We start from the raw sequence: 55,715 nt of genomic DNA, 5'->3' as shown, positions 1-55,715 counted from the left end.
TGCGCGGGCAACCCCATCTCAGCCTGCCGCTCGAGTTGCCGTACCTGCTTCTGCAGATCGCGCAACTGCAACTGCGCCGCGCGCTTCTCAACCTGCAGCGCCTGTGCCTGTTCGCGTGCCGAGCGTTGCCGCTGCGCGACCTCTGCCTGCTGGCTGCGCGCGATGCTCAGATCGGCCTGCAGTTGCTGCGCGCGATTCGCCTGCAGCGCGATCATGCGCTCGAGGAACGCCTTCTGCGCCTGCAGTTCGGTGCGGCGCAGTTCAACGTCCGCGAGCTGCGCCGTCTGCTGGACGAAGTTCTCGTACACCATCTGCGCGCGGCTCTTGTCCTGCGACTTGATCACGCGCCACAGCTGCTTGTCCTGAAACAGCGCGACGTAGTAGGTCATCTCGCGGATCGAACATCAGGCTCGCGCCATAGCTGCCGTTGTAGGTCGTGCGCATCTCGACCATTCGCCCGTCGTGCAGCAATTGCGTGAGTTCGGCGACGTTGCCTTGCGCGGTCGCATCGGCCGCCGTGGGCGACGTGGCCGACGCCGCGTCGCCACTCAGGCTCGTCACCGCCGGGCGCGTGCCGGCGACGGGCGCGCTCGCATCGTCGGACCACGCCGCACCGGCGTACGCGCAAGCGGCGATTGCAACGACCCACGTGGCGCAACGCGCAGGGGAAAAATCTCGAGAGGCCAACGTCAGACTCCGGCGAACGAATCGGGACTCGCGATTATCGTGCAAAACCGGACGGCCGCATCTCGAATTGATCGTCCCGCGGCCGGCTTGCTGCCGGCCATCCCGACGCGGGCTTACAGGCGGGTATCGCGTGCGGCGCGCAGGAACGCGTCGAGCAGCGGCGTGCAGTCGAGCAGCTCGGCGCCGCCCGCGCGATGAAACTCCGGATGCCACTGCACGCCGACGACGAACGGCGCGCGGCGATAGCGGATGCCCTCGATGATGCCGTCGCCGGCCGACACGGCCTCGATGCTCAGGTCGCGGCCGAGATCGCGGATCGCCTGATGGTGGATCGAATTGACGATCGCCTCGCTGCGTCCGGGAAACATGCTCGCGAGCGTCGACGAATCGGGAAAGCGGATCGCGTGCCGATGCTGGTCGTAATGCTCGCTCACGTGCGCGTTCGCGGTCGGCACGTCGCTGGCGATGTCCTGATACAGCGACCCGCCGAACGCGACGTTGATCAGCTGGCAGCCGCGGCATACGCCGAGCACCGGCTTGCCGGACTCGACGAACTCGTGGAACAGCTCGAGCTCGTACATGTCGCGCACGCGGTCGCCCGGCCATTCGGGGCGCGCATCGGACGCCGCGTAGGTTTGCGGCGACACGTCGGCGCCGCCTTGCAGCAGCAGGCCGTCGAGATGCTTCGCGTAGTCGCGCAGGCGGATGTTGCTCGGGTGCAGCATGCCCTGATGCCCGACGGTCGGAATCATGAACACCAGCACGTCGCGCGACATCACCCAATGCGCGATCGATTCCTCGAGATACTGCAGCGTCTTGCCGCGCAGCCCCTTGGCGCCCGGCTCGGGATGGAAGATCCGCGCAGACACGCCGATGCGCAGCGTGCGCTGCGTGATGCGCTGGCCGGCGCGGTCGAACAGCCGCCGCGCGCGCGCCGCGATGATCCGGCCGACCACCGACCACGGCGTGTCGCTTTGTTTCAGGTACGCGGGCGGCGCGTTCTGCGCGCTCGCGGGCGGCGGCCGCGGCGTGTCGAAATCCGGCTGCGCGCCGAAACCGGGCGGCGCCGCGCCGGGCTTCGGCGGCGCCGCTTCGCCAGCGGCACCCGGCTCGGACGCAGCCGTCACGGGCGAGGCGCCGTCGTCGGCAACGTCGTGGGCGGCAGCGGCCTGGGCAGCGGGAGCGGCGGGAACATCGGCTGCTCGCGGCGGCTCGGAACGGCGGGAATCGGGGGAAGCGGAAAAGGTGCCGGGCAGACCGGCCGGGGAAGGCGTGGTTTCGCTCATGACGATGGTCTGGTACGTCGCTCGCGCGTATTGGATTGACGAGGATTCATTATGCGTCAGCGTACGATCGCGCGGTAAACCAGCAACATCCTGTCGATACTGTTGCAAGTCGTCGCATTCCGCGCAGAACCCGCGAAGCGCCCGCCTTCGCCACCGTCCCGGCACGGTGGACAGCAGTGATATATCACAATACTATCCACCGATCGTCCTCGCCGTCGGCGGCCCACGCGATGACCGCGTCCGGCCGGCCGATCAACGCCGCTCTCGCATGAACACCGTACCCGATGCCGGCCGCGGCAGATCCGCGCCACCGGCCGCCAGCCTCGCCGAGCGCGCATATGCGCTGATCCAGCGGGACATCGTCACGATGCGCCTGCCGCCCGGTGCCGCGCTGAACGAAGCCGAACTCGTCGCCCGCACCGGCATCGGCCGCACGCCCGTCCATCAGGCCGTGCACCGGCTGGTGCTCGAGGGACTGCTGTCGGTGAGGCCGCGCAAGGGGCTGCTGGTGCAGCCGCTGTCGCTCGACGAAATCGTCGCGGTGGTCGACGTGCGGCGCATCAACGAAGCGCATTGCGTCGAACTCGCCGCCCGCCACGCGACGCCCGACGATCTTGCCGGTCTGGCCGCGCTGCTCGCCGACGGACAGGCCTGCGTCGACACGCACGACGTCGAGCGGATGATGGAGCTCGACCGCGCGTTCCATCAGACGATCGCCGCCGCCGCGCGCAACAACGTGCTCGCGGAAATCCTGCGCGCGCTGCACGAGCGCTCGCTGCGCTTCTGGTTCGTCACGCTGTCGCAGCCGCAGCATCTGTCGGCCGTCCAGCGCGAACACCGCGAACTGTTCGAGCGCCTGTCCGCGCGCGATGCCGCGGGCGCGCGTGCGGCCGTCGAGCACCACATCGATTCGTTTCGCGCCACGCTTGTCCAACATCTTCGTCCCTGAGCTGCCCATGACCACCTTCACGCCGTTTCCCCCGCTCGCCCAGCTTGCCGACGATCTCGCCGCCGGCAGGACCACCAGCCGCGCGCTCGTCGACATCGCGCTCGAGCGGATCGCCGACCCGTCGGGCCAGGGCGCCGTCGTGTTCACCGAAGTCGATGCCGACCACGCGCGCACGGCCGCCGACGCGCACGACCGGCTGCGCGCCGCGGGCATCGTGCTGTCGCCGCTCGCCGGCATCCCGGTGTCGGTGAAGGATCTGTTCGACGTCGCGGGCCAGGTGACCCGCGCCGGCTCGCGCGTGCTCGACGGCGCGCCGCCCGCGCAGGCCGATGCGGTCGCCGTCGCGCGGCTCAGGCGGGCCGGCGCGGTGCTGGTGGGCCGCACCAACATGAGCGAATTCGCGTTTTCCGGCCTCGGCCTGAACCCGCATTTCGGCACGCCGCGCTCGCCGTACCGCCGCGACGTCCCGGGCGACGCGCGGATCGCCGGCGGCTCGTCGTCCGGCGCGGCGGCCTCCGTGGCCGACGGGATGGCGGCCGTCGCGCTCGGCACCGACACCGGCGGGTCGATCCGCATCCCGGCCGCGCTGTGCGGGCTCACGGGCTTCAAGCCGACCGCGAGCCGGATCCCGACCGGCGGCGCCGTACCGCTGTCGACCACGCTCGACTCGTTCGGCCCGATCGGGCTCACGGTGGCCTGCTGCGCGCTCGTCGACCGGGTGCTGGCCGGCCTCGAGCCGCATGTGCCGGCCGCGCGTCCGCTCGAAGGCGTGCGGCTCGGCGTGCTGACGAACTATGTGACCGACGGCGTCGACGCCGACGTCGCCGCGGCGCTCGACGCGTCGCTCAAGCATCTCGAAGCGGCCGGCGCGATCGTCTCGGACGTGCGCTTTCCGGCGCTGGACACGCTGCCCGACGTCAACCGGTTCGGCTTCTCGCCGATCGAGGCATACGCCTGGCACCGCCCGCTGCTCGCGCAGCACCGCGACCGGTACGACCCGCGCGTGCTCGCGCGCATTCTGAAGGGCGAGCCGGCGAGCGCGGCCGACTATCTCGACCTGCTCGCCGCGCGCGCCGCGATGCTCGACGAAGCGGCGCGCACCGTGTGGTCGCGCTTCGACGCGCTCGTCGCGCCGACGGTGCCGATCGTGCCGCCGCGCATCGCCGACCTCGAGGCCGACGACGCCGCGTTCGCGCACACCAACGCACTGGTCCTGCGCAACCCCGCCGCGTTCAACTTCCTCGATGCATGCGCGCTGTCGCTGCCGTGCCAGCCGCGCGGCGCGGCGCCGGTCGGGCTGATGCTCGCGGCCGCGCCGCATCGCGACGATGCGCTGCTCGCGATCGGCCAGGCCGTCGAGGCCGTGCTGAACACGATCCGGTGAGCGCGCAACGGTCGTGACGGCGCACGCCGTGCCGGACCCAACGTCGGCGACGAGCCGCCGCGAACGATCTGTCAGTTTCGTGCCAGATCGTTCGCGCTAAAATCGCGCGATTGTTTATCGGACCGACCAACGACAGGAATCCCGCCGACATGAACGATTACACGCTCGCACTCCGCCGTGAACGCCGCCTGCTGATGCTGCTCGGCTGGGTGTGCATCGCGCTGCTGGCCGGCGCGCTCTATCTGCAGTACGTGAAGAACGAAGACCCGTGCCCGCTCTGCATCATCCAGCGCTACTTCTTCGCGGCGATCGGGATCTTCGCATTCCTTGCCGCAGGGATGCGCCACTGGCGCGGCATCTGGGTGCTCGAGCTGCTGATCGCGATCGCCGCGGCCGGCGGCGTCGGCACCGCGGCCCGGCATCTGTCGATCCAGCTGAATCCGGGCTTCAGCTGCGGCTTCGACACGCTGCAGCCGATCGTCGACAGCCTGCCGCCCGCGCAATGGTTCCCCGGCATGTTCAAGGTCGCGGGCCTGTGCGAGACGGTCTACCCGCCGATCTTCGGCATCCTGCTGCCGGGCTGGGCGCTGATCGCGTTCGCGGTGATGCTGATTGCCGCCGTGTCGAGCCTCTGGCGCCATCGCCGCAAACTCGCACGCTGAAGCGACGCGGCCGAGCCGCACCGGCCGCGTCCATCGGGCGCGAGACAGCCGGCGCGGCGCCGCTCCACCTGCGCGCTCGAACCCTCAACGCCTCCCGCGCCGATTCCCCGGCTCGCTCGCGCAACCCCTCTGCACGCGCGTTTCCGCCCGCGCCGCGCACCTCGGCGCCCTGCCCGTGCGCAGCCGGCCTATGATCGACATGATCGCCGTCTGATAGCCCGGATCACCGCGCCGCCATGTTGCCGGCGCGTCGCGGTGTTATCTTCCCGACTGGATGGCGATCTACGTGCGCGAGGCCAAGCGGTCACACCCCTGCGTAACGCGCGCCCGATCCGCAATGTCGACTGGATTCATCATGACAACGCACACCATCCGCATCCGTCACCCTCATCGCGCCCGCACCTCGTGCGGCGTCGTTTCCACGCGCATTCGATGCTGCGCCGTCGACCGGCACCGGCCGTGCGACAGGCGCGCCCCGCTCTCGTCCGCACCGCTTGCCGCGCCGGTCGACACGCGCCGCGTGTCACGCCGTGTCGTCCCGAACGGAGCGTGCTGATGGAAGCCTGGCTCGGCGATCTGCAGCAACTGCTCGCGCACGGCGAAGCAGTCGTGCTCGTGACGGTCGCGCACACCGACGGCTCCGCGCCGCGCGAAGCCGGCACCAAGATGCTCGTCACGCGCGACGGCGCGCGCCACACGATCGGCGGCGGACACCTCGAATGGAAAGCGATCGAACTCGCAAGGCAGTTGCTGAAGGACGGCGCGCACACCGCGCATGCGCGCCGGCTCGAGCGGCTCGCGCTCGGCCCGAGCCTCGGGCAGTGCTGCGGCGGTGCGGTCGTGCTCGCGTTCGAGCGGCTCGACGTCGGCGATCTCGGCTGGATCATGTCGCTCGCGAAGCGCGTCACGGCCGGCGCGGCGACCGTGCGTAGCGTATCATTCGGCCCCTCGCCAGGTGCGCCGCTGCTGAGCGAGCCCGAGGCGGCCGGCGCCCGCGCCGATTGCCTGCTGTGGGAAACCGGCGGCGTGTCGCTGATGACCGAAACGATCGCGCCGCATGCGTTCCCCGTCGTGCTGTTCGGCGCCGGCCCGATCGGCGCCGCGCTCGTCAAGGTGCTCGCGACGCTGCCGTGTCAGGTGCGCTGGATCGACGGGCCCGATGCGGCATTTCCGCCGGCCGCGACACTGGCCGGCATCGGCAATCTCGCGATCGACGCGCTGGCCAGCCCGGCCGACGCCGTCGACGCCGCGCCGCCGCACGCGTACTTCATCGTCACGACGCACGACCACGCGCTCGATTTCGTGCTGGCCGAGCGCATCCTGCGACGCGCCGACTATGCGTACTTCGGGATGACCGGCTCGCGCACCAAGCGCGCGCAGTTCGATCATCGACTCGCGGCGATCGGCATCGATCCGGCCCAGCTCGCCCGGATGCACTGCCCGATCGGCGTCGAAGGCATCGTCGACAAGGCGCCCGAAGTGATCGCGATCGCGGTGGCCGCGCAGTTGCTGCAGGCCGTCGACGCGAACGCGGCCGCGCACGCTTCCCCAACATTCTGACCGACCAAGAACGACGCCATGACCCCGACATTCAAGGACAAGATCGCACGCGCTCCGAAAGCGGAGCTGCACATCCATATCGAAGGCTCGCTCGAGCCCGAGCTGATCTTCGCGCTCGCGCAGCGCAACGGCGTGAAGCTCGCCTACGAGTCGATCGACGCGCTGCGGGCCGCGTACGCGTTCACCGACCTTCAGTCGTTCCTCGACATCTACTATGCGGGCGCGAGCGTGCTGCTCACCGAGCAGGACTTCTACGACATGACGGCCGCGTACTGCGAACGCGCGCGCGCCGACAACGTCGTGCACACCGAGCTGTTCTTCGATCCGCAGACGCATACCGAACGCGGCGTGCCGATCGAGACGGTGGTTGCAGGCATCGACCGCGCGCTCACCGATGCCGAGCAGCGCGGGCTGTCGAGCAAGCTGATCCTGTGCTTCCTGCGCCATCTGTCCGAGGACGATGCGCTCGCGACGTTCGAAGCGGCGCTGCCGCTGTTCGAGCGCTATCGGCACCGGCTGATCGGCGTCGGCCTCGACTCGTCCGAACTCGGCCATCCGCCGACGAAGTTCGCGCGCGTGTTCGACAAGGCGCGCGCGCTGGGCCTCAAGCTCGTCGCGCATGCGGGCGAGGAAGGCCCGCCCGCTTACATCTACGAAGCGCTCGACGTGCTCAAGGTCGACCGCATCGACCACGGCGTGCGCAGCATCGAAGATGCGGCGCTCGTCGAACGGCTCGCGCGCACGCGCGTCGCGCTGACCGTGTGCCCGCTGTCGAACCTGAAGCTGTGCGTGTTCGACGACATGGCCAAGCACACGCTGAAGGCGCTGCTCGATCGCGGCGTCGCGGTGACCATCAATTCCGACGATCCGGCCTACTTCGGCGGTTACGTCAACGACAACTACTTCGCGACGGTCGACGGCCTGCAATTGACGGACGCCGAAGTCTACGCGGTGATCCGCAACGGCTTCGAAGCGTCGTTCGTCGACGCCGCGCAGCGCGACGCGCTGATCGCGCGGCTCGACGCGTACTGGCACGCCGGATGACGGCCCGCATCGAGGTTCGCTAGACAGATGAAACGCCGCAACGACATCCGCTTCGCGATGCACGGCTCGGCGCTCAGTCGGGCGAACGCGTCGCACGGAGCGCAAGAAGCGCACGCGACGCGCCCGGCGAGCATGAGCCCGGACCTCGCCGCATGCGTCGGCCGGACGGAAACGGCCCTGCGCGCCGATGCGCACCGAAGGTCGCCGGCGCGGTGCGTCGGGCGGCCGGCTGCGGCAGCGCGAGCAACAGCGGGCACGCCGCCGGCTGCGGGCAGCCCGGCGCTATCGGCCGCGCCCTTCCCGCGCGTACGCGTCATCGCGGCCCGCGTGCATGCTCGTCGTCGCGACACGCATGCGCATGCAGGCGCGGCCGACCGATGCCGTCGGCCGCACCGACCGTTTTCTTCTGTTCGCCTTACCTTGATGCAGGACCATTCGTGATGACGCAAACCGCTTTCCGTTCCCAGCTGCTGACCTTCAACGGCGACCCGGCGCAGTCGAGCCAGGCCGCCCGTTACGAGACCGACGGCCTACTGATCGTCGACGACGGCAAGGTCGTCGCGCATGGCGCACATGCGCAACTCGCGCCGACGCTCGCGCGCGACGCGATCGTCCATGACCTGCGCGACAAGCTGATCGTGCCCGGCTTCATCGACACGCACATCCACTACCCGCAGACGGACATGATCGCGTCGCCGGCGCCCGGCCTGCTGCCGTGGCTCGACACGTACACGTTCCCGACCGAGCGCCGCTTCGCCGATCCGGACCATGCGCGCGAGGTCGCCGAGTTCTTCCTCGACGAGCTGCTCGCGTGCGGCACGACGAGCGCGCTCGTCTACTGCACGGTGCACAAGCAGTCGGCCGACGCGCTGTTCGCGGCGAGCGACGCGTGCGACTTGCGGATGATCGCCGGCAAGGTGCTGATGGATCGCAACTGCCCCGAGTTCCTGCGCGACACCGCGCAGTCGGGCTACGACGACAGCGCCGAGCTGATCGGCCGCTGGCACGGCAACGGGCGGCAAATGTATGCGCTCACGCCGCGCTTCGCGCCGACCTCGACCGAAGCGCAGCTCGAAGCCTGCGGCGAGCTCGCGCGCCGCCATCCGGACGTGTTCGTGCAAAGCCACGTCGCCGAGAACGTCGATGAAGTGAAATGGGCGGCCGAGCTGTTCCCCGGCCATCGCAGCTATCTGGACATCTACGACCATTACGGCTTGCTGCGCCCGCGCGCGGTGTACGGCCACTGCATCCACCTCGACGACGAGGACCGCCGGCGGATGGCCGACACGCGCACGGTGGTCGCGCACTGCCCCACGTCGAACTTCTTCCTCGGCAGCGGGCTGTTCGATTTCGACAAGGCCTGCGAATTCGACGTGCCCGTCACGCTCGCCACCGACGTCGGCGGCGGCACGTCGTTCTCGATGCTGCAGACGATGAACGAGGCGCACAAGGTCGCGCGTCTGTCCGGCCATCACTTGACCGCGACGCGCATGTTCTGGCTCGCGACGGCCGGCGCCGCGCAGGCGCTCGATCTCGCCGACACGGTCGGCACGCTCGCGCCGCGCAGCGAAGCCGATTTCATCATGCTCGACCCACAGGCCACGCCGCTGCTCGCGCGCCGCACGCAGCGCGCCGAGTCGCTCGAGGAGCTGCTGTTCGCGTTCGCGCTGCTCGGCGACGATCGCGCGGTGTACCGCACCTACGCGGCCGGCCGGCTCGTGCACGAGCGCGGCGCCGCACGCCGGGCCGCCGCCTGACACATAGGCTGCCGGCACCGACGCGGCCCACGCGGCAGCCGGCGCAGCCGCAGGCGCGCCGCACGCGCGCGTTGCCGTGCTAGAATTCGCCGCTCATTGGGGAGTAGCCGCTCCGCTCGATGTCCCGCGCCACCGGCGCGCATCGTGACGGAGGCGTCCGTCAACAGACTTGGCCGTTCGGCCATGGCGGACGCAGCCACCGTGGCCTGGCGAGACCGATGGTTCACTGCGCGCCGCATCAGGGCCCGGCGCGCGGCGAATCGTCGCTCGCACGCACAACCTCGGCCCGTGGAACCCCATACGTGTCTCAAGCCTTCCTGATCTCCACCGGCGCCGTCGCTCTCGCTGAAATCGGCGACAAGACCCAACTGCTGTCGCTCGTCCTGGCCGCGCGCTATCGCAAGCCCGTGCCGATCATTCTCGGCGTGCTGGCCGCGACGCTCGTGAACCACGGCCTCGCCGGCGCGCTCGGCGAATGGCTCGGCGCGCTCGTCACGCCGTCGATCATGCGCTGGGCGCTCGCGTTCTCGTTCATCGCGATGGGCTTGTGGATTCTCGTACCGGACAAGCTCGACGAGGACGAAGCGAGCGCGACGCGCTCGCGGCTCGGCGTGTTCGGCGCGACGCTCGTTGCATTCTTTCTCGCGGAGATGGGCGACAAGACGCAGATCGCGACCGTCGCACTCGCCGCGCGCTTCCACGATTACATCGGCGTGGTGGCCGGCACGACGTTCGGGATGATGCTCGCCAACGTGCCGGCGATCCTGCTGGGCGACCGCTTCGCGCACCGGCTGCCGACCAAGCTGGTACACGGCATCGCGGCCGTGCTGTTCGTCGTGCTCGGCGCGCTGGCGTTGCTGGGCGTCGGCTCCTGAAGCAAGCCGGCCGCGGCGCGGCGCCTCGGCCGCGCTCGTGTGGGCCGCGCGGCGCGCGCGTTACTTTTTTACTTCGCGACCGCCGCAGCCGAGGCCGGCACCGCCGGCACCGCGCGCTCGTTGGCAGCCGGAGCGGCCGGCCCGCCATGCTTGTCGACCGGTAGCCGCACCGTGCGGATCGCGCCGTTCGACAGCGGGAAATCGGCGAGCGCGCTGCGCGCGAGGAACGGCATCGCGTACAGCAGCGCACCGTTGTCGCCGGTGGTGCGCGCGGTCACGTTATAGACTTCCTTGCCGGTCGCACGCTCGGTGATGCGGATGCCGAGCGTGTAGTCGTAGACCTGATAGGTCTGCGCGACGTAGCCGGCCGGCATCGGTCCCCACGGGCCCCATGGCCCCCAGGGCCCGCCGCGCCAGTACGGCCCGGGACCGATGAACCACGGGTCGTAATAGACGGGTTGCGGCACCGTCACCAGATCGCTGCCGACGCCATAGCTGAGCCCCACCAGGTAGCGCGCCTGCGCGGCCGGCACCTGCCGGAACGCATAGGCGGACAGTTCGTTCGCGACGATCGGCTCGTACGTCGACTGCTCGATGCTCTGCTTCTGCGCGTCGGTGCGCGTGAACGCATAGGTGCGTGTCGCGTCGCTGCCGCTCCAGTCGGAGAAGGCCGTGACCTGCGTCGTCACGTAGCTGGTGCAGCCGGTCAGCAGCGCCACGGCCAGCGCAGCCGCCCAGCCCGCACCGCGTCGTATCCATTCGCGTTTCATGTCGATCCTCGTCGATCCGTCACCCGCACGTCGCACCGCGCGAAGCGCACGGGATGCCGATGATACGCGGACTCCCCGAGCCGGCAAAAAGTTCGCGCGGCACGCGGGCGCAAGCCTTTGTACAATGACCCGACTCGCCCGGCCCGCGCCGCGGGCCCGATCCCCATTCCACCCACCTCGACGACCATGTCCGACAACGCTTCCTCCACCGTGATCCGCCGCGCCGACTACACGCCGCCGGCCTTCCTCATCGACTCCGTCGCACTCGAATTCGATCTCGCACCGGCTCGCACGGTCGTCAGGAATACGATGCGCGTGCGCCGCAACCCGGACGCCGCGCCCGCACCGCATCTCGAGCTGATGGGCGAAGCGCTCGACTTCCTCGGCGCACGGCTCGACGGCGCGCCGTACGGCGCGGTGCGCGCGCACGAACACGGGCTGACGGTCGAAAACGTGCCCGACGCGTTCGAGCTCACGCTCGACAGCGCATGTGCGCCGGACCAGAACACCACGCTGTCGGGCCTGTACGTCTCGAGCGGCAACTTCTTCACGCAGTGCGAAGCCGAAGGCTTTCGCCGCATCACCTACTTCGTCGACCGGCCGGACGTGATGGCGTCGTACGTCGTCACGCTGCGCGCCGACAAGGCCGCGTACCCGGTGCTGCTGTCGAACGGCAACCTCGTCGACTCGGGCGAGCTGCCGGACGGCCGCCACTTCGCGAAATGGGAAGACCCGTTCCGCAAGCCGAGCTATCTGTTCGCGCTCGTCGCGGGCAAGCTCGTCGCGATCGAGGAGAAGATCACGACCGGCTCGGGCAAGGAAAAACTGCTGCAGGTGTGGGTCGAACCGGCCGATCTCGACAAGACGCGCCATGCGATGGATTCGCTGATCCATTCGATCCGCTGGGACGAGCGGCGCTTCGGCCTCGAGCTCGATCTGGACCGCTTCATGATCGTCGCGGTCGGCGACTTCAACATGGGCGCGATGGAGAACAAGGGGCTCAACATCTTCAACACGAAGTACGTGCTGGCGAACCCCGAGACCGCGACCGACACCGACTTCGCGAACATCGAATCGGTGGTCGGCCACGAGTACTTCCACAACTGGACCGGCAATCGCGTGACCTGCCGCGACTGGTTCCAGCTGAGCCTGAAGGAAGGCCTGACCGTGTTCCGCGACCAGGAGTTCTCGGCCGACATGGCCGCGGGCGACGACGTCGAATCGGCGGCCCGCGCGGTCAAGCGCATCGAGGACGTCCGCGTGCTGCGCCAGCTGCAGTTCGCCGAGGACGCCGGCCCGATGGCGCATCCGGTACGCCCGGAAAGCTATGTCGAGATCAACAACTTCTACACGATGACCGTCTACGAGAAAGGCTCGGAAGTCGTGCGGATGTACCAGACGCTGTTCGGCCGCGACGGCTTCCGCAAGGGGATGGACCTGTACTTCAAGCGCCACGACGGTCACGCGGTCACCTGCGACGACTTCCGGCATGCGATGGCCGACGCGAACGGGCGCGACCTCGCGCAATTCGAGCGCTGGTACAGCCAGGCCGGCACGCCGCGCGTGTCGGTCCGCACCGCCTACGACGCGGCCGCGCGACGCTATACGATCACGCTCGCGCAGGGCTACGGCGACGCGTCGCCGGCCGCGCGCGCGACCCAGCAAGGGCCGCTGCTAATTCCGTTCGCGCTCGGCCTGATCGGCCGCGACGGCCGCGATCTGCCGTTGCGCCTCGACGGCGAAGCCGCTGCGTCGGGCACGACGCGCGTGCTCGAATTCACGGCCGCCGAGCAGACCTTCACGTTCGTCGACGTGGCGGAAGAGCCGCTGCCGTCGCTGCTGCGCAACTTCTCGGCGCCGGTCATCGTCGAGTACGACTACAGCGACGACGATCTCGCGTTCCTGCTCGCGCACGACAGCGATCCGTTCAACCGCTGGGAAGCCGGCCAGCGTCTCGCGACGCGCGCGCTGCTCACGCTCGCCGCGCGCGCCGCGGCGAACGAGCCGCTCGCGCTCGGCGAGAACTTCATCGCCGCGTTCCGCCGCGTGCTGACCGACGACAGCCTGTCGCCCGCGTTCCGCGAGCTCGCGCTGACGCTGCCGTCGGAAACCTATCTGGCCGACCAGATGGCCGAAGCCGACCCGGCCGCCGTGCACCGCGCGCGCCAGTTCGTGCGCCGCCAGCTCGCGACCGCGCTGCGCGCCGAGTGGCTGGCCGCATACGAGCAGCATCAGACGCCCGGCGCGTACGAACCGACGCCCGACGCGGCCGGCCGCCGCGCGCTGAAGAACCTCGCGCTCGCGTATCTCGCCGAACTCGAGGATCCGGCCGAAGCCGTGCGCATCGCCACCGCGCAGTACGACGCGGCGAACAACATGACCGATCGCGCCGCCGCGCTCGGCGCGCTGCTGGCGGGCGCTGCGGCCGGTGCGACGGACGCGGCCGAGCGCGCGCTCGGCGACTTCTACCGCCGCTTCGAGAACGAGGCGCTCGTGATCGACAAGTGGTTCGCGATGCAGGCCGCGCAGCGCGGCACGCCGGCGCGGCCGACGCTCGCGCAGGTCCGCAACCTGATGGCGCATCCCGCGTTCAATCTGAAGAATCCGAACCGCGCACGCTCGCTGATCTTCAGCTTCTGCGCGGCGAACCCGGCGCAGTTCCACGCGGCGGACGGCTCGGGTTACGCGTTCTGGGCCGAGCAGGTGCTCGCGCTCGACGCGATCAATCCGCAGGTCGCCGCGCGCCTCGCCCGCTCGCTCGAACTGTGGCGCCGCTTCACGCCGACGCTGCGCGACCGGATGCGCGAAGCGTTGGAGCAGGTCGCGGCCGGCGCGAAATCGCGCGACGTGCGCGAGATCGTCGAGAAGGCGCTCGCATAACGCGCGCGACGCATCGCCTGCCGCTGCGACCAAGCCGGCGCCGCCTCGTTGCGGCGCCGGCTTTTTTTTGTCGGCTCCACACCGGCCAGGCTCGGGCGGGGCCGCCGCACGGGCGCGTCGCGTCCATGTAACCGGACGAAAAAAGGCGGCGGCGCGACGGGCGTGCCGGGTAAAATTGCGGCAATTCAAGGATTCTTTGGCCTTTCGGAGTCTGTCATGTCCATTGCCCGCCGCACCACGCTGTCCAAGTTCCTGATCGAGCAGCAGCGTGAGACCAACAACCTGCCCGCCGACCTGCGGCTGCTGATCGAAGTCGTCGCCCGCGCGTGCAAGGCGATCAGCTACAACGTGTCGAAGGGCGCGCTCGGCGACGCACTCGGCACCGCCGGCAGCGAGAACGTCCAGGGCGAAGTGCAGAAGAAGCTCGACATCCTGTCGAACGAGATCCTGCTCGACGCGAACGAATGGGGCGGCAACCTCGCCGCGATGGCGTCGGAGGAAATGGAAACGTTCTTCCCGATCCCCGCGAACTACCCGCGCGGCGAATACCTGCTCGTGTTCGATCCGCTCGACGGCTCGTCGAACATCGACGTGAACGTGTCGATCGGCACGATCTTCTCGGTGCTGCGCTGCCCGCACGGCAAGCAGGCCACCGAGGAATCGTTCCTGCAACCGGGCACCGAACAGGTCGCGGCCGGCTACGCGGTGTACGGCCCGCAGTCGGTGTTCGTGCTGACGACCGGCAACGGCGTGAACTGCTTCACGCTCGACCGCGAAGTCGGATCGTGGGTGCTCACGCAAAGCAACATGCAGATCCCGGCCGACACGCGCGAGTACGCGATCAACGCATCGAACGCGCGCCACTGGTACGAGCCGGTGCAGCGCTACGTCTCCGAACTGAACGCCGGCAAGGAAGGCCCGCGCGGCGACAACTTCAACATGCGCTGGATCGCGTCGATGGTGGCCGACGTGCACCGCATCCTGAACCGTGGCGGCATCTTCATGTATCCGGCCGACAAGCGCACGCCCGATCGTCCGGGCAAGCTGCGCCTGATGTACGAAGCGAACCCGATGTCGTTCATCGTCGAGCAGGCAGGCGGCGCGGCGACCACGGGCACGCAGCGCATCATGGAAGTGCAGCCGACCGGCCTGCACCAGCGCGTGCCGGTGTTCCTCGGCTCGAAGAACGAAGTCGAGCGCGTGACCGCCTATCACAACGAAGGCAAATAAATTTGCATCGAAGCACTGGACGAAGGCGCGCGACCTCAGTAGAATCGCGCCTTCGCGATGCGGCCCTCACAAGCCGCATCGTAGTGAAGTGAAAGCGGCAAGCCCGCCGGATCGACGGTTTCGCGAAGTAGAAGCAGCAGCAAGCTGAAAAAATTTCGCAAAACCTATTGCCAAGATCTCGGACTTGACCATATAATTTCATTTCTCTGCTGCCGGTGTAGCTCAGTTGGTAGAGCAGCGCATTCGTAATGCGAAGGTCGTAGGTTCGACTCCTATCTCCGGCACCAAGACATAAAGGCCTGACGAGTAATGCTCGTCAGGCCTTTTCTTTTTTCCGACCCACGTTCGTGCAACACCGCGTGCGCCCGTTCTCCCTCTCATTCAGCCTGCGCTACGCAGCCGCGTGATTGCCGCTGCGACACCTTGCCGTGCGCCACGTTGCGGCAGCCGCCGCTCAGCCAGCATCGCTCCCGACACCGCTCTCCTCTCCCACGCACCACGCCCGGTGAGCCGGCGAATCTGCTGGAAAAAGCGTTTAAGCGTGCATAACATTACTTAACGATTCCGACCCGTCTATCGCGTTACATTGCGAAGGCGGCGCGGCGGGTCGCACTGTCGCCTTCAAGCAGCATGCGGCAGAACAGCCGGCGTCCGGTCATTTCGACTCAAACACAAGGAGAGGATCACCATGACTCATGGCTTGATTATGTGGCTCATCATCGGCGCGATCGCCGGCTGGCTCGCCGGCCTGCTGGTCAAGGGCGGCGGGTTCGGGCTGATCGTCGACATCATCGTCGGCATCGTCGGCGCGGTGATCGGCGGCTGGCTTGCCGGGCTGCTCGGCATCAGCATCGGCAGCGGCTTCATCGGCTCGGTGATCGTCGCGGTGATCGGCGCCGTGATCCTGCTGTTCGTGATCCGGCTATTCAGGCGCGCGGCCTGACGATCTTCTCGCGCGCCTTCGGGCGCGTTTTCGTTTCTGGCCCACCGAGACGCGGCGCGCAGCCCTTCGCGCGCCGCCGTCCTCGTCAGCGGCCGTTGCCGTGCCGCAGCCAGCCGTCCAGCACGTCGGACGTCAGCAAGCCGCTGCGCGCGTCGCGCACACCGTCGCGGCCGATCCACACGGTACGCGGCATTTCTCCTCGCCATCCCGCATCGAGCGCCGCGCGCAGCCGCTCGGGCATCGGCTCCGCGTTCGCGTATTGCGCCACTTGCGGCGGCAAGTTCATTTGCGCGAGCGCGTGGGCGAGCGCGGCAGCGCTGTCATCGTAAGCGTCGAGCGCGACCATCGCGAGCCGCACGTCCGGATGCCGGCGCTGCCACGCCACCAGATGCGCGGCATTCTCGCGACAATAGCCGCAGTCCAGCGACCAGATCTCGACGGCGAGCGGCCGCTCATGCGCGCTCGCGTACAGCGTCGCGACCTCGGCCGCACGCAGCGGCTGCAGCTCGCCGGCCCATGCCGGCACGCTCGCGAGCAGCGCGCCGAGCGCCACGATCCACCCTCGCTTCATTGCGCGCCCTCCACCGGAATCAGCCGATAGCCGTCGTTACGCGTGCGCCACGACACGTAGATGCGGCCCGCATCGTCGAGCAGCTGCGGGTTGTCGCTCGCGCCGGACGTCGACGCGATGTCGCGCGGCGCCGACCAGTGCTCGCCGCGATCGTCCGAGCGGCGCAGCCTGATGTGCATCGTGTCGCCGTCGAACGCCTTCCACGCGAGCCACACGATGTCGCCGCGCGCGACGAGCGCCGCATGCGACGCCTGTTCGTCCGGCGCCGCCGGATTCGCGCCGAACGCCCACGGCGCGCCGCGCGGCCGCCCGTCTGCGTCGATGCGCGAATAGAACACGTCGGCGCGGCCGTCGACCACGCCGAACCACGCGATGTGGCGCGTGCCGTCCGGCGTGATCGCGAGCGCGGGCCCGTGCTCGGGGCACGCGTCGACCCGCCAGTTCGAGAAGGTCGCGCGCAACGGCACGACCGGCTCCGATGCCGCGATCGGCAGCACCGCGAGCACGTGATCGCGAATCTGCCCGGGAAACACGTTGCGCCATACGGCCTCGATGCGGCCGGCCGGATCGACGGCCATCGCGATCCGGCAGCATTCGCACGTGTGGTCGGTCACCTTGCGCTCCGCTTCGAACGACGCGCCGCCGTCCCGCGACACCGCGTAGTAGACGGCCGCGCCGTCGTACGACTGCCCCGCCGCCTTCGCCGCGACGAGATCGCGCTTGTCGATCCACGCGATCGCGATGTTGCCGGCCGGGTCGACGGCCATCATGTCGAAGCGGTGCGTGATCGCCTGACGGTCGCGATGCACGGTGATCGGCACGCTCCACGTCGCGCCGCCGTCGAGCGAACGCGAGAAGCGCACCATCCCCGTGTAGGGCGCATCGAGCGGCATCGACCACGACACGTACACCGCGCGGCCGTCCGGGCTCGTCGCGAGCTTCGGCCGATTTTCCGCGCTGGTGTAGATCGGCTCGGGCATCGCGTTGACGGTGACCGGCGCGGACAGCGTGCGGCCCGCGTCGTCCGAGTGCGCGACGACGACGTGCGCGCCTTCTACCCATGCGACCCACAGCCGGTGCCGCGCATCGAACGCCGCGCCGGTGGCGAGCGGCGGCTTCTGCTGCGCCGGCGCCGGCTGCATGCTCATGTGCGCGGCATGCGGATCGGCCGCCTGCGGTGCGGCGTGCGTATCCCGCAGATCGTGCGCGGCGGCGCACGACAGCGTTGCGAGCCACAACGCGCAAGCTGCCGCGAACGATTTCACAGCGACCATTTCAATTCTCCAAAGAAGGTACGGCCCGGGTACGGATGGAACACGTAGTAGCGGCGGTCGGTCACGTTGTCGATGCCGACCGAGGCGCTCCAGTGACGGTCGAAGCTGTAACGGGCCTTCAGATCGACGATCGTGAAGTTGCTGGTGCCGCCGTACACGTCGGGATTCACGTCGCTGTTGTCGAGCGTGTTGAACTGGCGGCCCGAGTAGCGCACGCCGACGCTTCCCAGCCAGTGTTCGTCGAAGCGGTACGACGCGAGCAGGTTCGCGCGCACGCGCGGGATGCGCGGAAAGCGCGACCCCACGTACGCCGGATTGACGGCATCGGCCAGGATCTGCGCGTTGCTGGCGGAGACGTTCGCGTCGATGTCGAGCCCGCGCAGCCCGACGTTGCGGCCGCTGAATGCGAGCTCGACGCCGCGCACGCGCACGCGGTCGACGTTCGAGATATTGGTGACCGTCGTTGCGCCCGACACCGTCGTCTGGCTGTAGATCGAATCGCGCAGGTCGCTCTGGAACACGCTCGCCCGCACCACGCCGACGCCGACGTCGCGCTCGGCCGTGAAATCCCAGTCGATCGCCTTTTCCGGCCGCAGGCCCGGGTTGTTGTTGACGATCGCGTTGTTCGAGATCGTCCCCTGGAACAGCTCGCCGACCGTCGGAAAACGCGTGCCCGTCGCGAACGACAGCCGGAAGCGCCACACGTCGGTCGCGTCCCATTGCAGCGCGACCTTCGGCGACAGCGCATTCGCGCCGCGGTCGGCGTAGCCGAGCGTGGCGCTCCCGTTGCCGAGCGCGCCGCCGTAGGCGTCCCAGCGCTCGTAGCGCAGGCCGAGCGTCGCGAGCCAGCCGGGCGCGAACCGCCACGCGTCCTGCGCGAACAGCGCCTGCGTGCGCGTATCGCCGCGGTAGACGCTCGCGACCGACGCGCTCGGCCCGGCCAGCCAGTCGGCCGTGTTGTACGTGACGTTGCGCAGGAAATAGTTGTCGTAGTGATAGCCGAACGTGAGCGTATGACCATGCACGTCCGGCGCCTCGGCCTTCAGGTCGAGCGTGCGCCAGCCCGTGCCGTTGCCGTCGAACAGCGTCCCCGCACCGCCCTGCGCGGTCGACGCGGCGCGCAGCACGTCGCGCGACACGTCGTAGGCCGACACCACGCCCGACAGCCTCCAGCCGGAATCGAGCCGGCCGTTCAGCCCGAGCGCGTACAGCCAGTTCTCCTGGTCGCCGCGCTGCGGCGCGAATGCGCTTGGCGCGACGGTCATGTTGCGGCCGCCGATCGACACGTTGCCGCCGTACACCGGATTGCCGGCCGCGTCGCGCAGGAAGGTGGCGCCGTGCTGCCGGTAGTGGTTTTCCCAGTGACCGAGCGTGAGGGTCGCATCGACGTGGTCGGTGAACGCATAGCCCATCCGCACCGTGCCGTTGAGCTGCTCGGTCCGCTCGATGTTCTGCGCGCCGACGATCGTGCGCGGCTTGCCGTTGGGCCCGATGTCGGTGGCCGCGCCGGTCACGGGCACCGCCGCGCCGAGTCGCGGGTTGTACGCGGCATTGGGACTCGCATACTGCATCGGCTGGCCATCGTTCTCCAGCCGGTCGAGCGACAGCGAAAACCAGAACCTGCCGATGCGGTTCGCGATTCTCGCCGTCTGATGGTTGCCGCCGAAGCTGTCCGCGAACCCGTAGCCGTCGCGATAGCGCTGCGTGAAGAACTGCGTCGACACCGACGCCTCGAGCCGGTCGGGCTTGCGCGTCGTCAGCAGCACGGTCGAGCCGATCGCGTTGCCCGGATAGAGCGCGGAAAACGGGCCGTACAGCACGTCGACGCGCGCGATGTCGTCGGGGGCGATCAGCGACCAGCGCGGCGGGTACGCATAGCTCGAGCCGAGCAGGTTCGACAGCAGCAGGCCGTCGGCATAGACGAGCCCGCGCGCACTCTGCAGCTCGTTGAAGTCGCGCCCGGCGAACACGCTGTTGCGGTCGCCGATGTAGCGCTTGCGCACCATCAGGTTGGGCGCGTACTTCAGCGCGTCCTCGGTGCTGGTGTTGGTGTGCGAGTCGATCTGCTCGCGCGTGATCGACTCGACGACGGCCGGCGTGTCGGGATCGACGCTTTGGCGCTGGGCGGTGATGCTGACGGCGCTGAGCGTGTCGCCGGTCGGCGTGGGTGCGGGCGTGGGCACGGCAGCGGACGGCGCGCCGTCGGCGGACACGCGCGTCGCGCCGGAGGTCGGATCGGCGGACGCGCCGTCGATCGGGGCCGCTTGCGCGAGCGGCCATACGAAAGCGGTCGCGCACGCGAGCGCGAGCCGTCCGCGCGGCGGGCGCGCGGCGAAGGTGAACGACATGGATCAATTCCTGAAAACGTGACCGAATGCCGCAGCACGCGAGCGCACGCAGCGCGCGCGTGAGGCGTGGCGCGCGGAACGCGCCCGCGGGCGGCACGCGCGCCGTCGAGGCGCGCGGACGATATCAATCAGATCGGGACGTTTTCAGGCGGGCCGCGCGGCTGCGCGAGTCGGATAGGCTGCCCGGGACGATCGGGCACGACAGGTGCGACGGCCCGGTAGGCGAACGCGCGCACGAAGCCGGGCAAGACAGGCACGCTGGTGGCGAGCGCGACGTTCGACGCGAAGCCCGGGCAGTACACGCAGTGCGGTACGGCGGCATGGTCGAACGACGCCGCGCCCTGCTCGTCGGCGGACGGTGCGAACACGACGCGGTGGGCGCCGGCCGCACTGCACAGCTCGAGCGGAAGCGCGCCGGAACCGCTCGCCGCGACGCGCGCATAGCCGATGACTGGCGACAGTACGTTCAGTACCAGCGCCAGCCAGACGAGGCCGATCCATCGCGTCTTTCGTGTCATCGCGGTCGAGGAAAAAGTGCGCGCGAAGTATAACAAGCGGACCGATCGTTGCCGATCCTGCGCGGCGCAATAGTCGGCATCGGACAGCGCGCGCCAACGCATGTGCCGTTAATACAACAGAGACAAAAACTAACGATTCGCCTCTGGCATAAATCCGAGCGCGAGGTTGATAATTATTGAACCCGCTGGAGAAACGATCATGGATGAAAGACCAACCCGCATGCCGCCGCCCGAGCAAGTGATGAGCCCGGATCCGGAGCCCGTCGGCGTCGAGTTCCTCGCCGAGTTGCCCGAGCACGTCCGGGCATTCTTCGACGAGCAGCACAAGCTCTACGCGCCGAAGTGATCGCGCGTTCCGTTCCGTAACCGTCGCGTGTCGATCGAGATCGTGCGGTTTCTCGCTGCGTTTCGTGCGCAGATCGCTTTGCACCCGGGCTGCAACGGCCTGACGGTGCCGGTTCGGCGCGTCCGCTGAATATCCGCTGTCGCGTCGCTCCGCCGCGCGGCCGTCTTCGTCTATCCTTCTGGTTTTCCCGCCACGGCCCCTGCGGCCACTTCCGAACGTCCCGATGAAACAAGCCATTCGTGCCAGCCTCGCTGTCGCCACGCTGGGTGTCGCATTCCTTTCGGCGCCGCCCGCAGCGCGCGCAGACGGCGACGACACCGCGCTCACCAATCTCGTCGCCCTTGCGTCGCAGCGGCTCGCGCTTGCCGAGCCGGTCGCGCGCTGGAAATGGGCCAACCACCAGGCGATCGAAGACAAGCCGCGCGAAGCCGCGCTGCTCGCGTCGGTGGAAAAGCGCGCGGTCCAAGCCGGCGTCGACGCGGCGGTCGCCCGCACCTTCTTCGAGGACCAGATCGCCGCCAGCAAGGACGTGCAAAACGCGCTGTTCGCCAACTGGCGCGCGACGCGGCCTCCGGAAGGAACGCCACCCGACCTCGCGACCAGCACGCGCCCGGCGCTCGACCAGCTCACGCAGAAGATGCTGGCCGCGCTCGCGCAAGCCGCGCCGGTACGCGACGCACCGGATTGCCAGGCGCGGCTCGCGCGCAGCATCGCGAACTGGAAGACGCTTACCCGCTACGATTCGACGCGTACGCAGGCGCTCGGCACCGCGCTGTCCCATGTTTGCTCGGCGGGCGGCGCCAGCGCGATCGGCTGACCGGCCGCCACGATCGCAGGCAGCCGCGCGCGATTCTCAGTCGGCTGCCGCGAACGCCGCCAGCGGGATCAATTGGAGGCCGCGCGCGAGATAGGTCTGCAACAGACGCTGCGTATGGGGCTCGAACGCGCCGTCCGTGCCGTCCGCCGCGAGCCGCGCGGCGGCGTCGAGCGACTCGGCCACGCCGAGGTAGCGCCACGCATCGATCACATGAAACAGGCTGCGCTCGCCGTGCGCCTCGAACGCGACCGCGCCGTCGAACGGCCAGGGCGCATCACCGGCACGTACGGCCGCAGCCGTGGGTCGCCGGTTGTATGCCGGGCGCAGGCGCGCGATCCACTGCGCTTCGGCAAGCATCGCGCCCAGCTCGTTGCCGGTCTCCCGCCACTCGACGCGCCGCACCTGCTGCGCGATCCGCATTTCCTTCGACGAGCGCCGCTCGCCGGTCAGCAGCGCACGCAAGCGCTGCCGGACACGCACGCTGCGGCCGACGTACAGCGCTTCGTCGCCCTCGCCGAACAGCGCATAGGCGCCGCATCCGGCCGGCGCGGTATCGAGCCATGCTTCGGTCAAGTCGCCGCCCAGACGGAAGTGGCGCGTCGTACGTGCGATCTGGTCGCGCAAGCGCTCGAGCGGCACGAGCGTGTGTAATTGCCGCCAGAACTGCCAAATCAGGTCCGCATCCGCGAGCGCGCGGTGGCGCGCGGCGGGGACCAGCCCATACCGCTCGATCAGCGCATCGAGGCCATGCCGCGACTCGCGCGGAAACAGCGCGCGCGACAGCTTCACCGTGCATAGCACGTCGGGGTTGAATGCGAGGCCGGCGCGCTCGAATTCTGCGCGCAGAAAACCACGGTCGAAGCTCGCGTTGTGCGCGACGAACAGCTTGCCGTCCAAACGCTCGAACAGCGCCGGCGCGAGCGACGCAAACGACGGCGCGTCGCGCACCATGTCGTCCGAAATACCGGTCAGCTGTTGGATGAACGGCGGGATCGGCTGCCCGGGATTGACCAGCGTCGTCCATGTGGACATGTGGCCCGGACCGATTTCGACTACCCCGATTTCGGTAATGCGATGTTCGGCGGGCGATCCACCAGTGGTTTCGAGGTCGACGAAGACGAGCGGCTGTTCGCTGGCAGGATCGGACGGATAAAGGTCGGACATGAAGAGACGGGAGAAACGATGCTTCCGCGAGTATGCACCGGCGCGGGTGTCGCGGGCCAGTGCAACCGAAATCGATCCGCCCGTCGACCGTTTTCGCGGCCGGAAAAGCAAAAAGCCCCCGCTATGCGGGGGCCGGACGTGATCGGTACTACGCGGCGCGTCAGGCTGCCTGGATATTCGCTGCCTGCTTGCCCTTCGGGCCGACCTTCACCTCGAACGAAACGCGCTGGTTTTCCTTCAACGTCTTGAAGCCTTCCATCCGGATTTCGGAGAAGTGCGCAAACAAATCTTCGCCGCCATTGTCGGATGTAATAAAGCCAAAACCTTTAGCATCGTTAAACCATTTTACGATACCGGTATCCATACCTTCGTTCCCCACTCGTTTAGATCAAAAAAGCTACCATTTATAGCCGCTTCCCGAACACCCGTAACAGCGTGCCGATTCCCAATGGGCGCTGCGTCCGGGGACGGAGTGCTCACTTTATAAATTGGACGATCGAGGCGCGTCAAGCAAATTTTTAACGCCCTCTTTATCAAAATCACATCAATGCCATTGGAATGGGCACACACTCGTCTTCTATTAACTAATTCGCGCCAAAACCCTGTCAATATTACCGGGCATGGAGCACCGTTAATCGAAATGATGAAAAACATACCGGGGTCGAATCATGCCGGTAAAATCCTCGGGGTTTTTTCCGGTTGCGCAAGCCGCGCCACGTTGCGATGCTGGAGTCACGCAATTGGAGGAGAAGGTCATGTGGCTGGACGGAATCAAGCGCTTCGCGAGCCGACTCGCACGCGCACGCCGCAAGTCCCGCGCGCTGGCCGAGTCCCGTGAAGCGCCATGTGACACCGAGTTCGATCCGACCTGGCACGGCGACCATTGGCAAAACCTGTTGGCGTCGCCGCTGGATGCCCGTCACTACGTGATGGAAGACTGGACCTATACGCCGCCGCAGGCGCAAACCAACGACGCGGAACCGGCTGCGAGACGCAAGCGACGCTCGTACTCGTAGCGGCGCGGGAGAAGCCGCGGGGAAGGACAGGAACGACGGGCAAAAAAAAGCGCGACTGGGAAGTCGCGCCGACAAAGGTTTGGAGATCTTTTCCGTCAACGAAAAAGTCTGCTTCGGAAAGCAGAGACTGCAGTATAACGAGATTACATCCTTTCATTATCCATGCTCCGCACAAACCTCTATTGCCGATGTGTCAATAATCGGATTGTTTGCGCGGTGGCGTTGGCAGTGTCGCGACGGCGCAACGTCAGTACGCACTGCTGACGACTGCAATCGTATGTTGCGCCGCCGCAATGCCCGGATAATCGGGGCACTCCGCCCGCGCGACGATTCTTGCGCCATCCTAAATACAGTATTGCGGCACGCGCTTCTCTACCGGAGCCACGGCGCTTCATACACTACAAAACGGATTGGTGACTGAGCGGCCGCTGCCCCGCATGTCGCGCGCGTACCGCTCGATGGCGATGCGCGCGACAGCCCACTGCCGCTTCGATCGACAACAATCGTTTGGAGACAGATCATGAAAAAGACGCTGATCGTTGCCGCATTGGCCGGCATTCCCGCGATCGCCGCCCATGCGCAAAGCAGTGTCACGCTATACGGGCTGATCGACGCCGGCATCACCTACACGAACAACCAGGGCGGCCACAGCGCGTGGCAGGAAACGAGCGGCTCGATCAACGGCAGCCGCTGGGGGCTGCGCGGTACCGAGGATCTCGGCGGCGGCCTGAAAGCAATCTTCACGCTGGAGAACGGCTTCGGCATCAACAATGGCACGCTGAAGCAGAACGGCCGCGAGTTCGGCCGGCAGGCATTCGTCGGGCTTGCGCACGACGGCTTCGGCTCGCTCACGCTCGGCCGCCAATACGACAGCGTCGTCGATTACCTGGGGCCGCTGTCGCTCACGGGCACGCAGTACGGCGGCACCGAGTTCGCGCACCCGTTCGACAACGACAACCTGAACAACTCGTTCCGGATCAACAACGCCATCAAATACCAGAGCGTGAACTACGGCGGCCTGAAATTCGGCGCACTGTACGGCTTCTCGAACGCCACGAACTTCGCGAACAATCGCGCATACAGCGTCGGCGCGTCATACAGCTACCTCGGCTTCAACGTCGCGGCCGCTTACATGCAGCTGAACAACAACGTCAACGCGCCGGCGCTCGCGGCCAGCGACCCGGGCGCCGTGGCCGGCGACTGGACCTTCGCGGCTGGCCGCCAGCGTACCTGGGGCGCCGGCCTGAACTACGGCTTCGGCCCGGCGACCGCCGGCTTCGTGTTCACGCAGACTCGCCTCACCGATTCGGCCGGCATCAGCGCCGGACAGTCGGGTGTGTCGCGCGGCATCGCGCTCGCGGGCGGCACGCGCTTCAACAACTACGAGGTGAACGGCCGCTATGCGCTGACGCCGGCATTCTCGCTGGCCGGCTCGTACACCTACACCGATGCCCGCCTCGACGGCCAGTCGCCCAGCTGGCACCAGTTCAACCTGCAAGCCGACTATGCGCTGTCGAAGCGCACCGACCTGTATCTGCAAGGAGAATACCAGCGCGTCAACGCGGACGGCTTGGCGATCGGCGCGAACATCAACGGGCTCGGCAGCGCGTCGTCGACGAACAAGCAAATCGCCGTCACCGCGGGTATGCGCCACCGCTTCTGAACCATCGCAGCCGTCACGGGCGCTGGCCGTGCGGGCGCCGCGGACGTCGATACGCATCACTGCGACGCCGCACGCCGCTACCCGCTCATGCGTCGTCCCGCGCCGGATAGCGCACGTCGAGCACGTCGATCGGTTGCGGGCCGGCCGGCGTCATCAACGTGACGGTATCGCCGATCTTCGCCTTGATCAGCGCCCGTGCAATCGGCGAGATCCAGCTGACGCAGCCGCGGTCGAGGTCCACCTCGTCGATCCCGACGATCGTCACGGTGTGGTCCTCGCCGTCCGGCGTCGCGTAATCGACGGTCGCGCCGAAGAACACCTGGTCGACGTTCTCCTGCCGGCTCGCGTCGACGACTTCGGCGAGATCGAGCCGCTTCGTCAGGAAGCGGATCCGGCGGTCGATTTCGCGCAGGCGCCGCTTGCCGTAGATGTAATCGCCGTTCTCGGACCGGTCGCCGTTCGACGCGGCCCACGACACGAGGCGCACGACCTCCGGACGCTCGACGTCGATCAGGTTCAGCAACTCGTCCCTGAGCCGCTTGTGGCCGGCCGGCGTGATGTAGTTCTTGGTGCCCGCCGGGATCGCCGGCTGACCGGGGTCGAGATCGTCGTCGTCGCCTTCCGATTCTTTGACAAACGCCTTGTTCATGATGCTGATTCGATACGTGAATGACTGATGCCCCAAGGGTACACGAACGCGGGCATGCAAGATCAGGCGACATTTTTTGCGGATAAGGCTTCCCTTTTTATACAACCCTGCTATACTTCCGCTTCTGCGTGCGGCTGTAGCTCAGTTGGATAGAGTACTTGGCTACGAACCAAGGGGTCGTGGGTTCGAATCCTGCCAGCCGCGCCACCTTTTCGAGGGCCTTCCAAACCGAAGGCCCTTTCAGTTCGAAGCAGTAGTGTTTGTTGTTGCGTGCGGCTGTAGCTCAGTTGGATAGAGTACTTGGCTACGAACCAAGGGGTCGTGGGTTCGAATCCTGCCAGCCGCGCCACTTTTTTGGGGGCCTTCCCATCGCAGAAGGTTCCGACAGTTGAAGCAGTACCGTCTTGCGTGCGGCTGTAGCTCAGTTGGATAGAGTACTTGGCTACGAACCAAGGGGTCGTGGGTTCGAATCCTGCCAGCCGCGCCACCTCAGAAGGGCCTTCCTCCGGGAAGGCCCTTTTTTCCTTTCCGCTCCCTTCTTCGACTTCCCTTCCGTCGCCCCAAAGAAAACGGCGGCCCGTGGCCGCCGTCTCGACTCGCCGCAACCGTGCAGCGTCAGTAATCCTGGCGCTCGCGCTCGATCCGCATGCCGCCGTCGTGACGCGCATGCGCGCCGTCCTCGGTCGAGCGTTCGCGCATGATCCGCATCACGTCGGGATTGGTGCGCACGCGGCGCATCACGTTCGCGAGATGCAGGCGGTCGCTGACCTGGATGACGAAGCGCAGCACCGTCGACTCGTGCGTCAGATCTTCGTCCATCGCGATATGCACGATGTTCGCGTCGGCCGACGTGATGTCCGCCGCAACGCGCGCGAAGATGCCCTTCGTGTTCTTGACCAGCGCCTTCACCGCGACGTCGAACAGCCTGCCCGGCTGCGGCGCCCATTCGACGTCGATCCAGCGCCCCGGATCGCGCCGGTGGATGCGCTGCGCGACACGGCAATCGGTCGTATGAATCGCCATCCCGAGGCCGATGCCGATATAGCCCATGATCGCATCGCCCGGAATCGGCCGGCAGCATGCCGACAGCTGCACCGACATGCCTTCGGTGCCGGTGATCACGACCGGCGGCGCATGGTGCGCGGGATGGCGCTCGGACTTCGGCAGATCGTCGTCCGCGTCGCGGCCGCTCATCAGCACTTCGATGCGCTTGGCCATCACGGCCGCCACCCGCCGGCCGAGGCCGATGTCCGCGAAGATTTCCTGGCGACTCTTGTTGCCGGTCCACTGGACGAGCTTGTCCCACACCTCCGGCGTCACGTCGGCGAGCGCGAACCCGTAACCCTTCAGGCTCTGGTCGACGAGCCGCTCGCCGAGCTGCACCGACTCGTTCAGGCGCATCGTCTTCAGATAGTGACGAATCGCCGAACGCGCCTTGCCGGTGCGCACGAAGCCGAGCCACGCCGGGTTCGGCTTCGAATACGGCGCCGTGATCACCTCGACGATATCGCCGCTCTTGAGCTCGGTGCGCAGCGGCAGCAATTCGTTGTTGATCTTCACGGCCACGCACTGGTTGCCGAGATCGCTGTGGATCGAATACGCGAAGTCGAGCGCCGTCGCGCCGCGCGGCAGCGCCATGATCTTCGACTTCGGCGTGAACACGTAGACGGCGTCCGGGAACAGGTCGATCTTCACGTGCTCGAGGAACTCACTCGAATCGCCCGCTTCGCTCTGGATGTCGAGCAGCGACTTCAGCCACTGGTGCGCGCGCTTCTGCACGTCGTTCAGATCGGCGCCGCCGTTCTTGTACAGCCAATGGGCGGCCACGCCGGCCTCGGCGATCTCGTGCATCTTGCGCGTGCGCACCTGGAACTCGATCGGCGCGCCGAACGGGCCGACGAGCGTCGTGTGCAGCGACTGATAGCCGTTGATCTTCGGGATCGCGATGTAGTCCTTGAACTTGCCGGGCACCGGCTTGTACAGCGCATGCAGTGCGCCGATGCACGTGTAGCAGTCGAGCGGGTTGTCGACGACGACGCGAAAGCCGTACACGTCGAGCACCTGCGAGAACGACAGCTGCTTGTCGCGCATCTTGCGGTAGATGCTGTAGATGGTCTTTTCGCGGCCGGTGATTTCCGCGTCGATCTTCGCGTCGGTCATCGCACGCTGCGCGGCCTCGAGGATCTTGCTGATCACCTCGCGACGATTGCCGCGCGCGGCCTTCACGGCCTTCTCGAGCGTCGCGTAGCGATGCGGGTTGAAGTTCGCGAAGCTCATGTCCTGCAGCTCGCGATACGTGTTGTTCAACCCGAGGCGGTGCGCGATCGGTGCGTAGATGTCGAGCGTCTCGCGCGCGACGCGGCGGCGCTTTTCCATCGGCACCGCGCCGAGCGTGCGCATGTTGTGCAGCCGATCGGCGAGCTTGACGAGGATGACGCGCACGTCGCGCGCCATCGCGAGCAGCATCTTGCGGAAGTTTTCCGCCTGCGCTTCCTCGCGGCTGCGGAATTCCATCTTGTCGAGCTTCGACAAGCCATCGACCAGTTCCGCGACCTTCGGGCCGAACCGTTCGGCCAGCTCGCTCTTGGTCACGCCCTGGTCTTCCATCACGTCGTGCAGCAGCGCGGCCATCACGGCTTGCGCGTCGAGCTTCCAGCCGGCGCAGATTTCCGCGACGGCGACCGGATGAGTGATGTAGGGTTCGCCGCTCTGGCGATATTGACCGAGGTGGGCTTCGTCGCTGAAGTGGAACGCCGCCTTGACCTCTTTGATTTCGTCCGGACCGAGATACTCGGCAAGCGCGGTCGTCAGATTCGCGATCGAAACGACGCCGTGCTTGCGAGGCTGCTCCGGTGTGGCGGTCGGCCCGAACAAATGCCGGAAGGATTGTTCGAGGACCGCGTCGATGTACTGGCGCGCAGGCGACTGGGCCGTGACTTCGGTGGTCGAATCCGCGGAGGCGGACGATGGGGTGGTGCTCATATTCGCCTCCAGGTCGAGTCGTTGCGCGCGTGCACTACATGGCTGGAACGGGCCGGATGCGCGTTACACCGGCACCTTCTTCAGCATCTCGACGCCGACCTGACCGGCAGCGATTTCGCGCAGCGCGACGACCGTCGGCTTGTCGCGGCTTTCGATCTTCGGCGTATGGCCTTGCGCGAGCTGCCGCGCGCGGTAGGTGGCGGCGAGCGCCAGTTCGAAGCGGTTGGGGATTTGCTTCAGGCAGTCTTCGACGGTAATGCGAGCCATGTTGGAAATTCCTTCTGAATATAGTCGTTATTCTACCTTATGTCCCTCTACCCTCGCGTCATTCCGCGTGGGGCAGATGGATGCCGAGTTCGATGAACAGCTCCGCATGTCGCGCGTACTGCGAACCAAAACGCAGGCGCGTCGCCGCGACGATGCACTCCAGTTCCGCGAGCGCACGATCGAAATTCTCGTTGATCACCACGTATTCCGCTTCGGACGCGTGCGCCATCTCGCTGCCGGCCGCGAGCAGGCGGCGCGTGATGACGTTCGGCTCGTCCTGGCCGCGCTTCTTCAGACGCTCCTCGAGCGCATCGAGCGACGGCGGCAGGATGAAGATGCCGACCGCGTTGTGAAACTGCCGCTTCACCTGCTGCGCGCCCTGCCAGTCGATCTCGAGCAGCACGTCGTGGCCGCTCGCCATCTGCTCCTCGATCCACACGCGCGACGTGCCGTAGTAGTTGCCGTGCACTTCCGCGCTTTCGAGGAATTCGTGCGCGGCGTGACGCGCGCGGAAATCCTCGACGGTGGTGAAGTGATAGTGCTGGCCGTCCTGCTCGCCCGGGCGCGGCTTGCGCGTCGTGTACGAAATCGACAGGCAGATGTCGCTGTCCTTCGACAGCAGCGCGTTCACGAGCGTCGACTTGCCGGCGCCCGACGGCGCGATGACCATGAACAGGTTGCCGGGATAGACGCCGCCGTGCAGCGCATGCGACGCGTGGCCGTCGCGATGGGAATCGGTCATGACAGCCTCCGCCGGGCCGCCCCCTCGGGGGGCAGCGAACGTAGTGAGCATGGGGATCGTTTCATCTCTGTTACTCCAGGTTTTGCACTTGCTCACGCATCTGCTCGATCAACAGCTTGAGCGCCATCGATGCGTCGGCGAGCTCCTTCGCCGCCGCCTTCGAGCCGAGCGTGTTCGCTTCGCGATTCAGTTCCTGCATCATGAAGTCGAGACGCTTGCCGACGCGGCCGCCCTTCTCGATCACATGACGCGTTTCGTTCAGGTGCGCGGTGAGGCGCGACAGCTCTTCCGCGATGTCGATGCGGATGCCGTACATCGTCACTTCCTGACGAATGCGCTCCGCCGCTTCCTCGCGCGTGACGATCGTCGCGCTGCCTTCCGGCGCCGCGAGGCCAAGCGCTTCCTGCAGCCGCTCGACGATCTTCTGCTGATGTTTCGCGATCAGCTCCGGCACGAGCGGCGTGATGCGCGCGACGATCGCCTCCATTTCGGTGACGTTCGACAGCAGCATCGTCGCGAGTTGCGCGCCTTCGCGCGAGCGCACCACGACCAGCTCGCCGATCGCTTCCTTGCCGCACGCGAGCACCGCGTCGCGGATCGCGTCCGCCGACACGCCGCTCTCGGCCAGCACGCCGGGCCAGCGCAGGACTTCACCGGCGCGCAGGCGGCCGACGCCCGGGAACGCATCGAGCACGGAGCGCTCGAGCTCGGCGAGCTGGCCGAGCGCCGTCTGGTTCAGCGCGCCCGCGCCGATGCTCTGCTCGCCGCGCTGCAGGTTGATACGGACGTCGACCTTGCCGCGCGACAGCTTGTTCATCAGCATTTCGCGCAGCGCCGGCTCGCATGCGCGCACGTCGTCGGGCATCCGGAAATTGAGGTCGAGGAAACGCGAGTTCACGGTGCGCAGTTCGACCGACACGCTCGCGCCGCCGTTGCCGGCAGCCGTCGCGAGTTCGCGCGTCGCGCTCGCATAGCCCGTCATGCTGTAGATCATGGTTCGTCTCGCCGTGGGTGTGCCCGGATCGGGCGGGAATAAGTCGAGGCGCCCGGCGCATTGCAAGGCGCGGGGCGGGAAGCGCGCATTATCCCATTTTTGCGCGCGACCCCGCCGGGCAAGGCCGCCGTTCGGCGCTAAAATCGGGGTTTCCTCTTCCGTGCCCGATTCCCGATGACGTCATCCCTGTCCCGCCCGAGCGGCCGTCGCGCCGACGAACTGCGCAAGGTCGCCCTCACGCGCCACTACACGAAACACGCCGAAGGCTCGGTGCTCGTCGAATTCGGCGATACCAAGGTGATCTGCACGGCGAGCGTCGTGGAACGCGTGCCCGAATTCCTGCGCGAGCGCGGCCAGGGCTGGCTGACCGCCGAATACGGGATGCTGCCGCGCGCGACGCACACACGCAGCGATCGCGAAGCAGCGCGCGGCAAGCAGACGGGCCGCACGCAGGAGATTCAGCGCCTGATCGGCCGCGCGCTGCGCGCGGTGTTCGATCTGGAAGCGCTCGGCCCGCGCACCATCAACATCGACTGCGACGTGATCCAGGCCGACGGCGGCACGCGCACGGCGAGCATCACCGGCGCGTTCGTCGCCGCGCACGACGCCGTGTCGAAGCTGATCGCGGCCGGCAAGCTCGCGCGCTCGCCGATCACCGATCACGTCGCGGCGATCTCGGTCGGCGTGTACGAAGGCGCGCCCGTGCTCGACCTCGACTACGCGGAAGACTCGCGCTGCGACACCGACATGAACGTCGTGATGACGGGCGCCGGCGGCTTCGTCGAAGTCCAGGGCACCGCCGAAGGCGTGCCGTTCTCGCGCGCCGAAATGAACGCGCTGCTCGACCTCGCGCAAGCCGGCATCGGCCGGCTCGTGCAGCTGCAGAAGGACGTTCTGGGCGCCGACCATGTCTGACGATCGCACTGCCGCGCCGCTGTCGCGCATCGTGCTCGCGTCGAACAACGCCGGCAAGCTGCGCGAATTCGCGGCGCTGTTCTCGACGGTCGGCATCGAGATCGTCCCGCAGGGCGAGCTGGCCGTGCCCGAGGCCGACGAGCCGTTCGGCACGTTCATCGAGAATGCGCTGACCAAGGCGCGTCATGCGGCGCGCCTCACCGGCCTGCCGGCGATCGCCGACGATTCCGGCCTGTGCGTGCGCGCGCTGCGCGGCGCGCCGGGCGTCTATTCGGCGCGCTATGCGCAGCGTGCCGGCGGCGCTCGCGGCGACGCGGCGAACAACGCGCATCTGGTCGAGCAGCTGCGCGGCGTCGACGACCGCCGCGCCTACTATTGCTGCGTGCTCGCGCTGGTGCGTCATCCGGACGATCCCGAGCCGCTGTTCGCCGAAGGGCGCTGGATCGGCGAGATCGTCGACACCCCGCGCGGCGAGCACGGCTTCGGCTACGACCCGTATTTCTACGTGCCGGCGCTCGGCGCGACGGCCGCCGAGCTCGAGCCGGCCGTGAAGAACACGCACAGCCATCGAGCGCTTGCGCTCGACGCGCTGCTCGCGCGGCTCGCAGAGGAAACCGCATGATCGTCTACGTAACGCCTTCGCAACCGGAGGCCGCATGAGCCAGGCGGCGCAAACCGGCGCACGCGTCGTCGCGACGTTCACGTCGCCCGGGCAGGTGCGGCTCACGTCGCTGCCGCCGCTCGCGCTGTACGTGCATTTTCCGTGGTGCGTGCGCAAGTGTCCGTACTGCGATTTCAATTCGCACGAATGGAAAGGCGAGCGCTTCCCGGAAACCGAGTATCTCGACGCGCTGCGCGCCGATCTCGAGCAGGCGCTGCCGCTCGTGTGGGGCCGCCAGGTGCATACGGTGTTCATCGGCGGCGGCACGCCGAGCCTGCTGTCGGCGGCCGGCCTCGACCGGCTGCTGTCCGACGTGCGCGCGCTGCTGCCGCTCGACGCGGATGCCGAGATCACGCTCGAGGCGAACCCCGGCACGTTCGAAGCGGCGAAGTTCGCGCAGTTTCGCGCGAGCGGCGTGAACCGCCTGTCGGTCGGCATCCAGAGCTTCAACGAAGGTCATCTGAAGGCGCTCGGCCGCATTCACGACACGGCGCAGGCGCGCGCGGCCGTCGAGATCGCCGCGCAGACCTTCGACAACTTCAACCTCGACCTGATGTTCGCGCTGCCCAACCAGACGCTCGCCGAATGCCGCGCCGACATCGAGACGGCGCTGTCGTATGCGCCACCGCATCTGTCGCTCTATCACCTGACGCTCGAGCCGAACACGCTGTTCGCGAAGTTCCCGCCGGTCGTGCCGGACGACGACGCGTCGGCCGACATGCAGGAATGGATCCACGAGCGCACGGCCGAGGCCGGCTACGGCCGCTACGAGGTGTCCGCGTATGCGAAGCCGAATCATCAGTGCAAGCACAACCTGAATTACTGGCGCTTCGGCGACTATCTCGGAATCGGCGCGGGCGCCCACACGAAGCTGTCGTTCCCGAACCGGATCCTGCGCCAGGCGCGCTACAAGCATCCGGCCACCTTCATCGAACAGGCGATGGCCGGCACGCCGGTGCAGGAAGAACGCGAAGTGGGCGCGCGCGACCTGCCGTTCGAGTTCATGCTGAACACGCTGCGGCTCGTGGAGGGCTTCCCGGTGCACAGCTTCGCCGAACGCACCGGCCTGCCGATGGGCACGATCGAGCCGGCGCTGAACGAAGCGGAACGCCGCGGGCTCATCACGCGCGACTTCACGCAGATCGCGCCGACGCCGCTCGGCCAGCGCTTTCTCAACGACCTGCAGGAATTGTTCCTGCGCGACGATTGACGCGGAACGACGCGGCATTTCGGTTACAATGCACGCCTCGCGTGGAAGCGTGGCCGAGCGGTTTAAGGCACCGGTCTTGAAAACCGGCGACGGGAAACTGTCCGTGAGTTCGAATCTCACCGCTTCCGCCAGGAAATTCGCCAAACCCCGTCCATTCATCGAATGACGGGGTTTTTGTTTGTCCGCGGCGTTTGCGCGCGCAGCGCCGCAACGCGCCGACGCGCGCCGCCGGATGCCGTTACAATCCGGCGCTCCGAACCGCGAAACGGGACACCCACGTCATGAAACCCTTCATCGCCTCCTCGCTCGTCGCGCTGCTGGCCACGGTCGGCACGCATGCGGCGGCTGCCGATTCCGCCTCCGACGCCGACGCGCAAACGCCGTCGTGCGCGATCGCGTACGTGAAAGGCGTCGGCGGCTCGCCGCGCAGCCTGCGCGAATATCTGGCGAGCCCGACGCCGTACAACTACCTGAAGGAAAACGAGCTGCAGTGCAAGGTGTCGGACGACGGGCGCGCATCGAACTGCACCGGCGTGACCTACATCCGCAACGAGCAGGTCAGCGTGTACGACGATTCCGACCCGGCGACGCTGACCGTCGTCGCCCCGGTGGAGCTCGATCACGGCCAGAAATATCCGGTGATCCTCGTCATTCAGCGCAAGGACGCGCGCTGCGCCCGTTGAGCGGCGCTGCCGCGGGATCGTGGCGGGTGTGAGAACGACTGCGGGCCGCTTCGTGCAGCGAAGGCCCACTACACGCAACACTGACGACCCGCGCCGCCATCGCCTAGAATTCGATCAGCACGGCGACACGACCGCCGCCGCGACTCGCTGCCGCCCGCACCATCCCCGCGCGCGGCACATGGAGAGCGCCATGACCGAACTGTCGACCGCGACCGATCACGTCGATTACGAAGGCTTCGAAATTCATGTCGTGCCCGGCCTCGCGCCCGGCAGCGACGCGCGTTATACCTACACCGGCTATGTGTGCCATCCGGGCGTGAATCCCGCCCTGCCCGATCATGCGGTGGCCTTCCATGCCGACGGCGAAGAGAGCTTCGCGAGCCTCGACGAAGCGGTGCGCGAAGCCGTGCACATCGGTAAAAGCATCGTCGACGGCACGCATCCGGATCTGTCCGTTCTGGCGCTCGTGACGCACGGCTACTGAACGCGTTCGGCCGTGGCCGCATCCGCCGCGTCGAATCGCGACGTGGCCCCGGCGCCGCCCCCGTTGCCGTTATCCGCGCATCGCGACGGTGCGTTTCGCGCGCTATGCGTTTCCCCGGATAACACGCCGCGCGCGGACGCCTATCATTTTTGTATCGTCACCCTCCGGCACTTCCCCATGCGCTCCGTTCTCCGCCCGTGCGCCAGCCGGCGGCGTATTGCCGTGCTCGTCGCCATCCCGCTGCTCGCCGCCTGCACGATCACGCCGCCGCCGTCGCTGCACTCGGTGCTGACGATCCCGTCGGTCGTGCGCAGCGCGAACCTCGACCAGTATCGCGTCGAAGTCGCGCGGTGCGTGGCCGACCACAACCCGTCGGGCGTGTCGCGCGGCACGCCGCAGGCGATGCTGCGCTCGCTCGTCGTCGTCGCGTTCACCGTCGATCGCGGCGGCCGCGTCGTCAATGCTTCCGTCTATCGCAGCAACGGCGACAGCGAGGCCGAAGCCCTTGCGCTGGCGTCGCTGCGCCGCTCGGCGCCGCTGCCTCCTCCGCCGCCGAAACTGCTCGACGGCAACGGCCGGCTGGAGATACTGGAAGGCTGGCTCTTCAACGACGACGGCCGCTTCGCGCTGCAGAGCACCGCGTCCGCGCAGGCGCAATCGCTCGATTGAACCGTCTGCACTCCGCACTTACCGCTCCGCGGCCGCGCTCGCTATAATTTTTCGCCATTGCGCGGCCATCCCGCCGCGCACGCGTTCGCACGCCGCATCCGGCACGCGAGCCGATCACGCCGGCATCCGGCGGCGGCGGCCTATCCGTCTCCATCGTCGAACGGCGGGCGATGCCCGCGCCACGACACGCGGCGCGCAACGCCACCGCGTCATCCGCTCGGCCGCGCCCGGCTGCGCCAGTCCGCGCTCGCCGCGGCCGAACACCCCAACGATAAAACGGAGACATCCATGTCCGCATTCCCCCCGGCCGTTGCACGCGCAACCGGCTCGGCCGGCGCCGTCAGCCATCGGCGCATCGTGTTCGCGAGCTTCATCGGCACCGCGATCGAGTTCTACGATTTCTACGTGTATGCGACGGCCGCGGCGCTCGTGATCGGGCCCGTGTTCTTCCCGCACGGCTCCGCGACCGCGCAGGCGCTGTCGGCGTTCGTGACGTTCGGCATCGCGTTCATCGCCCGACCGATCGGCTCGTTCCTGTTCGGTCACTTCGGCGACCGCATCGGCCGCAAGTCGACGCTGGTCGCATCGCTGCTCGTGATGGGCATTTCGACCACCGCGATCGGCTTCGTGCCGGGCTACGACACGATCGGCACGCTCGCGCCGGAGCTGCTGTGCGTGCTGCGCTTCGGCCAGGGCATCGGCCTCGGCGGCGAATGGGGCGGCGCGGCGCTGCTCGCGACCGAACACGCGCCGCCCGGCAAGCGCGGCTGGTTCGGGATGTTTCCGCAACTGGGCCCGTCGGTCGGCTTCCTGATGTCGAACGGGCTGTTCTTCGCGCTCGCGCTGTCGCTGTCCGACGAACAGTTCCGCAGCTGGGGCTGGCGGATTCCGTTCCTGGTCAGTGCGGTGCTCGTCGCGGTGGGCCTGTACGTACGACTGAAGATCGCCGAGACGCCGGCCTTCCAGGCCGCGCTCGAGCGCGACGAACGCGTGCGCGTACCGGTCGCGACGCTGATCTCCCAACACTGGCAGCCGACGCTGCTCGGCGCGCTCGCGATGGTGGTCTGCTACACGCTGTTCTATATCTCGACGGTGTTCTCGCTGTCGTACGGCGTGTCGGCGCTGCATATTCCGCGCCAGAGCTTCCTCGGTCTGCTGTGCTTCGCCGTCGTGTTCATGGGGCTCGCGACGCCACTGTCGGCATGGGCGGCCGACCGCTTCGGGCGCAAGCCGGTGCTGGCCGCGGGCGCGATCGCCGCGCTGCTGTCCGGCTTCGCGATGGAGCCGCTGCTCGGCAGCGGCTCGATGCCGCTCGTCGCGCTGTTCCTGACGCTCGAGCTGTTCCTGATGGGCGTGACGTTCGCGCCGATGGGCGCGCTGCTGCCCGAGTTGTTCCCGACCAACGTCCGCTACACGGGCGCCGGCGTCGCGTACAACCTCGGCGGGATCCTCGGCGCGTCGATCGCGCCGTACATCGCGCAGCTGCTCGCCGCGCGCGGCGGCCTGTCGTGGGTCGGCGGCTATGTGTCGGTCGCGGCGGCACTGAGCCTGATCGGCGTGCTGCTGATGCGCGAAACCCGCGACGCATCGCTCGTCTGAACTCCGGGACAGCCCCCGTTGTACGGCGCGCGGCGCTGCCTATACTCGGAGCCGGGCGCACCGCGCCCGGAACTTCTCCATCTCAAGGAGGCGCCGCGATGAACGTCCATCTGAACAACGCCGACCTCGTGCTGATCCTCGCGCTCGCGCTCGGCAGCGCGCTGCTGCTCGCCGCGCGCTTTCGGCCGCAAAGCTGGCGCGGGCTGCTCGTCGAAGCCTTGCTGGCGAATCTGGCCGCGATCGCGGCGGTGGTGACGGTCGAAGCGTTGCTCGCGTGAAGCGCTCGCGCGCACAGCGGCGTCGATAGCCCCGTCAGGCCGTCAAGCGCACACGCCGCGCGCCATGCGCCGGGCCGACCGCATCGATCGCGTCGAGCACCTGCGCAACCGACGGCGGCGCACCGGGCTCGCCGATCGACAGCGCGTGCGGCGCGCCGCCGATGCCGCAATGGTGCCGCGACGTCGCGACGAAGATCATCACGGTCGGGCGCTTCAATGCGTGCGCCATATGCACGAAGCCGGTGTCGACACCGACCACGAGCGTCGCCAGACCGATCGCCGCGCCCAGTTCGCGCACGGACATCGCGGGCAGCACGATCGCGCCGGGCGCCCGCGCGGCGATCTGCTGCGCGTCGTCGTGTTCGGCCGGCGATCCCCACGGCAGCAAGACGCGCACGCCGCGCGCGATCATCTGCGTGGCCAGCGCGGCCCAGTGATCGGCAGGCCATTGCTTGTCCGGATTGGACGTCGCATGAAACAGCAGCACGAACGGCGCGCCGTCGGTCAGTGCGGCCGGCAGGCGCGCGTCCTGCGGCGCGACGATCCCGTGATCGGCGACGCCTTCGGGGACATAGCCCAGCGCCTCGCCGGCGCTCACGCGCATGCCGTGCCACGCGTCGCAGTCCGGCCGCGGGCCGAAACGATGCGAGTACGCGAAACGCGCACCCGTCTCGCCGAGATCCTGGGTCTGGTAGCCGACGCGGCGCCCCGCGCGCGCCAGCGCCGAGATGATCGCGCTCTTGTAGACGCCGTGCAGATCGATGACCGCATCGTAGCGATGCGCGCGCAACGCGCCGATCGACGCGGAGATCGCCTTGAAGTCACCGCCGTTGCGCAGCTTCTTGAAACGCCGCAGCGGCGCGCACAGCACGTTGCTGACGCCGGGGTGCCAGCGCACGACTTCGGCGCAGGATTCGTCCACGGCCCAGTCGACCGCCACACCGGGGAACGCACGATGGAGGTCCGCGACGACAGGCAACGTCTGGACGACGTCGCCGAGCGAGGTCACTTTTACGATGAGGATGCGTTTCACTTTTCTTGTGGGGAATGGCCTGCCATTTCGCCATGCTAACGACGCTTGGCGACCCCACACATTACACCAAGATTACATTTGCAACAAAATGCGTCGTTTTCGTAAAGTTTTGTCATGCGCCCATGGCATCCGAATCTTCCTATAATGCGCCTTTGCCCTGCCGGCCGACGCCGATGCAACGCTCAGAGCTTCCCGCCCCGCTTTCCCGTCTGTTTCCGCTCCTCACCCGACGCTCGCTGCGAATCTGGCGCCAGTTCGGCGTCTTCTGGCTCGGCGCCATCGCCGTCGGTCTCGCGGCCGTGCTGTACGCGCGGCTGATCGACTGGGGTTACGACACGTTCCGCACGATGCGCGAGCACGCCGCCTGGCTGCCGCTGCTGCTGACGCCGTCGATCGCCGCGGCGTCCGCGTGGATCACCCGCCGCTTCTTCCGCGGCGCCGAGGGCAGCGGGATTCCGCAAGTCATCGCGACGCTGCATGCGAGCCCGCGCGCATTCGGCTCGCGGCTGCTGACGCTGCGCATCCTGTTCGGCAAGGTGCTGGTCTCGTTCCTGGGGATCCTGGGCGGCTTCACGATCGGCCGCGAGGGCCCGACCGTACAGGTCGGCGCCGCGCTGATGTTCAACCTGCGGCGCCTCTATCCGCGCTCGAACGCGCAAATCGAACGGCAACTGGTGCTCGCCGGCGCGGCGGCCGGCCTGTCCGCGGCGTTCAACACGCCGCTCGCCGGTATCGTGTTCGCGATCGAGGAACTCACGCGCAGCTTCTCCGCGCGCGCAAGCGGCGTGCTGATCACCGCGATCATCCTCGCCGGCGTCGTCGCGCTGGGCCTGAACGGCAACTACACGTACTTCGGCACGATCAACGCCGGCCAGCATTTCCCGAAGATGCTGGCGGTCGCCGTGCTCGTCACCGCGATCGTGACGGGCATCGCCGGCGGCCTGTTCAGCTGGCTGCTGCTCAACACCGGACGCTGGCTGCCCGCGCGCCTGCTCGTGCTGTATCGCGAGCGCCCGATCGCGTTCGCCGCGCTGTGCGGGTTCGTGATCGCCGTCGTGGGCATCGCGTCGGGCGGCACGACGTTCGGCAGCGGCTATGCCGAGGCACGCGGGCTGCTCGACGGCCACGAGCAGCTGTCGGTGTTCTATCCGTTTCTGAAGATGGTGTCGATGGTCGGGTCGTACCTGCCCGGCATCCCGGGCGGGATCTTCGCGCCGTCGCTGTCGATCGGCGCGGGGTTCGGCAACCTGCTGCACCTCGCGTTCGGCAACATGAGCCTGCCGATGCTGATCGCGCTCGCGATGGTCGGCTACCTCGCGGCGGTCACGCAATCGCCGATCACGTCGTTCGTGATCGTGATGGAGATGATCAACGGCCACGCGCTCGTGATTTCGCTGATGGCGACCGCGCTGGTGTCGAGCCGCATCGCGCGCTTCTTCGCCCCGCCGCTCTATGAAACGCTCGCGGAGCGCTATCTCGCGCCGCCGGCCGCCGCACCGTCCGCTACGGCACCAGCGGCGGCTGCCGCTGCCGCGGCGGCTACGGCCGCGAGCGGCGTCACGGAGCCGCAGGATGCGCCAGCCGATCCGCTCGACACGCTGCGCGAAGAAGACGGCGACGCAGAGGTCGCGACGCAGGCGCAATCGCCGTCATCCGGATCGGCACCCGCAGCCGGCCACGACGCAGCGCACGCCTCTGCGGCACGGCCCGATGCCGACTCGCCGGCGTCGACGGCAGCCGACCCGCGCGACCCTCAGTAGATCACCACCGGCGCGGGCCGATAGTAAATCGGCCGGGCCGGCACGACGATACAGCCCGCGAGCGTGATGGCGACGAGCGCAATCGCGATGGCGGTCCGTTTCATCGCAGCCCCCGGTCAGGCCCAGTGGCCGCGGGTCCAGAACCAGTTCGGCCCGCGCTGATCCCAGTGGCCGGGCACCCAGTGCATGCCGATACGCTCGGCTTCCCAGTGGCCGCCGATCCAGACGTAACGGCCATGCTCCCAGCGCCAGTGACCGCGCTCCCACACGTAGCCGACGCGCGCGTCCGGCACGACCTCGTAGCGAACCGGCGGCGGCGCGTTCGGCGCGACGACGACGATCTGCTCGGCCGGCATCGCGACCGGCTCCGCGACGACCATCCGGCCCGACGGCACCATCAGCGGCGCGCCGACGAGAATCTCGTCCGCGCGCGCGGCGAGCGGCGCGACGACGGCCGACAGGCCCGCGACGCACAAGGCCAGCGAAACGATACGGCGTTGAACAGTAAAGACAGCCATCACAACCTCCTGATTGACGAATGACGCGAGCGTATTCGTTCAATGCGGGAGGCCGGCGAGCGGCCGACAGGCGCCGTGTTACGGCGTGCCCGAAAGTGCAACAGGGCGTAAGACGCGCACGGCGGCGTGGCGCCGCCGTGCGGAGAGGGACCGAACAGCTCAGGCTTGCGGAATCTCGATCTTCACTTCGAGCACTTCGAGATCGTCCTGACGCTCGAGGCTCACGCGGATGTCGTCGTTCGAAATCTGCACGTACTTCGAAATGACCGCGACGAGTTCCTTCTGCAGCGCCGGCAGGTAATCGGCCGGCGGACGGCCGCCGACCCGCTCGTGCGCGATGATGAGCTGCAGGCGCTCCTTCGCGACCGACGCGGACTTCTTCTTCTCACCGAGGAGAAACGAAAGAATGGACATGGGCGGCCTCCGTTACTTGCTGCCGAAGAGGCGCTGCAGCAGGCCCGGCTTCTGGTAATCGGTGAAGCGCAGCGGCTTGTCCTCGCCGAGGAAGCGCGCGACGACGTCCTTGTACGCTTCGGCGACGTCGGTGCCGTCGATATGGACGGCCGGCAAGCCCTGGTTCGATGCGTGCAGCACGGCTTCCGACTCCGGCACCACGCCGATCAGCTTGATGCGCAGGATCTCGCTGATGTCCTCGAGCGACAGCATTTCGCCTTCGCTCACGCGCTTCGGGCTGTAGCGGGTGATCAGCAGATGCTCCTTGATCGGCTCCTTGCCTTCGGTCGCGCGCTTGGTCTTCGACGACAGGATGCCGAGGATGCGGTCCGAATCGCGCACCGACGACACTTCCGGGTTCGTGACGATCAGCGCTTCGTCGGCGAAGTACATCGCGTGCAGTGCACCGGCCTCGATACCGGCCGGCGAGTCACAGACGATGAATTCGAAGTCCATTGCGGCCAGGTCGTTCAGCACCTTCTCGACGCCGTCACGCGTGAGCGCATCCTTGTCGCGAGTCTGCGACGCCGGCAGGATGAACAGGTTCTCGCACTTCTTGTCCTTGATCAGCGCCTGGTTCAGGTTCGCTTCGCCCTGGATCACGTTCACGAGGTCGTACACGACGCGACGCTCGCAGCCCATGATGAGATCGAGGTTGCGCAGGCCGACGTCGAAGTCGATCACGGCCGTCTTGTGGCCGCGCAGCGCAAGGCCGGACGCGAAGCTGGCGCTCGTCGTCGTCTTGCCTACGCCGCCCTTGCCCGAAGTCACCACGATGATTTTTGCCATTTACCCAATACCCTGTGTTCGTCAATGAGAGCCGATCGATCCGGAGCGCAGCGCGTGAATCACGTCAGGCGCAGCGGTTCGATCATCAGTTTTTCCTCTTCGAGCCGGATCTGCACCGCTTTACCCAGTATGTCGGCGGGCAACGGGTTCTCGGTGGTTCGATAGATACCCGCGATCGAAATCAGTTCCGGCTCCAGACACGTGCAGAAAATGCGCGCATCGTGGTTGCCGTGCACGCCCGCGAGTGCGCGGCCGCGCAACGGCGCGTAGATGTGGATGTTGCCTTCCGCGATGATCTCGGCGCCGTGGCTGACCGGCGCGAGCACCACGAGGTCCCCTTTCGCGTAAATCTGCTGCCCCGAACGCAGCGGCCGGTCGATCACCAGCGTCTGCGCACCCGTCGTGGGCGCGCTCGGTGCGAGCTCTGGCGCCGGTTCCGGCACCGCTTCCGCTGCCGCCGCAGCGACAGGCGGCTCGGCCTCGTCGGCCGGCTCCGGCTTCGCCGTGGCTCCGCGGCGATCGCGCGCCTCGAGCAACGGCAGGCCGGCTTCGGCCGCCCACGCCTGCGACGCCTGCGCGACGACACCCACCGGACGCATCCGCACGTCGTTCAGCATCTGGCGGATGTCCGAGAGCGCGACGCGTTCGCCCTCCGCCAGGCGGCGGACGTCGATCGCGACGACGTCGTCGGCGAAAAATTCGGGAGTCGCTTCGAAGCGCTTGACCAGTTCGGCACGCAACGCATCGAGATCGGTCGTCTTCACGGTGAACAGCAACGTATCGACCGATCCGCTGCGCAGCTCGAAGAATGGCGATTTTTTAAGCGACATGGACACTCTGCAAAAATTTTTTGCGTATTTTACAGGCGTCCAAGCGGCCGGCCATTATTTTTGGGCGACCTGGCAAGCGGTGTCGCAAGACGCGCGCGACCGGCGCGCGGACAGCGGGACGCGCGCACGGGCCTTCGTCACTCGGCGCGGGCCCGCACCTGCGCGCGTCACGGCGTATCGATGTGGGATACGAACAACGACTTCATCGCGCCGGGCATCCGCGCGACCGGCGCGTGCTCGCCCGTGTTGCCGAAGCCGGCGCGCTCGTAGAAACGGATCGCGTCGCGGTTCGCATCGGCAATCCATGCGTAGATGTCCCGCGCGCCGCGCTCGGCCAGCCAGCCGGTGGCCGTTTCGAGCAGCAGCACGCCGCCGCGCAGGTGGCGCACCGCGTGCGCGACCCACAGTTCGCTGACGAACGCGCGCCGCTCGGGCGTATTGTCGAAATACGCGCCGATCATGCCGGCCGGATGGCCTTCGGTGTACAGCAGGAAAGTCGTCGACTCGTCGGACGCGGCGCGCAACGCGGCAATGGCCGCCGCCGCGTCGGCGTCGACGCTCAGCAATTCGGCCTCCGGCGCTTCGCCCGGCGCGTAGGGCTCACGAAGCGACGCGGCGCGGAGTTCGCGATACACGCTGCCTTGGTCGGCAGCGATACGACGAACGGTCAAGGTCGAACTCATGCAGGCACAGCCCCCTTCGGACAGCAAGCTACTAGCTTCAACCGAAAGCGGGGCATGAGTCAAATCGTTATTTTCAAACGGCCGCGCCGATCGAGAGTCGGCGCGCAACGCAAGCGCGTGCGGGCCGCCGCCGCTGTGCACGTGCAGCATGCTGCCGTCGGTCGGTGAACCGTCACGACGAGCGCGTCCGGCCTTCGGACCGTGCGCCTCGCTCGGCTTGTCACTCGGGCATTCGAGCAATCGACGTCCGATGCGGAGACGTCGAAACCGTCAGCGTCCGGCATCCGCACATGCGAAAACGCGGCGCGCGCCGTCCTCGTCGCGCGATCGATATTGCGACGCAACATTCGTTGCAGCGTCGGTCGTCGGCTGTCGCACAGGCTTCGGGCATGCATTCATCTGATCAGAACGCGGGCCGCGCGGGCAGATCGCGCCGCGCGGTGCCCGTTTCAATCGCCCGGCGTCGCCGCCCGCCCGCGAGCCCCACATGCGGTCCGCCGTTTGGAGTTTCGCGCCTAGCGCCGGAGTTTGGAAAGCGGCCGCGCCCGTCGTATAACTGGCACAGCCGGACGATCGATCCGGTGCCGCGCCTGCCTCACGCCGCATCGCGGACCACCACGACGAAATGACACGAGCGGCCGTCGCGCTTGCAGGCGCAGCCGGCCCCCAATGGAGGGAGACGATGGCAACGACCGACGGACCGGCCTCGGGCTGGTCGGATGGCAAGCGTTATCTGTGGCTGCTCGGCGCGGTGACGATCACGCTGCCGATCCTCGCGGCGCAACTCGCACTGTCGACCGGCGTGCACGTGTTCTGGTGGTTCGGCCCGCTGTTCGCCTTCGGCGTGATCCCGATCCTCGACACGCTGATCGGCGACGATCGCGACAATCCGCCCGAAGCCGTGGTGCCGCAGCTCGAACGGTCGCGCTACTACCGCTGGATCGTCTACCTGGCGACGCTGGTCGAATACGTCGCCTTCTTCATGTGCGTGCGCATCGTCGGCACGCATGCGCTCGCGTGGTACGACTACGTCGGCTTCGCGCTGTCGCTCGGCGCCGCCACCGGCATCTCGATCAACACCGCGCACGAGCTCGGGCACAAGACCAACCGGTTCGAGCGCTGGCTCGCCAAAATCACGCTCGCGCCGGTCGCGTACGGACACTTCTTCGTCGAACACAACCGCGGCCATCACGTGCGCGTCGCGACGGCCGAGGATCCCGCCAGCGCCCGCTTCGGCGAGTCGTTCTGGGCGTTCCTGCCGCGCACGGTGGCCGGCAGCATCCGTTCGGCGTGGCGGCTCGAGAAGGCACGCCTCGAACGGCTCGGCCGCTCGCCGTGGACCTGGCGCAACGAGGTGCTGCACGCGTGGGCGATGACCGTCGTCGTGTGGGGCATCGCGATCGCGATGGCCGGCCCGGTCGTGATCCCGTTCCTCGTGATCCAGGCGGCGTACGGCGCGTCGCTGCTCGAAGTCGTGAACTACGTCGAGCACTACGGGCTCGGCCGCCGCAAGCTGCCAAGCGGCCGCTATGAGCGCTGCACGCCGCAGCATTCGTGGAACAGCAATCACGTCGTCACGAACCTGTTCCTGTACCAGCTGCAGCGCCACGCCGACCATCACGCGAATCCGACGCGCTCCTATCAGGCGCTGCGCCATTTCGACGACTCGCCGCAGTTGCCCGCCGGCTACGCGACGATGATCCTGTTCGCTTATGTGCCGCCGCTCTGGTATCGCGTGATGAATCCGCGCGTGGTCGCACATTACGGCGGCGACATGGCGCAGTCGAACATCAAGCCGTCGATCCGCGAACGCGTGCTCGCGCAGTATCCGGCCGCGACCTGACGCGGGCCTATGCGGTCGCGGCCGCGCCGCTCAAGCGGCCTGCGGTAGCCTGAACACGGCTACCGCGCGTCGCAGCGCGTTCGCCTGCTCGGCGAGCGCCTGGGTCGCGGCCGAGGCCTGCTCGACCAGCGCCGCGTTGCGCTGCGTCGCTTCGTCCATCTGCGCGACGGCGACGTTCACCTGCTGGATGCCGGCGCTCTGCTCCTGCGATGCCGACGAGATCTCGCCGACGATGGTGGTCACGCGCTCGACCGCGCCGACGATCTCGCGGATCGAGTCGCCCGCACGGCCGATCAGCACCGCGCCCTGATCGACGCGCTGCGTCGATTGCTCGATGAGCCCCTTGATCTCCTTCGCGGCGGACGCGCTGCGCTGCGCGAGCGAGCGCACCTCTGACGCGACGACCGCGAACCCGCGCCCCTGCTCGCCGGCCCGCGCCGCCTCGACGGCCGCATTCAGCGCGAGGATGTTGGTCTGGAACGCGATGCCGTCGATCACGGCGATGATCTCGCCGACCTTCGCCGAACTCGCGGCGATGCCGTCCATCGTCTGGACGGCGTCGGTCATCACCCCGCCGCCCGCCGACGCGACCTCGGACGCGTCGCGCGCCAGTTGCGCCGCATACTGCGCGTGCTCAGCCGATTTACCGACGATGCCGGTCAGCTCGGTCATGCTGGCCGCGGTTTCCTCGAGCGACGCGGCCTGCGACTCGGTACGCGACGACAGGTCGTGATTGCCCGAGGCGATCTCCGCGCTCGCGGTCGCGACCGCTTCGGCGTGCGTGCGCACTTCGTGCACGACCTCCGACAGGCTCGCCTGCATCGTCTGCAACGCGCGCAGCAGATCGGCGATCTCGTCGCGGCCGTCCGCGTCGACCGTACGCGTGAGGTCGCCGCCGGCCACTGCCTGCGCACAGGCGACCGCGCGATCGAGCGGCCGCAAGATCGCGCGACTGAACAGGAAGGCGCCGATCATCGCGATGCCGAGCACGATCAGCATCAGCACGACGCTCGTCACGCTCGCGTAGCTCGCATCGCGGCTCGCCTGCGCGGACACCGCCGCGCTCTGCTCGGCGATCACCTTCGCCGCGCGTTCGAGCAACGCGGCGGGCGTCCGGTCGACGCCGGCGACCGCCGCGTCGCCGGCGGAAGGCTCGAAGCCCGCGGCCTTGAATGCGTCGAAGCCGCGGCGATAACCGTCGCCCATCGCCGCATGCGCGCGCGCGAACTGCTCGACGAGCGTTCTGCTGTCGCCGGGCGGCAGCTGCTTGACGAGCTGCGCGGCGAGCGTATCGACGGTGCGCTCGCGCGTCTCGAACGCGTGCCAGTATTTGTCGAGCATCTCCGGCTGCTTGCCGCGCAGCAGCGTGTCCTTCCATTCCTGGACCTGCAGCTTGAATTCAATGAGCGTCGCCGACACGAGCCGCTCATTGGCGACCTGCGTCTGGACGTCGTTGGCGAACGTGTCGATCGAGCGATTGAGAATGCGGATGCCGTACAGCGCGCCGCCGAACATCAGCAGCAGCGCAACGGCGAATGCGAGAGGAATCTTGTAACTGAGCTTCATGGGGCCTTGAATCGGAAGACGGCGACGACGCGGAAAACGCGCGTTGCTGACTTCTGTTAACGGCGTAAGGGGCCGGGGCTGAAGCGGCGAAGCCGCGGGGATGGGCGGTGCTGGCGACGTTGCGGAGCGGAATGCCTGCCGGCGCGCATGCGGGGCATCGAAGGCATCGACACCGCTTCCGTTCGCGATCGCACGGACAAAACGAAAAACCCCGTGATCCTTTCGAATCACGGGGCTTCGTATTTTGGCGGAGAGGGTGGGATTCGAACCCACGGTACGGGGAAACCGTACGCCTGATTTCGAGTCAGGTACATTCGACCACTCTGCCACCTCTCCTTCCTTGCTGCATTTCGCGGTTGGTCGTTTCCGCGAGAAAAAGATTATAAGACGATCGCTTCGCGGCTGACAAGCCCTTTCTGAAAATTTTTTACGAGGGCTTCGCAAGACCCGCGTTACGACGCCTGCACCGGTGCGTCGATCCGCTCCATGCCACCCATGTACGGACGCAGCACTTCCGGCACCGTGACCGAGCCGTCCGCGTTCTGGTAGTTCTCCAGCACCGCGACGAGCGTGCGACCGACCGCCAGACCCGAACCGTTCAGCGTATGCACGAGTTCCGGCTTGCCCTGCGCGTTGCGGAACCGCGCCTGCATCCGGCGCGCCTGGAACGCCTCGGTGTTCGAGCAGCTCGAGATCTCGCGATAGGTGTTCTGCGCGGGCAGCCACACCTCGAGGTCGAACGTCTTCGCCGCCGAGAAGCCCATGTCGCCCGTGCACAGCGTGATCACGCGGTACGGCAGGCCGAGCTTCTGCAGGATCGCTTCCGCATGGCCGACCATCTCGTCGAGCGCAGCGTACGACGTGTCGGGCGCGACGACCTGCACCATCTCGACCTTGTCGAACTGGTGCTGGCGAATCATGCCGCGCGTGTCGCGGCCATACGAGCCGGCTTCCGAGCGGAAGCACGGCGAATGCGCGGTCAGCTTGATCGGCAACGCCGACGCATCGACGATCGACTCGCGCACGGTGTTCGTCAGCGAGATCTCGGACGTGGAGATCAGGTACTGCGTGATCGTGTTTTCGGCGCCGCCCTTCTCGACGCGGAACATGTCGTCCGCGAATTTCGGCAACTGGCCGGTGCCGTACAGGATCTCGGGATTCACGATGTACGGCGTGTACGTCTCGCTGTAGCCGTGCTGCTGCGTGTGCGTGTCGAGCATGAACTGCGCGAGCGCGCGGTGCAGGCGCGCGATCGGCCCGCGCAGCATCGTGAAGCGCGCGCCGGCGAGCTTCGCGCCGGTTTCGAAATCGAGGCCGAGCGGCGTGCCGACGTCGACGTGATCCTTCACGTCGAAATCGAACTGGCGCGGCGTGCCCCAGCGACGCAGCTCGACGTTGTCGGCCTCATCCTTGCCGACCGGCACGCTTTCGTGCGCGATGTTCGGCATGCCCAACATCAGGTCGGACAGGCGCGACTGGATCTCGCCGAGCTTCACCTCCGACGCCTTCATCTCGTCGCCGATGCCGCCGACTTCGGCCATCACGGCCGACGTGTCCTCGCCCTTCCCCTTCATCGCGCCGATCTGCTTCGACAGGCTGTTGCGGCGCGCCTGGAGCTCTTCGGTACGGGTCTGGATCGCGCGGCGTTCCGCTTCGAGGGCGGAGAACGCGGCGACGTCGAGGGTGTAGCCGCGATCGGCGAGGCGCTTCGCGACGCCGTCGAGGTCTTTGCGCAGCAACTGGATGTCGAGCATGGGAGGACTTGGAAAATCGTTGTGTAAGACGCGAATTCTAACGCACCGCGGCGGCGCCACGGCATCGGCCGGACGGACAGTGCCGCAAATAGCCGGCCGCGTGGCAGTATCGGATCCGGCGGCGCACCCGCGTCACTGCCGCGCCGGCCGCACGCGCCGTCGCCGACAACGCGCGCGCCCGCACCACCCTCAACGGAGCAACCCGATGGCCATCGAGCTGGACAAGGACGTACGCGAGCGCGCGATCGCATCGCTGCAACGCTACTTCACCGAAAACATGGACGAGCCGATCGGCAACATCCAGGCCGGCGCGCTGCTGCACTTCTTCGTCGAGGAGATCGCGCCGGCGATCTACAACCTCGCGATCGCCGACGCGCAGGAGCGACTGCACGCACGCGTCGCCGAACTCGACATCGAATGCCACGCGGAGCCGTTCGAATACTGGAAGAAGCAGCCGGGCCGCAAGCGCTGACGCGCCGAGGCCCGTCGCAGCCGGCCGCTCAATCCTTCTTGCCGGCGTCGCGATCGAGCTCGCGCAGCCATGCGAGCTTCTCGGCGATCTTCGATTCGAGCCCGCGCGGCACCGGCTTGTACCAGTGCGGTTCGCGCATGCCGTCCGGCAGATAGGTCTCGCCGGCCGCATACGCGTTCGGCTCGTCGTGCGCGTAGCGATACGCATGACCGTAGCCGAGCTCCTTCATCAGCTTGGTCGGCGCATTGCGCAAGTGCACGGGGACCTCGCGCGACTTGTCCTGCTTGACGAACGCCATCGCCTGGTTGAACGCGTTGTAGCCCGCGTTGCTCTTCGCCGCGCACGCCAGATAGATCACCGCCTGCCCGAGCGCCAGTTCGCCTTCCGGCGAGCCGAGCCGTTCGTAGGTTTCGGCCGCATCGTTCGCGATCTGCAGCGCGCGCGGGTCGGCCAGGCCGATGTCTTCCCATGCCATCCGCACGATGCGCCGCGCGAGATATTTCGGATCGGCGCCGCCGTCGATCATCCGGCAGAACCAGTACAGCGCACCGTCCGGGCTCGAGCCGCGCACCGACTTGTGCAGCGCCGAGATCTGGTCGTAGAAATTGTCGCCGCCCTTGTCGAAGCGGCGCGCGTTCAGTGTCATCGCGCTGCTGACGAAATCGGCGTCGATCGTCGTGACGCGCGCGGACGACGCGGCCGTCTGCGCCTGCTCGAGCAGGTTCAGGAAGCGCCGCGCATCGCCGTCCGCATAGCCGATCAGCGTATCGACCGCCTTGTCGTCGAACGCGAGGCCGTCGAGCGCAATTTGCTGCGCGCGCTCGAGCAGCTGACGCATCTCGTCGTCGTCGAGCGACTTCAGCACGTACACCTGAGCGCGCGACAGCAGCGCCGAGTTGACCTCGAAGCTCGGATTCTCGGTGGTCGCGCCGATGAAGGTCACGAGCCCCGACTCGACGAACGGCAGCAATGCATCCTGCTGCCCCTTGTTGAAGCGGTGGATTTCGTCGACGAACAGGATCGTGTGGCGGCCGGTGCGGTTCAGCGTGTCCTTCGCCTGCTCCATCGACTCGCGGATGTCCTTCACGCCGCCGAGCACCGCGGACAGCGCGATGAACTCGCAGTCGAACGCGAGCGCGGTGAGGCGCGCGAGCGTCGTCTTGCCGACGCCGGGCGGCCCCCACAGGATCATCGAATGCGGCTTGCCGGATTCGAAGGCGAGCCGCAGCGGCTTGCCTTCGCCCAGAAGATGCGTCTGGCCGATCACCTCGGCGAGCGTCTTCGGCCGCAGCGCCTCGGCGAGCGGCCGGCGCGGCTCGACTTGAAACAGGTCGGACATGAACCCTCGCTCCAGATCAAACGGTGGCGGCCGCGACGGCCGCCGGACCCGCCATTATGACAGCCGCACGACCCGGCGGCGGTGCGCGCCGCCGCAAGCGCGACGCGCCAAAACAGCACGGGCCCGCCGTCGCCGGCAGGCCCGTGCAGCGAAACGGCGCGAGGCCGCTCAGCCGGTGATCACGTCCGCGCCCTTCGGCACGACGAACTTGAACGTATCGTTCTTCAGCGGCGGGTTCGTCTGGATGTTGGTGAACGTGAGCAGCGTCACGTTGCCGAACACGTCGTGCAGCTCCATCGCGGCGAGCGTGCCGTTGCGAAAGCCGATGCCGATCCGCTGGAACTGCGTGTCCTGCGCCTTCGGCAGCATCTCGAGCCAGTCGATGCCGCCCTTCTCGCCCGCGTCGCGCAGCGTGTAGTTCTTGTCGAGATCGTTGCTGCCGAACAGGATCGCGGCCGGGCTCGCGCCCAGTGCGCCGTTCAGCTTGCGCTCGGTCACCTGGTTCAGGTCGCGGTCGTACACGTAGAGCTTGTCGCCGTCGGCCTGCAGCACCTGCTGATACGGCTTCTGATAAGTCCAAATGAATTTGCCCGGGCGCGCGAACACGAACGTGCCGCTCGAGTTGTCGTTCGGCTTCGGCGCGACCTGTGCGGCGCTCGCGCCCTTGGCCGGCGCCTTGACGATCTGCTGCGTGAAATCGCCCCGCGCCGAGCGCACCTGCGACACGAAGGCCTTCAGTTGTTCGGTGCCGCCCGCGAACGCGTGCGTCGCCGCGAGCATCAGCGATGCGCCGGCGAGCGCCGCGCCAAGCCAGCGCCGCGTCGAACGAAGGGAAGGAACGAACGAATGTTGCTGCATGATCCGGTTTTCTCCGTGGGTGGCCGGCGCCTCGGGCGCCGCGGACTCATTCCGCGTCGCGCGCCGGCACAAGAATTTCGCGGTTGCCGCTCGACGACATCGCCGACACGAGCCCCGACTGTTCCATTTGTTCGAGCAGCCGCGCCGCGCGGTTATAGCCGATCCGCAGATGACGCTGCACGAGCGAGATCGACGCGCGGCGGTTCTTGATGACGATCTCGACCGCCTGGTCGTACAGCGGATCAGACTCGCCGCCGCCTTCGCCGGTTCCCGCGCCGGCCGAACCTTCGTCGCCGTCGACGGTGCCGCCTTCGAGCAGACCTTCGACGTAGTTCGGCTCGCCGTGCTCCTTGAGCTTCTCGACGACGCGATGCACCTCGTCATCGGCGACGAACGCACCGTGCACGCGCACCGGCAGCCCGCTGCCGGGCGGCAGGTACAGCATGTCGCCCATCCCGAGCAGCGATTCGGCGCCCATCTGGTCGAGAATCGTGCGCGAGTCGATCTTCGACGACACCTGGAACGCGATGCGCGTCGGTACGTTCGCCTTGATCAGCCCGGTGATCACGTCGACCGACGGACGCTGCGTCGCGAGGATCAGATGAATGCCGGCCGCGCGTGCCTTCTGCGCGATCCGCGCGATCAGCTCCTCGACCTTCTTGCCGACGACCATCATCAGGTCGGCCAACTCGTCGATCACGACGACGATGTTCGGCAGCCGGCCGAGCGGTTCCGGTTCGTCCGGCGTCAGGCTGAACGGGTTCGGAATCTTCTCCTCGCGCTTGGCCGCCTCGTCGATCTTGTTGTTGTAGCCGGCCAGGTTGCGCACGCCGAGCTTGCTCATCAGCTTGTAGCGGCGCTCCATCTCCGCGACCGTCCAGTTCAGCGCGTGGCCGGCCTGGCGCATGTCGGTCACGACCGGACACAGCAGATGCGGAATGCCTTCGTAGACGCTCATTTCGAGCATCTTCGGATCGATCAGGATCAGGCGCACCTGCTCGGCCGTCGCCTTGTACAGCAGCGACAGGATCATCGCGTTGATCCCCACCGACTTGCCGGAGCCCGTCGTGCCGGCGACCAGCAGGTGCGGCATCTTCGCGAGATCGGCGCACACCGGCTTGCCGCCGATGTCCTTGCCGAGGCTCAGCGTCAGCGCCGACGACGCGGCCGCATAGACCTCGGAGCCGATGATCTCCGACAGATGGACCGTCTGACGGCGCTGGTTCGGCAGCTCGAGCGCCATGTAGTTCTTGCCGGGGATCGTCTCGACCACGCGGATCGACACGAGCGACAGCGAGCGCGCGAGGTCCTTCGCGAGATTCACGATCTGGCTGCCCTTCACGCCGGTGGCCGGCTCGATCTCGTAGCGCGTGACGACCGGGCCCGGATAGGCGGCGACGACGCTCGCCTCCACGCCGAAGTCCTTCAGCTTCTTCTCGATCAGGCGCGACGTGAATTCGAGCGTGTCGGCGGAAATGGCTTCCTGCGCCTTCGGCGCGGGATCGAGCAGCGACACCGGCGGCAGCGTCGAATCGCCGGGCAGGTCGGTGAACAGCGGCACCTGGCGCTCGCGCTCGACGCGCTCGGACTTCGCCGGCGTGACGACCGGCGGCACGATCGTCACGGGCTCGTGATCCTCGATCCGCACGCGCTCCTCCTCGACCTTGCCTTCGCGGCGCACGGCCGCGGCCTCGCCGAGCCGGCGGTCGCGCTCGGCCTCGCGGCGCAGCTTCGCGACGTTGACGGCGGACAGGATCGCCCCGCCGACGCGCTCGGCGACCGACAGCCACGAGAAGCGAAAATACAGCGACAGCCCGATCGCCAGCAGGACCAGCAGCAGCAGCGTGCTGCCGGTGAAGCCGAACGCATGCGACATCGCGCCGGCCACCGCCTCGCCGATCACGCCGCCCGGCGCGCGCGGCAACTGCACCTTCAGCGACCACATCCGCAACGCCTCGATGCCGTCGCACGCGAGCACGACGAGCACGAACGCGAAGATCTCGGTGAGCCAGCCGATCGGCCGCTCGGGCTCGTCGACGACGGCCTCGTGACGCGTGATGCGCCGGTAGTTGACCGCGATGCGCCGCCCGAGCGGCACGATCAGCCAGTAGGCCGACAGGCCGAACAGCAGCAGGATGATGTCGGCCGTCCACGCGCCGACGCGCCCGGCCCAGTTCGAGATGTGATCGACCTGCGCGGCATGCGTCCAGCTCGGATCGCGCCGGCTGTAGCTCAGCAGGGCCATCACCAGAAAAGCGCAGAGCGCGACCTGGAGAATCCAGCGGATCTCCGTGAGGAGCTTCGACATCCGGTGCGGCAACGCCTGTGCCTGGGCGGAATAAGGAGCTTTTGCCATGAATCCGTATAAAGATGGCGGGCCGCGCGCCCGCCTGTCGTTCGTTCCCGCTCATTGTAAACGCTGCACTGCGCCGCCAAGTGTAAATGACGGTTACATCGCGCGAAGACCACCGCGCACTGAGGCGCCGCCTGCGCGCACGCCGAACGCCACGCGTGCATCACATTCGATGCATGGGACTTTTGCATGCGGCAACGCGCCGCGACAGGCGGCCGGGCAGCCGCCTGCGCCGCGCTCCCCCGCTCCTGCCGGCCGCCGCGTGCTCTGCCCGGTACGTGCCGCCGCCACACGCTATCGCCGCGATTGAAACTCTCGTTCGGCAGTGCCGCAACGGGGCCTTTATAATGCGCGTCTGATACCCATCTATGACGGCATACCGGTCAACCCAGACCGTCCGGCGAGCCTTGTCCCGCACGCCGCGGCCGCCTTTTACGGATTCGCACATGTCCACGCCCAAACACGCCAAAGTCCTGATTCTCGGTTCCGGCCCTGCCGGCTACACGGCTGCCGTCTACGCGGCACGCGCCAACCTGTCTCCGGTGCTGATCACCGGCATCGCGCAGGGCGGCCAGCTGATGACGACGACCGACGTCGAAAACTGGCCGGCGGACGCGAAGGGCGTGCAAGGTCCGGAACTGATGGCGCGCTTCCAGGAGCACGCCGAGCGCTTCAACACCGAGATCGTGTTCGACCACATCCACACCGCGAAGCTGCACGAGAAGCCGATCCGGCTGATCGGCGACGCGGGCGAATACACGTGCGACGCGCTGATCATCGCGACCGGCGCATCGGCGCAGTATCTCGGCCTGCCGTCCGAGGAAGCGTTCATGGGCAAGGGCGTGTCGGCCTGCGCCACCTGCGACGGCTTCTTCTATCGCAACCAGGAGGTCGCGGTGATCGGCGGCGGCAACACGGCCGTCGAAGAAGCGCTGTACCTGACGGGCATCGCGAAGAAGGTCACGGTGATCCACCGCCGCGACAAGTTCCGCGCGGAGCCGATCCTGATCGACCGGCTGCTGGAGAAGGAAAAGGAAGGCGTCGTCGACATCAAGTGGGATCACGTGCTCGACGAGGTGACCGGCGAGGAGTCGGGCGTCACGGGCCTGCGCATCAAGAACGTGAAGACCGGCGCGACGCAGGACCTGACCGTGCAGGGCGTGTTCGTCGCGATCGGCCACAAGCCGAACACCGACCTGTTCCAGGGCCAGCTCGAGATGAAGGACGGCTACATCCTGACGAAGAGCGGCCTGCAGGGCAACGCGACGTCGACCAGCGTGCCGGGCGTGTTCGCCGCGGGCGACGTGCAGGACAACGTCTACCGCCAGGCGATCACCAGCGCCGGCACCGGCTGCATGGCCGCGCTCGACGCGCAGCGCTACCTCGAAACCCTGCACGACAAGAAGTAAGCGCGAAAAACGAGCCGCGGGCCCCGCGGCAGCACGGCGCTACAATGGCGTTCGCTGCCGCCGAGCGGGCTCGACCGAACAACCGCTGCCGTCGCGCAGCGGTTTTTTTGTGCCCGCGCGCCCGAACGCGCCTGCCCCGTTATCGAATCATGGCGAAGAACCAGCCCCACCCGAGCGA

At 67.6% G+C, this 55,715-nt stretch carries 50 protein-coding genes, 6 tRNA genes, 1 pseudogene and 1 riboswitch (1 of these 58 running past the window's edge); of the genes and pseudogenes, 31 read left to right on the top strand and 26 right to left on the bottom strand.

Annotated features, from left to right (window positions below; genetic code table 11):
* Positions 1–687 (bottom strand): annotated as a pseudogene (locus C3Y15_RS11560) (DUF2968 domain-containing protein) (it extends 7 nt beyond the left edge of the window).
* Between the two features lie 113 nt (positions 688–800).
* Positions 801–1,973: a type 1 glutamine amidotransferase gene (locus C3Y15_RS11555; protein WP_059668153.1), complete on the bottom strand. Its 1,173-nt coding sequence runs from the start codon at positions 1,971–1,973 to the stop codon at positions 801–803.
* Positions 1,974–2,241: 268 nt separating this feature from the next.
* Between C3Y15_RS11555 and C3Y15_RS11550 the strand changes: the two genes are divergently transcribed.
* The 7 genes from C3Y15_RS11550 (at position 2,242) to C3Y15_RS11510 (ending at position 10,204) form a co-directional block, all read left to right on the top strand.
* A complete protein-coding gene (locus tag C3Y15_RS11550) occupies positions 2,242–2,922 on the top strand; it encodes a GntR family transcriptional regulator (RefSeq protein WP_014722662.1) in 681 nt (226 codons plus the stop codon).
* Positions 2,923–2,929: 7 nt separating this feature from the next.
* Entirely contained in the window at positions 2,930–4,306 is a 1,377-nt protein-coding gene (locus C3Y15_RS11545; protein WP_014722661.1) for an amidase, read from the top strand.
* Positions 4,307–4,455: 149 nt separating this feature from the next.
* Positions 4,456–4,968, top strand: a complete 513-nt coding sequence (locus C3Y15_RS11540; protein WP_011883773.1) for a disulfide bond formation protein B — start codon at positions 4,456–4,458, stop codon at positions 4,966–4,968.
* 555 nt (positions 4,969–5,523) lie between these two features.
* The gene (xdhC, locus tag C3Y15_RS11530) at positions 5,524–6,528 is read left to right on the top strand and encodes a xanthine dehydrogenase accessory protein XdhC (protein ID WP_059461244.1); all 1,005 of its coding nucleotides are present in this window, start codon (positions 5,524–5,526) and stop codon (positions 6,526–6,528) included.
* 18 nt (positions 6,529–6,546) lie between these two features.
* Positions 6,547–7,572 (top strand): adenosine deaminase, encoded by a 1,026-nt coding sequence (locus tag C3Y15_RS11525; protein ID WP_014722660.1) that lies wholly within the window; start codon positions 6,547–6,549, stop codon positions 7,570–7,572.
* Between the two features lie 440 nt (positions 7,573–8,012).
* The gene (gene guaD / locus C3Y15_RS11520; protein ID WP_069246165.1) at positions 8,013–9,329 is read left to right on the top strand and encodes a guanine deaminase; all 1,317 of its coding nucleotides are present in this window, start codon (positions 8,013–8,015) and stop codon (positions 9,327–9,329) included.
* Between the two features lie 86 nt (positions 9,330–9,415).
* A riboswitch (yybP-ykoY riboswitch) is annotated at positions 9,416–9,536 on the top strand.
* A 95-nt stretch (positions 9,537–9,631) separates the two neighbouring features.
* Positions 9,632–10,204: a TMEM165/GDT1 family protein gene (locus C3Y15_RS11510; RefSeq protein ID WP_014722657.1), complete on the top strand. Its 573-nt coding sequence runs from the start codon at positions 9,632–9,634 to the stop codon at positions 10,202–10,204.
* Between the two features lie 68 nt (positions 10,205–10,272).
* Here the strand turns inward: C3Y15_RS11510 and C3Y15_RS11505 are convergent, their stop codons facing one another.
* Entirely contained in the window at positions 10,273–10,974 is a 702-nt protein-coding gene (locus C3Y15_RS11505) for a DUF4136 domain-containing protein (RefSeq protein ID WP_011883763.1), read from the bottom strand.
* Positions 10,975–11,160: 186 nt separating this feature from the next.
* On the opposite strand from C3Y15_RS11505, the gene pepN reads away from it, so the two are divergent.
* From pepN to C3Y15_RS11480, 4 genes are all read left to right on the top strand, one after another.
* Positions 11,161–13,854: an aminopeptidase N gene (gene pepN / locus C3Y15_RS11495; RefSeq protein WP_045579359.1), complete on the top strand. Its 2,694-nt coding sequence runs from the start codon at positions 11,161–11,163 to the stop codon at positions 13,852–13,854.
* A gap of 216 nt (positions 13,855–14,070) precedes the next feature.
* The gene (locus C3Y15_RS11490; protein ID WP_011883759.1) at positions 14,071–15,084 is read left to right on the top strand and encodes a class 1 fructose-bisphosphatase; all 1,014 of its coding nucleotides are present in this window, start codon (positions 14,071–14,073) and stop codon (positions 15,082–15,084) included.
* Between the two features lie 211 nt (positions 15,085–15,295).
* Positions 15,296–15,371: transfer RNA gene (locus C3Y15_RS11485), tRNA-Thr, on the top strand.
* A 401-nt stretch (positions 15,372–15,772) separates the two neighbouring features.
* Entirely contained in the window at positions 15,773–16,027 is a 255-nt protein-coding gene (locus tag C3Y15_RS11480) for a GlsB/YeaQ/YmgE family stress response membrane protein (RefSeq protein ID WP_006476609.1), read from the top strand.
* Between the two features lie 85 nt (positions 16,028–16,112).
* Here C3Y15_RS11480 and C3Y15_RS11475 read toward each other — a convergent pair whose 3' ends face one another.
* The 4 genes from C3Y15_RS11475 to C3Y15_RS11460 all read right to left on the bottom strand — a co-directional run bounded on the left by C3Y15_RS11475 (position 16,113) and on the right by C3Y15_RS11460 (position 20,738).
* Positions 16,113–16,598, bottom strand: coding sequence for a thiol-disulfide isomerase (locus C3Y15_RS11475; protein ID WP_041493788.1), 486 nt, complete (start codon positions 16,596–16,598; stop codon positions 16,113–16,115).
* Positions 16,595–17,872, bottom strand: coding sequence for a sialidase family protein (locus C3Y15_RS11470; RefSeq protein WP_059475602.1), 1,278 nt, complete (start codon positions 17,870–17,872; stop codon positions 16,595–16,597). The genes C3Y15_RS11475 and C3Y15_RS11470 overlap by 4 nt, the downstream gene beginning before the upstream one ends.
* Complete coding sequence (locus C3Y15_RS11465; RefSeq protein ID WP_059475601.1) at positions 17,860–20,220, bottom strand: TonB-dependent receptor; 2,361 nt, start codon at positions 20,218–20,220, stop codon at positions 17,860–17,862. Before C3Y15_RS11465 ends, C3Y15_RS11470 begins: the two co-directional genes overlap by 13 nt.
* Before the next feature lie 128 nt (positions 20,221–20,348).
* Complete coding sequence (locus C3Y15_RS11460) at positions 20,349–20,738, bottom strand: DUF2946 domain-containing protein (RefSeq protein ID WP_043291644.1); 390 nt, start codon at positions 20,736–20,738, stop codon at positions 20,349–20,351.
* Positions 20,739–20,937: 199 nt separating this feature from the next.
* Here C3Y15_RS11460 and C3Y15_RS31710 point away from each other — a divergent pair, with 199 nt between their 5' ends.
* Together C3Y15_RS31710 and C3Y15_RS11455 are read left to right on the top strand one after the other, a co-directional pair.
* Positions 20,938–21,084: a hypothetical protein gene (locus C3Y15_RS31710; protein ID WP_006476612.1), complete on the top strand. Its 147-nt coding sequence runs from the start codon at positions 20,938–20,940 to the stop codon at positions 21,082–21,084.
* Positions 21,085–21,307: 223 nt separating this feature from the next.
* On the top strand, positions 21,308–21,901 hold the full coding sequence (locus C3Y15_RS11455) for a chorismate mutase (RefSeq protein WP_011883744.1): 594 nt from the start codon (positions 21,308–21,310) through the stop codon (positions 21,899–21,901).
* A 36-nt stretch (positions 21,902–21,937) separates the two neighbouring features.
* Here C3Y15_RS11455 and C3Y15_RS11450 read toward each other — a convergent pair whose 3' ends face one another.
* Together C3Y15_RS11450 and C3Y15_RS11445 are read right to left on the bottom strand one after the other, a co-directional pair.
* Entirely contained in the window at positions 21,938–23,065 is a 1,128-nt protein-coding gene (locus tag C3Y15_RS11450) for an exonuclease domain-containing protein (RefSeq protein WP_011883743.1), read from the bottom strand.
* A 160-nt stretch (positions 23,066–23,225) separates the two neighbouring features.
* Positions 23,226–23,429, bottom strand: coding sequence for a cold-shock protein (locus tag C3Y15_RS11445; RefSeq protein ID WP_011883742.1), 204 nt, complete (start codon positions 23,427–23,429; stop codon positions 23,226–23,228).
* A gap of 391 nt (positions 23,430–23,820) precedes the next feature.
* Between C3Y15_RS11445 and C3Y15_RS11440 the strand changes: the two genes are divergently transcribed.
* Together C3Y15_RS11440 and C3Y15_RS11435 are read left to right on the top strand one after the other, a co-directional pair.
* On the top strand, positions 23,821–24,081 hold the full coding sequence (locus tag C3Y15_RS11440; RefSeq protein ID WP_014722650.1) for a hypothetical protein: 261 nt from the start codon (positions 23,821–23,823) through the stop codon (positions 24,079–24,081).
* 520 nt (positions 24,082–24,601) lie between these two features.
* Positions 24,602–25,744, top strand: a complete 1,143-nt coding sequence (locus C3Y15_RS11435; protein WP_014722649.1) for a porin — start codon at positions 24,602–24,604, stop codon at positions 25,742–25,744.
* Positions 25,745–25,829: 85 nt separating this feature from the next.
* On the opposite strand, the gene greB is transcribed toward C3Y15_RS11435, so the two are convergent.
* The gene (gene greB / locus C3Y15_RS11430; protein WP_011883732.1) at positions 25,830–26,393 is read right to left on the bottom strand and encodes a transcription elongation factor GreB; all 564 of its coding nucleotides are present in this window, start codon (positions 26,391–26,393) and stop codon (positions 25,830–25,832) included.
* A 130-nt stretch (positions 26,394–26,523) separates the two neighbouring features.
* On the opposite strand from greB, the gene C3Y15_RS11425 reads away from it, so the two are divergent.
* The 3 genes from C3Y15_RS11425 to C3Y15_RS11415 all read left to right on the top strand — a co-directional run bounded on the left by C3Y15_RS11425 (position 26,524) and on the right by C3Y15_RS11415 (position 26,880).
* A tRNA-Arg gene (locus C3Y15_RS11425) sits at positions 26,524–26,600 on the top strand.
* A 65-nt stretch (positions 26,601–26,665) separates the two neighbouring features.
* Positions 26,666–26,742, top strand: a tRNA-Arg gene (locus C3Y15_RS11420).
* 61 nt (positions 26,743–26,803) lie between these two features.
* A tRNA-Arg gene (locus tag C3Y15_RS11415) sits at positions 26,804–26,880 on the top strand.
* Between the two features lie 128 nt (positions 26,881–27,008).
* On the opposite strand, the gene C3Y15_RS11410 is transcribed toward C3Y15_RS11415, so the two are convergent.
* From C3Y15_RS11410 to C3Y15_RS11395, 4 genes are all read right to left on the bottom strand, one after another.
* The gene (locus C3Y15_RS11410) at positions 27,009–29,375 is read right to left on the bottom strand and encodes a bifunctional (p)ppGpp synthetase/guanosine-3',5'-bis(diphosphate) 3'-pyrophosphohydrolase (RefSeq protein WP_011883730.1); all 2,367 of its coding nucleotides are present in this window, start codon (positions 29,373–29,375) and stop codon (positions 27,009–27,011) included.
* Between the two features lie 63 nt (positions 29,376–29,438).
* Entirely contained in the window at positions 29,439–29,642 is a 204-nt protein-coding gene (gene rpoZ, locus C3Y15_RS11405) for a DNA-directed RNA polymerase subunit omega (RefSeq protein ID WP_006025620.1), read from the bottom strand.
* A gap of 58 nt (positions 29,643–29,700) precedes the next feature.
* On the bottom strand, positions 29,701–30,384 hold the full coding sequence (gene gmk, locus C3Y15_RS11400) for a guanylate kinase (RefSeq protein ID WP_011883728.1): 684 nt from the start codon (positions 30,382–30,384) through the stop codon (positions 29,701–29,703).
* Between the two features lie 70 nt (positions 30,385–30,454).
* On the bottom strand, positions 30,455–31,378 hold the full coding sequence (locus tag C3Y15_RS11395; protein WP_011883726.1) for a YicC/YloC family endoribonuclease: 924 nt from the start codon (positions 31,376–31,378) through the stop codon (positions 30,455–30,457).
* 174 nt (positions 31,379–31,552) lie between these two features.
* Between C3Y15_RS11395 and rph the strand changes: the two genes are divergently transcribed.
* The 9 genes from rph to C3Y15_RS11345 all read left to right on the top strand — a co-directional run bounded on the left by rph (position 31,553) and on the right by C3Y15_RS11345 (position 37,877).
* Positions 31,553–32,293, top strand: a complete 741-nt coding sequence (gene rph / locus C3Y15_RS11390; RefSeq protein WP_011883725.1) for a ribonuclease PH — start codon at positions 31,553–31,555, stop codon at positions 32,291–32,293.
* Positions 32,286–32,915: an RdgB/HAM1 family non-canonical purine NTP pyrophosphatase gene (rdgB, locus tag C3Y15_RS11385; protein ID WP_034194120.1), complete on the top strand. Its 630-nt coding sequence runs from the start codon at positions 32,286–32,288 to the stop codon at positions 32,913–32,915. Before rph ends, rdgB begins: the two co-directional genes overlap by 8 nt.
* A 34-nt stretch (positions 32,916–32,949) precedes the next feature.
* Entirely contained in the window at positions 32,950–34,164 is a 1,215-nt protein-coding gene (gene hemW / locus C3Y15_RS11380; RefSeq protein ID WP_045579366.1) for a radical SAM family heme chaperone HemW, read from the top strand.
* 43 nt (positions 34,165–34,207) lie between these two features.
* A tRNA-Ser gene (locus tag C3Y15_RS11375) sits at positions 34,208–34,295 on the top strand.
* 150 nt (positions 34,296–34,445) lie between these two features.
* Entirely contained in the window at positions 34,446–34,847 is a 402-nt protein-coding gene (locus C3Y15_RS11370) for a hypothetical protein (RefSeq protein ID WP_011883719.1), read from the top strand.
* A 190-nt stretch (positions 34,848–35,037) separates the two neighbouring features.
* Positions 35,038–35,331, top strand: coding sequence for a hypothetical protein (locus C3Y15_RS11365; protein WP_011883717.1), 294 nt, complete (start codon positions 35,038–35,040; stop codon positions 35,329–35,331).
* A 177-nt stretch (positions 35,332–35,508) separates the two neighbouring features.
* Positions 35,509–36,000: a TonB family protein gene (locus C3Y15_RS11360; protein ID WP_011883716.1), complete on the top strand. Its 492-nt coding sequence runs from the start codon at positions 35,509–35,511 to the stop codon at positions 35,998–36,000.
* Between the two features lie 288 nt (positions 36,001–36,288).
* A complete protein-coding gene (locus C3Y15_RS11350; RefSeq protein ID WP_069246369.1) occupies positions 36,289–37,599 on the top strand; it encodes an MFS transporter in 1,311 nt (436 codons plus the stop codon).
* Positions 37,600–37,697: 98 nt separating this feature from the next.
* Positions 37,698–37,877, top strand: coding sequence for a hypothetical protein (locus C3Y15_RS11345; protein ID WP_011883712.1), 180 nt, complete (start codon positions 37,698–37,700; stop codon positions 37,875–37,877).
* 34 nt (positions 37,878–37,911) lie between these two features.
* On the opposite strand, the gene waaC is transcribed toward C3Y15_RS11345, so the two are convergent.
* The gene (waaC, locus tag C3Y15_RS11340) at positions 37,912–38,910 is read right to left on the bottom strand and encodes a lipopolysaccharide heptosyltransferase I (protein WP_059460715.1); all 999 of its coding nucleotides are present in this window, start codon (positions 38,908–38,910) and stop codon (positions 37,912–37,914) included.
* A 173-nt stretch (positions 38,911–39,083) separates the two neighbouring features.
* Between waaC and C3Y15_RS11335 the strand changes: the two genes are divergently transcribed.
* Positions 39,084–40,670 (top strand): chloride channel protein, encoded by a 1,587-nt coding sequence (locus C3Y15_RS11335; protein ID WP_059896166.1) that lies wholly within the window; start codon positions 39,084–39,086, stop codon positions 40,668–40,670.
* Between the two features lie 116 nt (positions 40,671–40,786).
* Here the strand turns inward: C3Y15_RS11335 and C3Y15_RS11330 are convergent, their stop codons facing one another.
* The 5 genes from C3Y15_RS11330 to C3Y15_RS11310 all read right to left on the bottom strand — a co-directional run bounded on the left by C3Y15_RS11330 (position 40,787) and on the right by C3Y15_RS11310 (position 44,093).
* Positions 40,787–41,188, bottom strand: coding sequence for a YXWGXW repeat-containing protein (locus tag C3Y15_RS11330; protein WP_059462854.1), 402 nt, complete (start codon positions 41,186–41,188; stop codon positions 40,787–40,789).
* 159 nt (positions 41,189–41,347) lie between these two features.
* Entirely contained in the window at positions 41,348–41,602 is a 255-nt protein-coding gene (minE, locus tag C3Y15_RS11325; protein ID WP_006400798.1) for a cell division topological specificity factor MinE, read from the bottom strand.
* A gap of 12 nt (positions 41,603–41,614) precedes the next feature.
* Positions 41,615–42,430: a septum site-determining protein MinD gene (gene minD, locus C3Y15_RS11320; protein WP_011883701.1), complete on the bottom strand. Its 816-nt coding sequence runs from the start codon at positions 42,428–42,430 to the stop codon at positions 41,615–41,617.
* Positions 42,431–42,489: 59 nt separating this feature from the next.
* Positions 42,490–43,260: a septum site-determining protein MinC gene (gene minC / locus C3Y15_RS11315; protein ID WP_011883699.1), complete on the bottom strand. Its 771-nt coding sequence runs from the start codon at positions 43,258–43,260 to the stop codon at positions 42,490–42,492.
* Positions 43,261–43,427: 167 nt separating this feature from the next.
* On the bottom strand, positions 43,428–44,093 hold the full coding sequence (locus C3Y15_RS11310) for a GNAT family N-acetyltransferase (RefSeq protein ID WP_224056651.1): 666 nt from the start codon (positions 44,091–44,093) through the stop codon (positions 43,428–43,430).
* Positions 44,094–44,625: 532 nt separating this feature from the next.
* Here C3Y15_RS11310 and C3Y15_RS11305 point away from each other — a divergent pair.
* Positions 44,626–45,786, top strand: a complete 1,161-nt coding sequence (locus C3Y15_RS11305) for an alkane 1-monooxygenase (protein WP_034194113.1) — start codon at positions 44,626–44,628, stop codon at positions 45,784–45,786.
* A 30-nt stretch (positions 45,787–45,816) separates the two neighbouring features.
* Here the strand turns inward: C3Y15_RS11305 and C3Y15_RS11300 are convergent, their stop codons facing one another.
* The 3 genes from C3Y15_RS11300 to serS all read right to left on the bottom strand — a co-directional run bounded on the left by C3Y15_RS11300 (position 45,817) and on the right by serS (position 49,106).
* Entirely contained in the window at positions 45,817–47,352 is a 1,536-nt protein-coding gene (locus tag C3Y15_RS11300; RefSeq protein WP_069246164.1) for a methyl-accepting chemotaxis protein, read from the bottom strand.
* Positions 47,353–47,597: 245 nt separating this feature from the next.
* Positions 47,598–47,688: transfer RNA gene (locus tag C3Y15_RS11295), tRNA-Ser, on the bottom strand.
* Positions 47,689–47,804: 116 nt separating this feature from the next.
* Complete coding sequence (serS, locus tag C3Y15_RS11290; RefSeq protein WP_014722636.1) at positions 47,805–49,106, bottom strand: serine--tRNA ligase; 1,302 nt, start codon at positions 49,104–49,106, stop codon at positions 47,805–47,807.
* 205 nt (positions 49,107–49,311) lie between these two features.
* On the opposite strand from serS, the gene C3Y15_RS11285 reads away from it, so the two are divergent.
* Positions 49,312–49,578 carry a DUF2164 domain-containing protein gene (locus C3Y15_RS11285; protein WP_069246163.1) on the top strand — a complete coding sequence of 89 codons (267 nt, stop codon included), beginning with the start codon at positions 49,312–49,314 and terminating at the stop codon, positions 49,576–49,578.
* A gap of 28 nt (positions 49,579–49,606) precedes the next feature.
* Here C3Y15_RS11285 and C3Y15_RS11280 read toward each other — a convergent pair whose 3' ends face one another.
* The 3 genes from C3Y15_RS11280 to C3Y15_RS11270 all read right to left on the bottom strand — a co-directional run bounded on the left by C3Y15_RS11280 (position 49,607) and on the right by C3Y15_RS11270 (position 54,131).
* Complete coding sequence (locus C3Y15_RS11280) at positions 49,607–50,917, bottom strand: replication-associated recombination protein A (protein ID WP_069246162.1); 1,311 nt, start codon at positions 50,915–50,917, stop codon at positions 49,607–49,609.
* Positions 50,918–51,085: 168 nt separating this feature from the next.
* Positions 51,086–51,775 (bottom strand): outer membrane lipoprotein chaperone LolA, encoded by a 690-nt coding sequence (gene lolA, locus C3Y15_RS11275; RefSeq protein WP_059455980.1) that lies wholly within the window; start codon positions 51,773–51,775, stop codon positions 51,086–51,088.
* Positions 51,776–51,821: 46 nt separating this feature from the next.
* Positions 51,822–54,131, bottom strand: coding sequence for a DNA translocase FtsK (locus tag C3Y15_RS11270; RefSeq protein WP_069246161.1), 2,310 nt, complete (start codon positions 54,129–54,131; stop codon positions 51,822–51,824).
* Between the two features lie 443 nt (positions 54,132–54,574).
* Between C3Y15_RS11270 and trxB the strand changes: the two genes are divergently transcribed.
* The gene (gene trxB, locus C3Y15_RS11265; protein WP_043290850.1) at positions 54,575–55,537 is read left to right on the top strand and encodes a thioredoxin-disulfide reductase; all 963 of its coding nucleotides are present in this window, start codon (positions 54,575–54,577) and stop codon (positions 55,535–55,537) included.
* Positions 55,538–55,715 lie beyond the last annotated feature (178 nt).

Source organism: Burkholderia sp. B10 (assembly GCF_004368385.1).
GTDB classification, from domain to species: Bacteria; Pseudomonadota; Gammaproteobacteria; order Burkholderiales; family Burkholderiaceae; genus Burkholderia; species Burkholderia vietnamiensis.
This window is presented reverse-complemented; position numbering and strand designations above follow the sequence as displayed.

What these genes read in the sequence shown, in the direction of transcription:
- minD (WP_011883701.1), bottom strand. Translation starts at nt 42,430, where the DNA reads ATGGCAAAAATCATCGTGGTGACTTCGGGCAAGGGCGGCGTAGGCAAG.
- C3Y15_RS11450 (WP_011883743.1), bottom strand. Translation starts at nt 23,065, where the DNA reads ATGTCCGACCTTTATCCGTCCGATCCTGCCAGCGAACAGCCGCTCGTC.
- rph (WP_011883725.1), top strand. Translation starts at nt 31,553, where the DNA reads ATGACGTCATCCCTGTCCCGCCCGAGCGGCCGTCGCGCCGACGAACTG.
- C3Y15_RS11440 (WP_014722650.1), top strand. Translation starts at nt 23,821, where the DNA reads ATGTGGCTGGACGGAATCAAGCGCTTCGCGAGCCGACTCGCACGCGCA.
- C3Y15_RS11475 (WP_041493788.1), bottom strand. Translation starts at nt 16,598, where the DNA reads ATGAAGCGAGGGTGGATCGTGGCGCTCGGCGCGCTGCTCGCGAGCGTG.
- C3Y15_RS11525 (WP_014722660.1), top strand. Translation starts at nt 6,547, where the DNA reads ATGACCCCGACATTCAAGGACAAGATCGCACGCGCTCCGAAAGCGGAG.
- C3Y15_RS11460 (WP_043291644.1), bottom strand. Translation starts at nt 20,738, where the DNA reads ATGACACGAAAGACGCGATGGATCGGCCTCGTCTGGCTGGCGCTGGTA.
- minE (WP_006400798.1), bottom strand. Translation starts at nt 41,602, where the DNA reads ATGTCCATTCTTTCGTTTCTCCTCGGTGAGAAGAAGAAGTCCGCGTCG.
- xdhC (WP_059461244.1), top strand. Translation starts at nt 5,524, where the DNA reads ATGGAAGCCTGGCTCGGCGATCTGCAGCAACTGCTCGCGCACGGCGAA.
- hemW (WP_045579366.1), top strand. Translation starts at nt 32,950, where the DNA reads ATGAGCCAGGCGGCGCAAACCGGCGCACGCGTCGTCGCGACGTTCACG.
- C3Y15_RS11280 (WP_069246162.1), bottom strand. Translation starts at nt 50,917, where the DNA reads ATGTCCGACCTGTTTCAAGTCGAGCCGCGCCGGCCGCTCGCCGAGGCG.
- lolA (WP_059455980.1), bottom strand. Translation starts at nt 51,775, where the DNA reads ATGCAGCAACATTCGTTCGTTCCTTCCCTTCGTTCGACGCGGCGCTGG.
- C3Y15_RS11555 (WP_059668153.1), bottom strand. Translation starts at nt 1,973, where the DNA reads ATGAGCGAAACCACGCCTTCCCCGGCCGGTCTGCCCGGCACCTTTTCC.
- minC (WP_011883699.1), bottom strand. Translation starts at nt 43,260, where the DNA reads ATGTCGCTTAAAAAATCGCCATTCTTCGAGCTGCGCAGCGGATCGGTC.
- rdgB (WP_034194120.1), top strand. Translation starts at nt 32,286, where the DNA reads ATGTCTGACGATCGCACTGCCGCGCCGCTGTCGCGCATCGTGCTCGCG.
- greB (WP_011883732.1), bottom strand. Translation starts at nt 26,393, where the DNA reads ATGAACAAGGCGTTTGTCAAAGAATCGGAAGGCGACGACGACGATCTC.
- C3Y15_RS11395 (WP_011883726.1), bottom strand. Translation starts at nt 31,378, where the DNA reads ATGATCTACAGCATGACGGGCTATGCGAGCGCGACGCGCGAACTCGCG.
- C3Y15_RS11365 (WP_011883717.1), top strand. Translation starts at nt 35,038, where the DNA reads ATGACCGAACTGTCGACCGCGACCGATCACGTCGATTACGAAGGCTTC.
- C3Y15_RS11270 (WP_069246161.1), bottom strand. Translation starts at nt 54,131, where the DNA reads ATGGCAAAAGCTCCTTATTCCGCCCAGGCACAGGCGTTGCCGCACCGG.
- gmk (WP_011883728.1), bottom strand. Translation starts at nt 30,384, where the DNA reads ATGACCGATTCCCATCGCGACGGCCACGCGTCGCATGCGCTGCACGGC.
- C3Y15_RS11345 (WP_011883712.1), top strand. Translation starts at nt 37,698, where the DNA reads ATGAACGTCCATCTGAACAACGCCGACCTCGTGCTGATCCTCGCGCTC.
- pepN (WP_045579359.1), top strand. Translation starts at nt 11,161, where the DNA reads ATGTCCGACAACGCTTCCTCCACCGTGATCCGCCGCGCCGACTACACG.
- C3Y15_RS11370 (WP_011883719.1), top strand. Translation starts at nt 34,446, where the DNA reads ATGAAACCCTTCATCGCCTCCTCGCTCGTCGCGCTGCTGGCCACGGTC.
- C3Y15_RS11410 (WP_011883730.1), bottom strand. Translation starts at nt 29,375, where the DNA reads ATGAGCACCACCCCATCGTCCGCCTCCGCGGATTCGACCACCGAAGTC.
- C3Y15_RS11305 (WP_034194113.1), top strand. Translation starts at nt 44,626, where the DNA reads ATGGCAACGACCGACGGACCGGCCTCGGGCTGGTCGGATGGCAAGCGT.
- C3Y15_RS11435 (WP_014722649.1), top strand. Translation starts at nt 24,602, where the DNA reads ATGAAAAAGACGCTGATCGTTGCCGCATTGGCCGGCATTCCCGCGATC.
- C3Y15_RS31710 (WP_006476612.1), top strand. Translation starts at nt 20,938, where the DNA reads ATGGATGAAAGACCAACCCGCATGCCGCCGCCCGAGCAAGTGATGAGC.
- C3Y15_RS11545 (WP_014722661.1), top strand. Translation starts at nt 2,930, where the DNA reads ATGACCACCTTCACGCCGTTTCCCCCGCTCGCCCAGCTTGCCGACGAT.
- C3Y15_RS11505 (WP_011883763.1), bottom strand. Translation starts at nt 10,974, where the DNA reads ATGAAACGCGAATGGATACGACGCGGTGCGGGCTGGGCGGCTGCGCTG.
- C3Y15_RS11330 (WP_059462854.1), bottom strand. Translation starts at nt 41,188, where the DNA reads ATGGCTGTCTTTACTGTTCAACGCCGTATCGTTTCGCTGGCCTTGTGC.
- trxB (WP_043290850.1), top strand. Translation starts at nt 54,575, where the DNA reads ATGTCCACGCCCAAACACGCCAAAGTCCTGATTCTCGGTTCCGGCCCT.
- C3Y15_RS11285 (WP_069246163.1), top strand. Translation starts at nt 49,312, where the DNA reads ATGGCCATCGAGCTGGACAAGGACGTACGCGAGCGCGCGATCGCATCG.
- C3Y15_RS11310 (WP_224056651.1), bottom strand. Translation starts at nt 44,093, where the DNA reads ATGCTGCACGTGCACAGCGGCGGCGGCCCGCACGCGCTTGCGTTGCGC.
- C3Y15_RS11300 (WP_069246164.1), bottom strand. Translation starts at nt 47,352, where the DNA reads ATGAAGCTCAGTTACAAGATTCCTCTCGCATTCGCCGTTGCGCTGCTG.
- C3Y15_RS11445 (WP_011883742.1), bottom strand. Translation starts at nt 23,429, where the DNA reads ATGGATACCGGTATCGTAAAATGGTTTAACGATGCTAAAGGTTTTGGC.
- C3Y15_RS11490 (WP_011883759.1), top strand. Translation starts at nt 14,071, where the DNA reads ATGTCCATTGCCCGCCGCACCACGCTGTCCAAGTTCCTGATCGAGCAG.
- C3Y15_RS11540 (WP_011883773.1), top strand. Translation starts at nt 4,456, where the DNA reads ATGAACGATTACACGCTCGCACTCCGCCGTGAACGCCGCCTGCTGATG.
- C3Y15_RS11335 (WP_059896166.1), top strand. Translation starts at nt 39,084, where the DNA reads ATGCAACGCTCAGAGCTTCCCGCCCCGCTTTCCCGTCTGTTTCCGCTC.
- rpoZ (WP_006025620.1), bottom strand. Translation starts at nt 29,642, where the DNA reads ATGGCTCGCATTACCGTCGAAGACTGCCTGAAGCAAATCCCCAACCGC.
- C3Y15_RS11465 (WP_059475601.1), bottom strand. Translation starts at nt 20,220, where the DNA reads ATGTCGTTCACCTTCGCCGCGCGCCCGCCGCGCGGACGGCTCGCGCTC.
- C3Y15_RS11550 (WP_014722662.1), top strand. Translation starts at nt 2,242, where the DNA reads ATGAACACCGTACCCGATGCCGGCCGCGGCAGATCCGCGCCACCGGCC.
- serS (WP_014722636.1), bottom strand. Translation starts at nt 49,106, where the DNA reads ATGCTCGACATCCAGTTGCTGCGCAAAGACCTCGACGGCGTCGCGAAG.
- C3Y15_RS11350 (WP_069246369.1), top strand. Translation starts at nt 36,289, where the DNA reads ATGTCCGCATTCCCCCCGGCCGTTGCACGCGCAACCGGCTCGGCCGGC.
- C3Y15_RS11480 (WP_006476609.1), top strand. Translation starts at nt 15,773, where the DNA reads ATGACTCATGGCTTGATTATGTGGCTCATCATCGGCGCGATCGCCGGC.
- C3Y15_RS11455 (WP_011883744.1), top strand. Translation starts at nt 21,308, where the DNA reads ATGAAACAAGCCATTCGTGCCAGCCTCGCTGTCGCCACGCTGGGTGTC.
- C3Y15_RS11360 (WP_011883716.1), top strand. Translation starts at nt 35,509, where the DNA reads ATGCGCTCCGTTCTCCGCCCGTGCGCCAGCCGGCGGCGTATTGCCGTG.
- C3Y15_RS11470 (WP_059475602.1), bottom strand. Translation starts at nt 17,872, where the DNA reads ATGGTCGCTGTGAAATCGTTCGCGGCAGCTTGCGCGTTGTGGCTCGCA.
- guaD (WP_069246165.1), top strand. Translation starts at nt 8,013, where the DNA reads ATGACGCAAACCGCTTTCCGTTCCCAGCTGCTGACCTTCAACGGCGAC.